At 74.5% G+C, this 56341-nt stretch carries 55 protein-coding genes (2 of these 55 running past the window's edge); 28 read left to right on the forward strand and 27 right to left on the reverse strand.

Annotation, left to right across the window (positions count from 1 at the left end; translation table 11 throughout):
• The 3 genes in view from KKR89_RS02665 to KKR89_RS02675 are tightly spaced (each overlapping or abutting the next) and all read left to right on the forward strand, a layout consistent with a single transcriptional unit that may run on beyond the window.
• Positions 1–184 carry the end of a glycosyltransferase family 2 protein gene (locus KKR89_RS02665; protein ID WP_208197152.1) on the forward strand. It extends 1667 nt beyond the left edge of the window, so 184 of the gene's 1851 nt are visible here — the last part of the coding sequence; its start codon lies off the left edge, out of view; it ends in the stop codon at positions 182–184.
• Complete coding sequence (locus KKR89_RS02670) at positions 181–912, forward strand: HlyD family efflux transporter periplasmic adaptor subunit (protein WP_208197153.1); 732 nt, start codon at positions 181–183, stop codon at positions 910–912. The genes KKR89_RS02665 and KKR89_RS02670 overlap by 4 nt, the downstream gene beginning before the upstream one ends.
• A complete protein-coding gene (locus KKR89_RS02675; RefSeq protein ID WP_208197154.1) occupies positions 909–3035 on the forward strand; it encodes a glycosyl hydrolase in 2127 nt (708 codons plus the stop codon). Before KKR89_RS02670 ends, KKR89_RS02675 begins: the two co-directional genes overlap by 4 nt.
• A gap of 281 nt (positions 3036–3316) precedes the next feature.
• Here the strand turns inward: KKR89_RS02675 and KKR89_RS02680 are convergent, their stop codons facing one another.
• Positions 3317–3811, reverse strand: coding sequence for a hypothetical protein (locus KKR89_RS02680; protein ID WP_208197155.1), 495 nt, complete (start codon positions 3809–3811; stop codon positions 3317–3319).
• Between the two features lie 557 nt (positions 3812–4368).
• Between KKR89_RS02680 and KKR89_RS02685 the strand changes: the two genes are divergently transcribed.
• Genes KKR89_RS02685 through KKR89_RS02695 form a run of 3 tightly spaced genes read left to right on the forward strand, consistent with a single transcriptional unit; the run spans position 4369 to position 7879 of the window.
• The gene (locus KKR89_RS02685) at positions 4369–6042 is read left to right on the forward strand and encodes an FAD-dependent oxidoreductase (protein ID WP_208197156.1); all 1674 of its coding nucleotides are present in this window, start codon (positions 4369–4371) and stop codon (positions 6040–6042) included.
• Positions 6039–7541: an ATP-binding protein gene (locus tag KKR89_RS02690; RefSeq protein ID WP_251140985.1), complete on the forward strand. Its 1503-nt coding sequence runs from the start codon at positions 6039–6041 to the stop codon at positions 7539–7541. Before KKR89_RS02685 ends, KKR89_RS02690 begins: the two co-directional genes overlap by 4 nt.
• A complete protein-coding gene (locus tag KKR89_RS02695; protein WP_208197157.1) occupies positions 7538–7879 on the forward strand; it encodes a UBP-type zinc finger domain-containing protein in 342 nt (113 codons plus the stop codon). Before KKR89_RS02690 ends, KKR89_RS02695 begins: the two co-directional genes overlap by 4 nt.
• A 69-nt stretch (positions 7880–7948) precedes the next feature.
• On the opposite strand, the gene KKR89_RS02700 is transcribed toward KKR89_RS02695, so the two are convergent.
• Genes KKR89_RS02700 through KKR89_RS02715 form a run of 4 tightly spaced genes read right to left on the reverse strand, consistent with a single transcriptional unit; the run spans position 7949 to position 11836 of the window.
• A complete protein-coding gene (locus KKR89_RS02700; RefSeq protein WP_251140986.1) occupies positions 7949–9010 on the reverse strand; it encodes an acyltransferase family protein in 1062 nt (353 codons plus the stop codon).
• The gene (locus tag KKR89_RS02705) at positions 9007–10011 is read right to left on the reverse strand and encodes a D-alanine--D-alanine ligase family protein (RefSeq protein ID WP_208197158.1); all 1005 of its coding nucleotides are present in this window, start codon (positions 10009–10011) and stop codon (positions 9007–9009) included. The genes KKR89_RS02700 and KKR89_RS02705 overlap by 4 nt, the downstream gene beginning before the upstream one ends.
• On the reverse strand, positions 10008–11192 hold the full coding sequence (gene alr / locus KKR89_RS02710; protein ID WP_243883198.1) for an alanine racemase: 1185 nt from the start codon (positions 11190–11192) through the stop codon (positions 10008–10010). Before alr ends, KKR89_RS02705 begins: the two co-directional genes overlap by 4 nt.
• 2 nt (positions 11193–11194) lie before the next feature.
• Positions 11195–11836, reverse strand: a complete 642-nt coding sequence (locus KKR89_RS02715; protein WP_251140987.1) for a M15 family metallopeptidase — start codon at positions 11834–11836, stop codon at positions 11195–11197.
• 271 nt (positions 11837–12107) lie between these two features.
• Between KKR89_RS02715 and KKR89_RS02720 the strand changes: the two genes are divergently transcribed.
• The 3 genes from KKR89_RS02720 (at position 12108) to KKR89_RS02730 (ending at position 14160) form a co-directional block, all read left to right on the forward strand.
• Positions 12108–12455, forward strand: a complete 348-nt coding sequence (locus tag KKR89_RS02720) for a UBP-type zinc finger domain-containing protein (RefSeq protein ID WP_208197160.1) — start codon at positions 12108–12110, stop codon at positions 12453–12455.
• 51 nt (positions 12456–12506) lie between these two features.
• Entirely contained in the window at positions 12507–13634 is a 1128-nt protein-coding gene (locus KKR89_RS02725) for an iron-containing alcohol dehydrogenase (RefSeq protein ID WP_208197161.1), read from the forward strand.
• Positions 13635–13707: 73 nt separating this feature from the next.
• Positions 13708–14160 (forward strand): GatB/YqeY domain-containing protein, encoded by a 453-nt coding sequence (locus KKR89_RS02730; RefSeq protein WP_208197162.1) that lies wholly within the window; start codon positions 13708–13710, stop codon positions 14158–14160.
• A 66-nt stretch (positions 14161–14226) separates the two neighbouring features.
• On the opposite strand, the gene KKR89_RS02735 is transcribed toward KKR89_RS02730, so the two are convergent.
• Positions 14227–14727 carry a hypothetical protein gene (locus tag KKR89_RS02735; RefSeq protein WP_208197163.1) on the reverse strand — a complete coding sequence of 167 codons (501 nt, stop codon included), beginning with the start codon at positions 14725–14727 and terminating at the stop codon, positions 14227–14229.
• Positions 14728–15056: 329 nt separating this feature from the next.
• On the opposite strand from KKR89_RS02735, the gene KKR89_RS02740 reads away from it, so the two are divergent.
• A complete protein-coding gene (locus KKR89_RS02740; RefSeq protein WP_214765664.1) occupies positions 15057–17429 on the forward strand; it encodes an LPXTG cell wall anchor domain-containing protein in 2373 nt (790 codons plus the stop codon).
• Between the two features lie 48 nt (positions 17430–17477).
• Here the strand turns inward: KKR89_RS02740 and KKR89_RS02745 are convergent, their stop codons facing one another.
• Complete coding sequence (locus KKR89_RS02745) at positions 17478–18758, reverse strand: MFS transporter (protein ID WP_208197165.1); 1281 nt, start codon at positions 18756–18758, stop codon at positions 17478–17480.
• Positions 18759–19041: 283 nt separating this feature from the next.
• Between KKR89_RS02745 and KKR89_RS02750 the strand changes: the two genes are divergently transcribed.
• Together KKR89_RS02750 and KKR89_RS02755 are read left to right on the forward strand one after the other, a co-directional pair.
• A complete protein-coding gene (locus KKR89_RS02750; protein WP_208197166.1) occupies positions 19042–21525 on the forward strand; it encodes a glycogen/starch/alpha-glucan phosphorylase in 2484 nt (827 codons plus the stop codon).
• A gap of 253 nt (positions 21526–21778) precedes the next feature.
• Positions 21779–22810 carry a PT domain-containing protein gene (locus KKR89_RS02755; protein ID WP_208197167.1) on the forward strand — a complete coding sequence of 344 codons (1032 nt, stop codon included), beginning with the start codon at positions 21779–21781 and terminating at the stop codon, positions 22808–22810.
• A gap of 64 nt (positions 22811–22874) precedes the next feature.
• On the opposite strand, the gene KKR89_RS02760 is transcribed toward KKR89_RS02755, so the two are convergent.
• Genes KKR89_RS02760 through KKR89_RS02770 form a run of 3 tightly spaced genes read right to left on the reverse strand, consistent with a single transcriptional unit; the run spans position 22875 to position 25118 of the window.
• Positions 22875–23588, reverse strand: a complete 714-nt coding sequence (locus tag KKR89_RS02760) for a LysR substrate-binding domain-containing protein (protein ID WP_208197168.1) — start codon at positions 23586–23588, stop codon at positions 22875–22877.
• Positions 23585–24316 carry a tRNA (guanosine(46)-N7)-methyltransferase TrmB gene (gene trmB / locus KKR89_RS02765; protein WP_208197169.1) on the reverse strand — a complete coding sequence of 244 codons (732 nt, stop codon included), beginning with the start codon at positions 24314–24316 and terminating at the stop codon, positions 23585–23587. The genes KKR89_RS02760 and trmB overlap by 4 nt, the downstream gene beginning before the upstream one ends.
• Before the next feature lie 22 nt (positions 24317–24338).
• On the reverse strand, positions 24339–25118 hold the full coding sequence (locus KKR89_RS02770) for a VOC family protein (protein WP_208197170.1): 780 nt from the start codon (positions 25116–25118) through the stop codon (positions 24339–24341).
• Positions 25119–25225: 107 nt separating this feature from the next.
• On the opposite strand from KKR89_RS02770, the gene KKR89_RS02775 reads away from it, so the two are divergent.
• Positions 25226–26251 (forward strand): cation diffusion facilitator family transporter, encoded by a 1026-nt coding sequence (locus tag KKR89_RS02775; RefSeq protein ID WP_208197171.1) that lies wholly within the window; start codon positions 25226–25228, stop codon positions 26249–26251.
• Here KKR89_RS02775 and KKR89_RS02780 read toward each other — a convergent pair.
• The 5 genes from KKR89_RS02780 to KKR89_RS02800 all read right to left on the reverse strand — a co-directional run bounded on the left by KKR89_RS02780 (position 26214) and on the right by KKR89_RS02800 (position 29396).
• Positions 26214–27230, reverse strand: coding sequence for an alpha/beta hydrolase (locus tag KKR89_RS02780; protein WP_208197304.1), 1017 nt, complete (start codon positions 27228–27230; stop codon positions 26214–26216). The genes KKR89_RS02775 and KKR89_RS02780 overlap by 38 nt on opposite strands.
• A gap of 77 nt (positions 27231–27307) precedes the next feature.
• The gene (locus KKR89_RS02785; protein ID WP_251140988.1) at positions 27308–27778 is read right to left on the reverse strand and encodes a luciferase domain-containing protein; all 471 of its coding nucleotides are present in this window, start codon (positions 27776–27778) and stop codon (positions 27308–27310) included.
• Positions 27779–27798: 20 nt separating this feature from the next.
• Positions 27799–28125, reverse strand: a complete 327-nt coding sequence (locus KKR89_RS02790) for a hypothetical protein (RefSeq protein ID WP_208197172.1) — start codon at positions 28123–28125, stop codon at positions 27799–27801.
• A gap of 84 nt (positions 28126–28209) precedes the next feature.
• On the reverse strand, positions 28210–28866 hold the full coding sequence (locus KKR89_RS02795) for a histidine phosphatase family protein (RefSeq protein WP_208197173.1): 657 nt from the start codon (positions 28864–28866) through the stop codon (positions 28210–28212).
• Positions 28867–28961: 95 nt separating this feature from the next.
• A complete protein-coding gene (locus KKR89_RS02800) occupies positions 28962–29396 on the reverse strand; it encodes a glyoxalase superfamily protein (RefSeq protein WP_251140989.1) in 435 nt (144 codons plus the stop codon).
• A 184-nt stretch (positions 29397–29580) separates the two neighbouring features.
• Here KKR89_RS02800 and clpB point away from each other — a divergent pair, with 184 nt between their 5' ends.
• Positions 29581–32172, forward strand: a complete 2592-nt coding sequence (gene clpB / locus KKR89_RS02805) for an ATP-dependent chaperone ClpB (RefSeq protein ID WP_208197174.1) — start codon at positions 29581–29583, stop codon at positions 32170–32172.
• 82 nt (positions 32173–32254) lie between these two features.
• Positions 32255–32968 (forward strand): DedA family protein, encoded by a 714-nt coding sequence (locus tag KKR89_RS02810; RefSeq protein WP_251140990.1) that lies wholly within the window; start codon positions 32255–32257, stop codon positions 32966–32968.
• Positions 32969–33009: 41 nt separating this feature from the next.
• Here KKR89_RS02810 and KKR89_RS02815 read toward each other — a convergent pair whose 3' ends face one another.
• The 3 genes from KKR89_RS02815 to KKR89_RS02825 form a co-directional block, all read right to left on the reverse strand.
• Entirely contained in the window at positions 33010–33576 is a 567-nt protein-coding gene (locus KKR89_RS02815; protein ID WP_243882987.1) for a septum formation family protein, read from the reverse strand.
• A gap of 38 nt (positions 33577–33614) precedes the next feature.
• On the reverse strand, positions 33615–34700 hold the full coding sequence (locus KKR89_RS02820) for a DUF4190 domain-containing protein (RefSeq protein ID WP_208197175.1): 1086 nt from the start codon (positions 34698–34700) through the stop codon (positions 33615–33617).
• Between the two features lie 75 nt (positions 34701–34775).
• Positions 34776–35570, reverse strand: a complete 795-nt coding sequence (locus KKR89_RS02825; RefSeq protein ID WP_208197176.1) for an exodeoxyribonuclease III — start codon at positions 35568–35570, stop codon at positions 34776–34778.
• A gap of 262 nt (positions 35571–35832) precedes the next feature.
• On the opposite strand from KKR89_RS02825, the gene KKR89_RS02830 reads away from it, so the two are divergent.
• On the forward strand, positions 35833–36861 hold the full coding sequence (locus tag KKR89_RS02830) for a family 43 glycosylhydrolase (RefSeq protein WP_251140991.1): 1029 nt from the start codon (positions 35833–35835) through the stop codon (positions 36859–36861).
• 13 nt (positions 36862–36874) lie between these two features.
• Here the strand turns inward: KKR89_RS02830 and KKR89_RS02835 are convergent, their stop codons facing one another.
• Both KKR89_RS02835 and KKR89_RS02840 read right to left on the reverse strand, forming a co-directional pair.
• Positions 36875–37432 carry a hypothetical protein gene (locus KKR89_RS02835; RefSeq protein ID WP_208197177.1) on the reverse strand — a complete coding sequence of 186 codons (558 nt, stop codon included), beginning with the start codon at positions 37430–37432 and terminating at the stop codon, positions 36875–36877.
• Positions 37433–37443: 11 nt separating this feature from the next.
• Positions 37444–38592: a zinc-dependent alcohol dehydrogenase gene (locus KKR89_RS02840; RefSeq protein ID WP_208197178.1), complete on the reverse strand. Its 1149-nt coding sequence runs from the start codon at positions 38590–38592 to the stop codon at positions 37444–37446.
• Positions 38593–38908: 316 nt separating this feature from the next.
• Between KKR89_RS02840 and KKR89_RS02845 the strand changes: the two genes are divergently transcribed.
• From KKR89_RS02845 to KKR89_RS02870, 6 genes are all read left to right on the forward strand, one after another.
• The gene (locus KKR89_RS02845) at positions 38909–39718 is read left to right on the forward strand and encodes a hypothetical protein (protein ID WP_208197179.1); all 810 of its coding nucleotides are present in this window, start codon (positions 38909–38911) and stop codon (positions 39716–39718) included.
• On the forward strand, positions 39715–40212 hold the full coding sequence (locus tag KKR89_RS02850) for a phage holin family protein (RefSeq protein ID WP_251140992.1): 498 nt from the start codon (positions 39715–39717) through the stop codon (positions 40210–40212). The genes KKR89_RS02845 and KKR89_RS02850 overlap by 4 nt, the downstream gene beginning before the upstream one ends.
• Positions 40205–40864, forward strand: a complete 660-nt coding sequence (locus KKR89_RS02855; protein ID WP_208197180.1) for a DUF3618 domain-containing protein — start codon at positions 40205–40207, stop codon at positions 40862–40864. The genes KKR89_RS02850 and KKR89_RS02855 overlap by 8 nt, the downstream gene beginning before the upstream one ends.
• A gap of 113 nt (positions 40865–40977) precedes the next feature.
• Entirely contained in the window at positions 40978–41721 is a 744-nt protein-coding gene (locus KKR89_RS02860; RefSeq protein ID WP_208197181.1) for an MBL fold metallo-hydrolase, read from the forward strand.
• Between the two features lie 187 nt (positions 41722–41908).
• Positions 41909–42280: an STAS domain-containing protein gene (locus KKR89_RS02865; protein ID WP_208197182.1), complete on the forward strand. Its 372-nt coding sequence runs from the start codon at positions 41909–41911 to the stop codon at positions 42278–42280.
• Positions 42277–42918: an ANTAR domain-containing protein gene (locus tag KKR89_RS02870; RefSeq protein ID WP_208197183.1), complete on the forward strand. Its 642-nt coding sequence runs from the start codon at positions 42277–42279 to the stop codon at positions 42916–42918. The genes KKR89_RS02865 and KKR89_RS02870 overlap by 4 nt, the downstream gene beginning before the upstream one ends.
• 27 nt (positions 42919–42945) lie before the next feature.
• On the opposite strand, the gene glpK is transcribed toward KKR89_RS02870, so the two are convergent.
• The 3 genes from glpK to KKR89_RS02885 all read right to left on the reverse strand — a co-directional run bounded on the left by glpK (position 42946) and on the right by KKR89_RS02885 (position 47161).
• Complete coding sequence (gene glpK / locus KKR89_RS02875; RefSeq protein WP_208197184.1) at positions 42946–44466, reverse strand: glycerol kinase GlpK; 1521 nt, start codon at positions 44464–44466, stop codon at positions 42946–42948.
• A gap of 40 nt (positions 44467–44506) precedes the next feature.
• The gene (locus KKR89_RS02880; RefSeq protein ID WP_243882989.1) at positions 44507–45217 is read right to left on the reverse strand and encodes an MIP/aquaporin family protein; all 711 of its coding nucleotides are present in this window, start codon (positions 45215–45217) and stop codon (positions 44507–44509) included.
• Positions 45218–45349: 132 nt separating this feature from the next.
• Positions 45350–47161, reverse strand: coding sequence for a glycerol-3-phosphate dehydrogenase/oxidase (locus tag KKR89_RS02885; protein ID WP_208197186.1), 1812 nt, complete (start codon positions 47159–47161; stop codon positions 45350–45352).
• A 172-nt stretch (positions 47162–47333) separates the two neighbouring features.
• Here KKR89_RS02885 and KKR89_RS02890 point away from each other — a divergent pair, with 172 nt between their 5' ends.
• Positions 47334–48314 (forward strand): sugar-binding transcriptional regulator, encoded by a 981-nt coding sequence (locus KKR89_RS02890; protein WP_208197187.1) that lies wholly within the window; start codon positions 47334–47336, stop codon positions 48312–48314.
• 9 nt (positions 48315–48323) lie between these two features.
• Positions 48324–48833 carry an amino-acid N-acetyltransferase gene (locus KKR89_RS02895; protein WP_208197188.1) on the forward strand — a complete coding sequence of 170 codons (510 nt, stop codon included), beginning with the start codon at positions 48324–48326 and terminating at the stop codon, positions 48831–48833.
• A 17-nt stretch (positions 48834–48850) separates the two neighbouring features.
• On the opposite strand, the gene KKR89_RS02900 is transcribed toward KKR89_RS02895, so the two are convergent.
• A complete protein-coding gene (locus KKR89_RS02900; RefSeq protein ID WP_208197311.1) occupies positions 48851–49792 on the reverse strand; it encodes an HhH-GPD family protein in 942 nt (313 codons plus the stop codon).
• 255 nt (positions 49793–50047) lie between these two features.
• Between KKR89_RS02900 and KKR89_RS02905 the strand changes: the two genes are divergently transcribed.
• Positions 50048–50680 carry a hypothetical protein gene (locus KKR89_RS02905; RefSeq protein ID WP_208197189.1) on the forward strand — a complete coding sequence of 211 codons (633 nt, stop codon included), beginning with the start codon at positions 50048–50050 and terminating at the stop codon, positions 50678–50680.
• 47 nt (positions 50681–50727) lie between these two features.
• On the opposite strand, the gene disA is transcribed toward KKR89_RS02905, so the two are convergent.
• Positions 50728–51804: a DNA integrity scanning diadenylate cyclase DisA gene (disA, locus tag KKR89_RS02910; RefSeq protein ID WP_208197190.1), complete on the reverse strand. Its 1077-nt coding sequence runs from the start codon at positions 51802–51804 to the stop codon at positions 50728–50730.
• A 44-nt stretch (positions 51805–51848) separates the two neighbouring features.
• Positions 51849–53270 (reverse strand): DNA repair protein RadA, encoded by a 1422-nt coding sequence (radA, locus tag KKR89_RS02915; RefSeq protein WP_208197191.1) that lies wholly within the window; start codon positions 53268–53270, stop codon positions 51849–51851.
• Positions 53271–53401: 131 nt separating this feature from the next.
• Between radA and KKR89_RS02920 the strand changes: the two genes are divergently transcribed.
• A complete protein-coding gene (locus KKR89_RS02920) occupies positions 53402–54214 on the forward strand; it encodes a hypothetical protein (protein WP_208197192.1) in 813 nt (270 codons plus the stop codon).
• A gap of 7 nt (positions 54215–54221) precedes the next feature.
• Here KKR89_RS02920 and KKR89_RS02925 read toward each other — a convergent pair whose 3' ends face one another.
• Positions 54222–54974: a response regulator transcription factor gene (locus KKR89_RS02925; RefSeq protein WP_208197193.1), complete on the reverse strand. Its 753-nt coding sequence runs from the start codon at positions 54972–54974 to the stop codon at positions 54222–54224.
• A 160-nt stretch (positions 54975–55134) separates the two neighbouring features.
• On the opposite strand from KKR89_RS02925, the gene KKR89_RS02930 reads away from it, so the two are divergent.
• A complete protein-coding gene (locus tag KKR89_RS02930) occupies positions 55135–56097 on the forward strand; it encodes a phosphatase PAP2 family protein (protein WP_251140993.1) in 963 nt (320 codons plus the stop codon).
• Between the two features lie 115 nt (positions 56098–56212).
• Positions 56213–56341 carry the 5' end (the start) of a type I DNA topoisomerase gene (topA, locus tag KKR89_RS02935; protein WP_208197194.1) on the forward strand. It continues 2601 nt past the right edge of the window, so only the first 129 of its 2730 coding nucleotides appear in the window; it begins with the start codon at positions 56213–56215; the stop codon falls past the right edge of the window.

Raw genomic sequence — 56341 nt, forward strand, 5'->3', positions numbered from 1 at the left:
GCGGCGGGCCGAGGCCGACCCGCAGCGCGTGGCCGCCGGCCCCGCTGACGAGGGGGCTCGCCTCGCACTCGTCGGGTCCGACCGGGCTCCCGCACCGTACTCAGCCGCCACACCGTTCACCGCCGCCACACCGACCGCACGTACCGAACTGTCAACACCCACCGATCGGGAGGCGACCTCATGACCTGGGCCAGCCGCATCCGCCTGCTCGCAGGCACGTTCCTCGTGCTCGCCGTCGCCGCCGTGGCGACGCTCAACCTCAACGACTCCCGCGGTCGCGCGACCAGCGACTCCGCACAGATCCTCGCCGAGACGTACGCCGTCGGGACTCCCTACGCGGGCCTGGTCGCCGACCAGCTCGTCGACGTGGGCGACGTCGTCGCCGAGGGCGACCCGCTCTTCGTCATCGACTCCGCGAGCCTCACCTACGACCTGACCAACGGGCTGGTCTCGGACCCGCCGGAGTTCACGCAGCTCGACGAGAACGGCCGCCTGGTCGTCCTCGCGAGCGGTGCCGGACGGCTCACGCAGGTCGCCGCCGCACGCGGCACGTTCGTGCCGCCGGCCTCGACGCTCGCGACCGTGCAGCGTGAGGGCATGCTGCACGTGCAGGCGGAGTACACGCTGACCGCCAAGGAGTACGCCCGCCTGCCGGGCGGTGCGGACGTGACGATCATGCTGCCCAACGAGGCGACCCTGGAGGGTCACGTCGAGCAGGTCGACGTCACCACGGTCGACGGTCAGGCCCAGGCGGTCGTGCGCATCGCGAGCGACACGCTCGTCGACGGCGCGGCCAACGGGCTCGTCTCGGCCGGGACGCCCGTCGTCACGCAGATCAAGCTGACCAACGACGGCGTCGTGACGACCGTCGCCGAGAGCCTGCGCACCTACGTCGACGGGCTGAGGCGATGACGGCGATCGGGGCGGACAACCCGCGTCGCATGCGCCTGGTTGTCGTGCTGGCCGCCGTCGCCGCGCTCGTCGCGGTCGTGCTCCTCGTCCTGCGCCCCTGGGCGGGCGACGCCGTCCCGCCGGCCGCGGGCGGCTCAGGAGGTCCGGGCGGGGGTGCGCCGGCGTCCCCCGTCGTCGGACCCGACGACGCCACACCCCCGGAGGTCGACGCGGCCGCGCTCACCGGCGCGCTCACGCAGGCGGCGGACGCGGAGATCAACCCCGTCCGCCTGGCCGACGGGCTCGTCCCGCAGTCGAACCGCTGGTACTCCGGGCTCGTCTTCGGCGAGGAGCTGCTCCCCGTCTTCCCGCTGCCGCTGTCGTTCGCGCTCACCACGAGCGGGTTCACGGTCGGCCTGCCGGACCCCGTGACGAGCCCCAAGGCCGTCATCGGTCCCCACGTGCCGGCCGTCACGGTCGACGCCGGGGCTGCGTCCGCGCAGGTCGTCGCAGCCGATCCGGTCGCCGTGACGACGCGCCTGCTCGACGCGGCCGGCGCGCCGCTGGGTGATGTCACCATCGCAGCGGGATCGCCGTTCGTGTCGTTCACGGCCGCAGCGGACATCGACCTCACGTCGGGTGCCGCCTTCGGTGCACTCACCGACGGCGTCGCCACCGCCGAGGTCGCCGGCACCACCTGGGGCCTCGCGACCTCCGGCGGCACCCTCGACGGCGGCACTCTCGCGCTGCCCGCGGGCGCGACGGCCGGCTGGTACGCGCTGCCCGACGACGCCTCCGCGGATGCTGCGGGGATCCTCGCGGCCGCGGCCGTCGACCCCGTCGTGGGCGTCGACGTCACCTACGGCGTCGGCGACGACGTCGCGCGCACGACGCTCACGTACCGCACCGCGGGCTCGACGCCCAGCGCGTACGTCCTCATGCACCACCACACCACCGGTGAGCAGCCCGAGCGCGAGGGGTGCGGGCTCGGCACGTACCGCAGCGTCCACGGCACGCTCGAGCTGTGCGCCGGCTCGACCCTCACGTCCTACGCGCCGACCGTGCAGCCCACGGGGGCCCTCGACCTCGAGGGCATCACCGACGAGCGGCGCGACGCGATCCTCTCTCAGCTCGAGCAGGACGTGGCGGGCACCGCGGCGTTCGCGTCCGACACGTACTACGGCGGCAAGCACCTGTACCGGGCTGCGACCCTCGTCGTGCTGGGCGAGCAGCTCGGCGCCGACGACACCGTCGCGGCCCTGCGCACGCGCGTCGCCGACGCGCTGCGTGAGTGGTCCGAGCCGGCCGGCTGCGACGAGCGCGCCGCACGCTGCTTCGTGTACGACGAGTCCGCGCGGTCGGTCATCGGACGGACCCCGTCGTTCGGGTCCCACGAGCTCAACGACCACCACTTCCACTACGGGTACCTGCTGTCCGCAGCGGGCCTGCTGGGCGCGGACGACCCCGACCTCGTCGACGACCTGCGTCCCGTGATGGACGTGCTCGCCGCCGACATCGCGGCCGCGCAGCCGTCCGACGAGCTGCCGCAGCTGCGCACGTTCGACCCGTACGCGGGTCACGCGTGGGCGTCGGGCACGTCACCGTTCGCGGACGGCAACAACCAGGAGTCCGCGTCGGAGGCCGTCAACGCCTGGAACGGCCTGGGGCTGTGGGCGAAGGCGTCGGGTCAGGACGACCTGCTGACGCAGGCCACCTGGCTCACGTCGACCGAGGCCGCGTCCGCGCGTGACTACTGGACGGACCCGGATCTCGAGGACCCCGTCATGGACGGGTTCGAGCACCGCGTCGTCGCCCTGAACTGGGGCGGCAAGCGCGACTGGGCGACGTGGTTCAGCCCCGAGCCCAGCGCGATGCTCGGCATCCTGCTCATCCCCATGGGCCCGGTGTCGGACTACCTCGCGGTGGACGTCGAACCGGCCGCGATCCTCGCGGCCGTCGACGAGGCGGCACCCGCCGGGCCGGACGTCATGTTCGGCGACTACCTGCTGATGTACCGGGCGCTCGCAGGCGCCGAGGAGGCCACGGCCGCCTGGCAGGAGGCGCTGGACCTGCCTGACACCTCGATCGACGACGGCAGCTCGCGGGCCTACCTGCTCGCCTGGCTCGCCGCCCACGGGGCCTGACGCCCGAGCGCCCTGAGCACGGCCGGGAGGGCGCCCGGCGCACGCGGAGAAGGTCGACGGGACGCCCCGTCGGCCTTCTTCCGCGTGTCCGAGGTGGCTCACAGCTCGGTGGGACGGCACCCACTGCCCCGCAGGTCGCGGCCGTCCTTCACGCGCCGGCCGACCACACCCACCTGGACCGCGCTGGCCGACGAAACGCGACACGTCCAACCCGCGCGCCACAAGCCTGGGACGCTACCTCCACGCCCTCGCGGCCGTCGGGACGTCCGCCGGGCGAGGACTCACCGGACCTCCACGCCCCGGCCGTCGAGCTCGACGGCGAGACCCGTGGCGTCGGGCGCCTCGGCCGGGATCTCGACGACGCTCGTCGTGGGCACCAGGTCCATGGTGCAGACGCCGTCGTACGTGGAGGGGTCGCTCAGGGTGATCCGCAGCACCTGGGCGGCGTCGTCCCACGCGATGTCCGTGGGCACGACCGGGCAGGTGCTGCTGCCGAACGTGACGACCTGGACGTGGCGGGCGTCGTCGCCCACGACGACCACGGTCTCCTCGCCCGTCACGCCGTCGGGTGCGCCGGGGAAGGTCGTCTCGGCGACGGACGGGACGGTGCCCTGCGGCGTGGCCTGCGGCGTGGGGTCGGCGGCGGCCGACGACGCGCTGCCGTCCGGACCGGTGCTGCCTGCCGGATCGGCACTGCCGCCGCACCCGACGAGGAGCACGGTGAGGACCGCCGCGGTGACGCCGGTGGTCGGGATGGTCAGGCGCCTGCTCGTCATGGGTTCCGCCTTCCGCTGCTGGTCACGCCCCCGGCGACCGTGCCCCCAGCATGGCGTGGTCGGGCGGCGGGTGCGCGGACGGTACGCGATCCGCCTCCAGCAGCCGGCGCAGTAGCGGACAGGATCTGACCGCTGCCCGGAGGAGGCTGGCTCCCGACGGACGAGGGAGAGCACCGTGCTGCGGGGACTGAGCAACGTGTCGTACTACGCCGCCGACCTCGATGCGGCCACCGACTGGTACACCCGCGTGCTGGATGCCGAGCCGTACTACGTGCGCGCCGGCCACCGGGAGTGGCGCACCGGCACCGGCGACGACGAGCTGGGCCTCATCGACGCCGCGTACGCCCCGCCCGGCGCGGCCCGCCCGACGCCCCCACCCGACGGGCCCGCCGGCGGAAGTGGTCGCACGTGTGACCACTTCCCGCCGGGCGGCACCCGGATCCGACCACTTCGCGCCCCGGGCCACCCGGACACGGGTGAGCGAGGGCGGGCAGTGACACCCGGGGGCGTGCGGGCGCAGACTGTCCGCGTCGTGATCGCCCGGCCCGGAGGTCCGTGTGGCACCAGACGCAGCACCACGCCCCGCCCTGCTCACCGTCGACGACGACGCCGCCGTCTCGCGCGCCGTCGCGCGCGACCTGCGGCGCCGGTACGGCGAGCGGTACCGCGTGGTGCGCGCCGAGTCCGGGCCCGAGGCGCTCGACGTGTGCCGCGAGCTCAAGCTGCGCGGCGAGCAGGTGGCGGTGCTGCTGGCCGACCACCGCATGCCCGGCATGAGCGGCATCGAGTTCCTCGAGCAGGCGATGGACCTGTTCCCGGCGGCGCGCCGCGTGCTCCTCACCGCGTACGCGGACACCGACGCGGCCATCGACGCCGTCAACGTCGTCGACCTGGACCACTACCTGCTCAAGCCGTGGGACCCGCCGGAGGAGAAGCTGTACCCGGTGGTCGACGCGCAGCTCGACGCGTGGCGGGCCACCGCGCCGTCGGCCGTCCACGGGCCCAAGGTGGTGGGGCACCGCTGGTCGGCGCGCTCGTCGCAGGTGCGCGACTTCCTGGCACGCAACCAGGTCCCGTACCGCTGGTTCGCGTCGGACTCCCCGGAGGGCGCGCGTCTGCTGGAGGCCGCGGGCGTCGACGCCGAGCGCCTGCCCGTCGTCGTGACGACCGACGGCGAGGTCCTCGTCGAGCCCGACGACGCGACGATCGCCGCGCGCGTGGGGCTCGAGGTGCAGCCGGCCGAGGACTTCTACGACCTCGTGGTCGTCGGCGGGGGGCCGGCGGGCCTCAGCGCGGCGCTGTACGGCGCGTCCGAGGGCCTGCGTACCGCGCTCGTGGAGCGCACGGCCACCGGGGGGCAGGCGGGGCAGAGCTCGCGCATCGAGAACTACCTCGGGTTCCCCGACGGCGTCTCGGGCTCCCAGCTGACCGAGCGGGCGCGGCGCCAGGCGCAGCGGTTCGGCGCCGAGATCGTCATGACGCGCGACGTGTGCGGGCTCGACGTCAACGGCTCCGCGCGGGCCGTGCGGTTCGCCGACGGCAGCACGCTCGCGGCGCACTGCGTGATCCTCGCCAACGGCGTGTCGTACCGCGAGCTCGCCGGCCCCGGGCTCGGCACCCTCACGGGCCGTGGCGTCTTCTACGGCTCGGCGCTCACCGAGGCGCCCGCGTGCCGCGACCACGACGTGTACGTCGTGGGCGGCGCCAACTCGGCCGGTCAGGCCGCCATGTACCTCGCTCGGGACGCACGTTCGGTGACGCTCGTGGTGCGCTCCGACGACCTGCGCCGCTCGATGTCGCACTACCTCGTCGAGCAGGTCGAGGCCCATCCGCGCATCCACGTGCGGACGTGCACCGAGGTGGTCGAGGCGCTCGGCGGCGAGCACCTCGAGCAGGTCGTGCTGCGCCGCACCGACACGGGCGACGAGGAGACGGTCGCCACCGGGTGGTTGTTCGTCTTCATCGGTGCCGCACCGCTGACCGGGTGGCTCGACGGCACCGTGCACCGCGACGCGCGCGGGTTCGTGCAGTCCGGGCCGGACCTGCTCAGCGACGGGCGCCCGCCGGCCGGGTGGCCGCTCGACCGCCCGCCGTACCACCTCGAGACGAGCGTCCCGGGGGTGTTCGCGGCCGGCGACGTGCGCGCCGAGTCCGCCAAGCGCGTCGCGTCCGCCGTGGGCGAGGGCGCGATGGCCGTCATGCTCGTCCACCGGTACCTGGAGCAGCTGTGAGCACACCTGCCGACACCCCCGACCTGCGCCCCGAGCGCCCCGCCGACGCGCTGCCCTGCGACATCGACGAGCTGCGCACGCTGTTCCTCTTCGAGCAGCTCGACGACGACCAGCTGCGCTGGCTGTGCCGCCACGGGCACGTCGAGCACCGCGAGCCCGGGCCCCTGTACGTCGAGGGCGAGCCCGCGGACTGGTTCTGGGTGCTGCTGGAGGGCACCGTCGCGCTGTCGCGGCGCGTCGGGACGGACGACGTCGAGGTGTCGCGCACGTCCCAGCGCGGCGTCTACGGCGGCGCGACGTCCGCGTACCTGGGCGACCGCACGCCGCAGCGGTACCCGCACACGATGCGCGTGCTGGCCCCGTCGCGGTTCTACGCGCTGCCGGCCGCGGACTTCGCGGAGCTCATGACGGCGTGGTTCCCCATGGCGGTGCACCTGCTGGAGGGCCTGTTCGTCGGGCAGCGCGCGACGCAGCAGGCGGTCGGGCAGCGGGAGCGGCTGCTCGCGCTGGGTGCGCTGTCGGCGGGGCTGACGCACGAGCTCAACAACCCCGCGGCCGCGGCGAACCGGGCGACCGCGGCGCTGCGCGAGCGCGTCGCGGGCATGCGTCACAAGCTCGCGATGATCGCCGACGGCCCGTACGACGCCACGACGCTCGGGACGCTCGTCGACCTGCAGGAGCAGGCGGTCGAGGCGCTCGCGAAGTCCCGCGCCCCCGGTGCGCCCCCGCCGCCCACGGCGCTCGAGCGGACCGACGCCGAGGACACGGTCGCGGACTGGCTCGACGACCGCGGCATCGTCGGCGGCTGGGACCTGGCACCGACGTTCGTGACGGCCCGGCTGGACCCACCCTGGTTGGACCGCGTCGCCGACGCGGTCGCGCCCGGCATCCTCGAGGGCGCGGTCCGGTGGCTGTCGTACGCGCTGGAGACCGAGCAGCTCATGAACGACGTCGAGGACGCGACGTCGCGCATCTCCTCGCTCGTCGGCGCCGCCAAGCAGTACTCGCAGATCGGCCGCGCGCCCGACCAGACGCTCGACGTGCACGAGCTGCTCGACTCGACCCTGACGATGCTGGAGCGGCGGCTCGACGGCGTCGAGGTGGTGCGGGCCTACGACCGCACGCTGCCGCCCGTGCACGTGTACGGCGCCGAGCTCAACCAGGTGTGGACCAACCTGATCGACAACGCCGCGCAGGCCATGGAGGGTCGCGGCACGCTGACGGTCACCACGCGGCGCGTCGACGACTGGCTCGAGGTCGAGGTCGCCGACACGGGCCCCGGCATCCCGCCCGACGTCCTGGACCGCGTGTTCGAGCCGTTCTTCACGACCAAGCCCGTCGGGTCCGGCACCGGGCTGGGCCTCGACATCGCGTGGCGCATCGTCGTCACCAAGCACCACGGCGACCTGTCCGTGCGCTCGACGCCGGGGGACACCCGGTTCCTCGTCCGACTGCCCTACGCGCCGGCCGCGGCCGGCGACCCGGAGGTGACCGCGTGACCGCGATCGACACGAGCACCCCGCCCAGCGGCCCCGGCTGCGTCGAGTGCGATGCGACGGGCAGCTGGTGGTTCCACCTGCGTCGCTGCGCCGCGTGCGGTCACGTCGGCTGCTGCGACTCCTCGCCGTCGCAGCACGCGACCGCGCACTGGCACGCGACCGGGCACCCGCTGGTGCGCAGCTACGAGCCCGGTGAGGACTGGTGGTGGGACTACGCGCAGGGGGCGTACGGCGACGGCCCCGAGCTGGCTCCGCCTCTGGCGCACCCGGCCGGTCAGCCGGCGCCCGGTCCCGCGGACCGGGTACCCGCCGACTGGCGGGCGCACCTGCGCAGCTGACGTCGTCGCGCTCGGTCCCACCGGACGTGCGACGACCGGCACTGGGCGCGCGGGGCGCACCGTCCCCGGTCAGGGCCGTGGCGGAGCGCCGGACGTCACCGTCGTGCCGTCCGCGGGCGCGGGGCCGCCGTGCGCACCGCGGCGACCGGCACGCCGCACAGGTCGTTCCACCAGCCACCAGCTCGCGGTCGCCGCCACTACGGTCGCGGGCAGCGCGACCAGCCCGGCGGCGTCGTCGAGCGCGGGGCGCAGCCACAGCGTCAGCGGGTAGTTCCACAGGTAGGCGGCGTAGGAGACGGTGCCGAGCGCGACGAGCGGCCGCCACCGGGGCCGCACGACGACGTGCCGCCGCCCGGCCTGCACGAGCACGACGGTCGCGACGGCGACGGCGGGCCCGGCGAGCAGGTACGTGGCGGCGTGGCCGCGCAGGTCCGTGAACGTCAGGGCGGCGAGCAGCGTGACCGCGGCGGTCACCGCGTGCGGCCCTGACGCGGCAGGCGGCCAGCGGTCCTGCGTGACCCGCGACGCGGCGCCGACCACGAAGCAGCCGAGCCACGACGTCGCCAGCGGGTACGCCGCGTCGGGGTCCGCGCGGAACCACACGACCGTCAGCACGCACAGCAGCGCGGCCACCGCCCCCGCGAGGACCAGCCCGGTGCGCAGCCGCCGCACCCGCACCGCGAGCAGGACGACCAGCGGCCACACCAGGTAGAACTGCTCCTCGGTGGCCAGCGTCCACAGGTGGTAGATCGCCGGGCTCACCCCCACCAGCCCGACGTACGGGATGTTCGCCGTGTACGTCAACGAGACCGCCACGGTCCTGCCGAGCGTGCCGGCGTCCCCGAGCGGGTCCAGGGTCGCCGTCACCACGACGAACCCCACGACGAGCACGACCAGCGCGGGCACCAGCCGCCGCAGCCGGCGCCACCAGAACCGGCGCAGGTCGAGCCTGCCGGTCGCCTCCGACTCGTCCACCAGCAGACCGGTGATGAGGTGCCCGGACAGCGCGAAGAACATGACGACGCCGACGACCCCGGCGCCGGGGAACACCTCGGGCCAGGCGTGCCGCAGCATGACGAGCGCGATCGCGACGCCCCGCAGCGCGTCCCACGCGCCGACGCGGGCCGTCACGACGTGCGCGACGCGTGCCGCACCCGCGCCTCGGCCACCAGCTCGGCCACCAGCGCGGGGTACGACATGCCGGCGGCGGCGAACATCCGCGGCACCTGCGAGTGCGCCGTGAGGCCGGGCATCGTGTTGACCTCGTTGAGCACCGGGCCGTCGGTGGTGAGGAAGAAGTCGACGCGCGCGACGCCCTCGCAGCCGAGGGCGTCGACGACCGTGCGTGCGTCCGCTGCGAGGCGGTCGGCGTCCGCGGGGTCCAGCACCGCGGGGACGACGAACCGCGCGCTGCCGTCGTACTTCGTGGCGGTGTCGAAGACCGCGCCGGCGTGCCCGATCTCCAGGGGCGGGGAGACCACGGTGGTGCCGTCGGCGCGGCGCAGCACGGCGACGTCGATCTCGCGGCCCGTCACGACCTCCTCCACGAGCACCCGGTCGTCGAGCTCGAGGGCCGCGGCCACGGCCTCCCCGAGCTCGGCGAGCGTGTCGACGCGGCGCACGCCGTGGCTGGACCCGGAGGCCACCGGCTTGACGACGGCGGGCAGCCGCGGGTCGTCGGACGCCTCGGCGACACCCCGCACGAGGAGACCGTCGGCGACGGCGACGCCCACGGCGGTCGCCACGAGCTTGGTCACCCACTTGTCCATGCCGATCGCCCCGGCGCGCACGCCGGACCCGACGCACGCGACGCCCGCCAGGTCGGCGAGCGCGGCCAGGGTCCCGTCCTCGCCGTGCGGACCGTGCACCGCGGGCAGGAGCACGTCGCACGTCGCGACGAGCGCGACCGCCTCGGCGAAGGACAGCGCGGTGCCGTCGACCGACCACGTGCCGTCGCGCCCGATGGTGAGCGCCAGGACGTCGTGCGTCACGGCCAGGGCCTCGCGCACCGCCGCGGCGCTCGCGAGCGACACGTCGTGCTCGACGTTGGCGCCGCCCCCCACGACGGCGACGCGGCACACGGGTGCAGCTGGCGAGGGCGGGGGGCGGTGCTGCAGGTCGGACGTGGTCACGGGTGCTCCTCGGGGGTGTCAGGCAGGTCGGGGGACGCGGGCACGACGCGGCGCACGAGCCGGCGCCCCAGGCCGGTGAGCAGCTCGTGCGGGAGGGTGCCGGCCCAGCCGGCCCACTCGGTGAGCGTGGGGGCCGGGTCGTCGCCGGTGCCGATGACCGTGACGACGTCGCCCGGCTGCACGGGCAGGTCGCCCACGTCGACGACGACCTGGTCCATCGACACGCGCCCGGCCAGCGGACGCCGCCGCCCGTGGACCAGGACCTCCGCGTGGCCCGACGCGCTCACGGGCAGGCCGTCGGCGTACCCCAGCGGCAGCAGCGCGAGCCGCGTGGGTGCGGCCGTCCGGTACGTGTGGTCGTACCCGACGCCGACGCCGGCGCCCACGTCGCGCACCTGGACGACGGGCGCCGTGAGCTGCGCGGCGGCGCGCAGCACCGGGTGGCGGCCGGTCGGGTCGATGCCCACCAGCCCGGCGCCGACCCGCGACAGGTCGAACGTCGCCGCCGGCAGCCCCAGCACGGCGGCCGTGGCGCCGAGGTGCCGCAGCCCCGGCCGCAGCCCCGCGGCGGACGCCTGCGCGACGCCACGGACGAACCGGGCCGTGGCGGCCGCGTTCGCGGCGGCGTCGAGGCCCGCCGCGCAGGCGAGGTGGCCCATCACGCCGACGACCCGCACCTTCCCGACCCGCTCCGCACGGTGCGCCGCCGCGCACAGGGCCGACCACAGCTCGGGCGGGCAGCCGTCGCGTGCCGTCCCGCAGTCGAGGTACAGGTGGACGTCGACGACGCGGCCCAGCCGTCGCGCCGCCGATGCGGCCGCGTCGAGGTGCGCGAGGCTCGGCACCGCCACGTCCACACCGTGCAGGACGGCGTCGGCCAGGTCGGCACCGGGTGCGTCGAGCCAGCTCAGGACGGGTGCGGCCACGCCTGCCAGTCGCAGCTCGACCGCCTCGGCCAGCGTCGCCACGCCCAGCGCCTGGGCCCCGTTGGCGAGCGCCGCGCGCGCGACGTCGACGGCACCGAGGCCGAACCCGTCGGCCTTGACGACGGCCATGAGCCGCCGGGCCGACGCCGCCAGCACGCGCGTGTTGTGCGCGACGGCGTCCAGCCGCACGGTCAGGACGGGCCGGGTGCGGGCCACCGGGGCGACCGGGACCGTTCCCGGTGGGCAGACGGTCATGCTCACGCCGCCACCGGTCCGTACAGCGCCGCGGGGCGGCCGGTGACGAGCGCCCAGTAGCGGTCCCCGAAGCTCCAGTGCCACCACTCGGTGGGGTAGTTGACGAAGCCGGCCGTGCTCATCGCGTCCGACAGGGCGGTGCGCAGCGCCCGCGCGGCGGGCGGGACGGGTGCGTCGGTGAAGCAGCGGCCCTCGCTCTCCTCCGGCGTGGCGTCCAGCGGGCACCCGAGGTCGAGCTCCCTGCCCGTGGGGTCGACGAGGGTCACGTCGACGGCAGCCCCGGCGACGTGCGGTGCGACGGCGACCGGTGCGACGTAGCGGCTGGTGAGCCGCTCGACGTCGTCCGGTGTCGCGCCGGGATGGTCCAGGCGCACGCGGGACCCGTACCGCGCCACGATCGCCGCCTGCGCGCCGGGGCTGCGCCACCCCTCGGCGAGGGCGAGGTGCAGCCCGACGGGCAGTGCCGCGTCCGCGCGCAGGAGGCGACGGGCGACCGTTGCCCGCACGCGGGAGCCCTGCGGTTCGCCGCTCACGTGCAGGCGGGGCAGCCGGGCGACGACGAGGGGTTCGCCGCTGTCGACGACAGGGACGGCCGCGACCCGCGGATCATGCAGGAGGACGACGTCGTTGCTGATCAGAGGCACGCAGCGACGCTAGCCGTGGCCGTGAGGCGCCCGGCTCCCCCCGGGGTCTCGACGTGCGGCCGCCACGGGGGGACGCCGGCGCGGGGCCGTCCCCCCGTGGCGGGGGATCGTGCGGCGGTCCGTCCACCCAGGGGCTGACGTCCACCTCCCACGCCGCGGGGTGGACGGCCCCGCGCCGCTCCGGACCGGGACGTGGGCGAAGGGCGGCCGCACCGGGTGCGCCCGAGACGCCCGCGTGCGCAGACTGGACGGGCACCCGGAGGTGAGTGTCATGAGCGTTCCCGCGATCGACCCGACCGTCCCACCGAGCGGCCCCGGCTGCGTCGAGTGCGAGCAGGAGTCGGGCTGGTGGGTGGCGCTGCGCAGATGTGCCGCCTGCGGGCACGTCGGCTGCTGCGACAGCTCGCCCGGTCAGCACGCGACGGGCCACTGGCACGCGACGGGACACCCCCTCATACGGTCGTACGAGCCGGGCGAGGACTGGTGGTGGCACTACCAGTCGGGTGAGTACGCGCACGGCCCGGACCTTGCGCCGCCGCTCGCGCACCCCGTCGACCAGCCGACGCCGGGCCCCGCCGGACGCGTCCCGGCCGACTGGCGCGACCACCTGCGCGCCTGACCCGTGGACCCCAGCACCCGGCGCGACCGCCGCGCGGCCTAGCCTCGACGCATGGTCGCCACCTTTGTCACCGCCGGCCGCGTCGTCCTGGGTGCCGGCGCCGCCGCGCAGGTCCCCGAGCTCGTCGCGGGGCTCGGGCGCCGCGTCCTCGTGGTCGCGGGGCGGTCCGCGGACGTCGCGGCGCTCGCGGGTGCGACCGTGCACCGGCACCGCGGCGAGCCCGACGTCGACGCCGTCCGGGCCGCGGTCGCCGTCGCGCGGGAGGTCCGTCCGGACGTCGTCGTCGGCTGGGGCGGCGGGTCCGTGCTCGACCTCGCCAAGTGCGTCGCGGTGCTGGCGCGTGGCGCTACGGACGTGCTCGACCACCTGGAGGTCGTCGGTCGGGGGCTGCCGCTGCCGGACGACGCGCTGCCGGTCGTCGCCGTGCCCACCACGGCCGGGACCGGCGCCGAGGTGACGGCCAACGCGCCCGTCCGCGTCCCGGAGCGCGGCGTGAAGGCCAGCCTGCGGGGTCGTGCGATGCTCCCGGCCGTCGCCGTCGTCGACCCCCTGCTCACGCTCGGCTGCCCACCGGCGCTGACGGCGGCGTCGGGTGCGGACGCCCTCACGCAGGCCCTCGAGGCCTTCACGACGCCCCACGCCACGCCCCTGACCGACCCGCTGGCCCGTGACGCGCTCGTCCGCGCCGGCCGCAGCCTGCTGCGCGCGGTCGAGCACGGCGACGACGTCGACGCGCGCACCGACCTGAGCGTCGCGGCGCTGCTGTCGGGCATGGCGCTGGCGAACGCGAGGCTCGGTGCGGTCCACGGGCTCGCGGCCGCGCTGGGCGGGCGGCTCGGCGCCCCGCACGGGCAGGTGTGCGCGGCGGTGCTGGCCGCGACGACGGCCGCGAACGTGACGGCACTGCGCCGGACGGACCCGGACGGCCCCGGCCTGGCCCGGTACGACGACGCCGCCGTCGCCCTCACCGGGCGGGCCGGTGCCCGTGCGGACGACGCGGTCGCGTGGCTGCGTGACGTGGTGGCAGCCCTGCGGGTCCCGGGTCTGGGAGCCCTGGGCCTGTCGGACGACGACGTGCAGGCCGTCGTCACCGACGCCCTGGCCGCGTCGTCCATGCGCGGCAACCCCGTCACGCTGACGCCCGCCGACCTCACGGAGGTCGTCACCGCGTCGTGGTGAGCCGGCCCCCGTCCGGGACGTGGGGCCGCGGAAAGAGCGGGCGTTCGCCGTCGAACCACCGCAGGATGGCCCCATGAGCACCCTCGACCGACTGACCGCCGACCTCACCACGTCCCTCAAGGCCCGCGACACGCTGCGCACGAGCACCCTGCGCCAGCTCATCGGTGCGGTGCGTCACGAGGCCAAGGCCGGCACGGTCGAGCGCGAGCTCACCGAGGACGAGGTCCTCAAGGTCCTGGCCCGCGAGTCGAAGAAGCGCCGCGAGTCCGCCCAGATCTACACCGACGCGGGTGCCCCCGAGCGCGCGGCCACGGAGAGCGCCGAGGCGGAGATCGTCGACGAGTACCTGCCGACGCGCCTGAGCGACGAGGAGCTCACCGCGCTCGTCGACGCCGTCGTGGCCGACACCGGGGCGTCGTCGCTCAAGGACATGGGCGCCGTCATGAAGGAGGCGAACGCCCGCGCGCAGGGCCGCGCCGACGGCAGGGCGCTGAGCACCCTGGTCCGCTCCCGCCTGGCGGGCTGACGACGCGCCGGCGTGCCGGCCCGGCGGCCTCGCGCGGCGCCGCAGCCTCCGGAGCCGGTCGGTCCCTCACTTCAGGGCCCACTCGTCGGTCGCGTAGTCGGCCCGCCCGTCGGCCGCGGTGAAGTCCGTCCACGTGTAGATCCGCAGGTACGTGCTGCCGTAGTAGCCGTACGTCTTCACCCAGAGGTACTTCGTGGCCCAGCTGTAGGTGTAGGTGGCGCGCAGCCAGCCGTCGCCCATGTCCTGGGCCCGGCGGCTGCCCCAGTCGCAGGCCGTCGGGGTGCAGGCGCCGTAGCCGCGCAGCGTGAAGTAGGACTCGCCGCCCGTGCAGTTGCCGTCGGTGTCGCACAGGACCTGGTCGCCGCAGTGGAAGCCGACGGTGACCTGACGGACCGAGCGGGTGCCCGGGTCGATGTTGTGCCAGTCGCCCATGAGCGGCGGGGTGGCGCACAGCGCGTGCGCCGGCTGGGCGGTCGACACGCTCAGCGCGGCGACGCCGAACAGCGACAGCACCAGGGCCAGGAACGCGAGCAGGGCGCGTCTCGGGGCGTGGACGGACGTGGGCATGGTGATCACCTCTCAGTGAACCGGAGCAGGCGACCCCCGCCTGCTCGTTCGAGGAGCCGTGTGCGCCGGACGGTGATACCGCCGACCCACCCTTCGCGTCGTCCGACCACCCGTCGCCGAGCGCGGGGCACACCTGCAGAGCGCGGTGGTGGATCCCCCCGCGCTCGACCCGTGTCCACCGCGCTCGTCGACGTGGTCGCATCGCGGGGCGGCCGTCTCCCGCCTGCGGGGTGACGCGGCCAGAAGAAGATGTCCTTGACCGTTCTGTGCTGTTCACGACAATCTGGCGGGGTTTGCGCCGTCCTGGTCTGAGGGGGCCCCAGGTGGACGTGTCACGCCAGAACCAGCTGCTCGCGCACGAGAAGCGTCGAGAGCGGCTCCGCCGCCTGCTCGTCCTCCTCACCGGACTCCTGCTCGCCGCCACGGGCGTGCTCGCGCCCGTCGGCGAGGTGGCGGGCGCGCCCCGCTTCGACATCCGGTGCGACGAGCTGATCGACGGCATCGACGGCATCGCGGGGGACGACGACCTGCCCGGCGGCAAGAACGTCCCGGCCGGGCACAAGGAGAGGATCCCCGACTACACCTACGAGAACGCCTCCGAGGCGTTCCGGGACCGTGCGGCACCCACGCAGGCGGAGCTCGACGCGCTGCAGGGCGACTACAGGGACTTCCCTGCCGGGTCCGAGGACCGCATGCTCCGTCGCTGGAAGGTGTACGAGGGCCCGTGGGACTGGGAGCGCTGGCGCAACACGTACATCCCGAACCAGGCCAACGACGCGAGGGGCGACGGGTTCCACCGCAACGTCGGGCGGCGCCTCCAGCTCGGCGGCCCGGAGTGGATGTGCGAGGACACCAAGCTCTGGAACGAGAAGCAGCTCGGGTACGAGCGCCGGTACGACTCGGTCAACCGGACGAAGCAGCTCGCCATGGAGCTCAAGTCCGGCGGCTCACCCCTCAAGCTGGAGCAGCTCCGGGCTGACCAGGCCCTGATGCGGGGGTCGGGCTGGAAGGTGTACTACGTCTTCAGCCAGGAGCCGCTCCGCGGGCAGGTCCGGCTGATGGACCAGCACGGGATCAGGTACGTCGTGCTGGAGTCCACCGCGCGCCTGCAGAACCCGCCGGCCAAACCGGCCAACACGTCCCTGAACCCGGACCCGAACAAGCCGACCGGAGGGGCCGCCAAGGACCTCGCGGCGCGCTCCGGCCGGACAGCCGCCGACGCCCGCGAGGCGCGGCGCCTCGCGGACGACTTCGACGACGACCAGCGCCGCCAGGGCTTCGGCGCCCGGCGCCCGGGCGGTATCGACTGGACCTCGCTCGAGCTCCACTACGTGTCGGACGACCCGCAGACCAAGGACTTCGGGTACGCGTTCTCCGCGGCGGAGCTGCCGGACGACGGCGAGGCCGAGCCGGGCTTCGGGGGAGAGGCCGCGCTCGACCTCTCGTCGGACGCGCTGTTCACGTGGCTGGCCCTCGACCAGAGCCAGTTCTGGGTCAACCTGAACCCGGACTCGCCCGAGTCGATCATCGACCCGCAGTTCGCGACGACGGACGCGGGTCGCGTGCTGCTGCAGGCGGACCTGCGCTTCAAGGAGACGCAGTACGAGTACATGGACCCGGAGACCGAGCACGGCAAGGCCTTCTGGGACTCGATGGAGCGCACGTCGGAGGGCCTGATCTGCCACGGGTCCTACCGGATGTGGGTCGAGCCGAAGCCGGCCACCGTCCGGGAGGACGGCGACCAGCTCTACATCCTGGATGCGCCCCTGGCGGCCAGGTACGAGCCGATGGACATCGACTGGCGCCCGCCGGGGCAGGAGGAGGACTTCTGCGAGGACGCACCTCAGGACATCGTGGACCGCAACACCCGGCGCATCGCCGACACGTTCGCGCCGCTGCTGGAGCAGCGGGTGAACTCCGCCCCGGAGTACGCGGACCTCCGTCGCGTGTACACCTCACGGGTGGCCGCCCAGTGGCTCGAGGAGCGTGACGCCGAGCGTCCTGGCGCCTTCCACGACGTCATCGGCTCCGGTGACGTGTCGCCGTGGCCGGCGCGCACGGCGTGGGACCCGCAGGACGTCTTCGACGAGTACGTCCAGCAGCTGAGCACGCCGCTCTTCCGGTACGAGTGGACCTTCGGCGACATCGAGTACTGGATGGACATCGTGGGCGGGGTCACCCTGCCGGACACGCCTCGGGAGGCCATGCCTGCGGAGCAGTTCCAGCAGGAGCACCCGACCCTGCCGACGACCGTGCAGTCCTCGGTCCACGACGCGGTCAGCGTGCCGCTGGCCGCTCCGGCCGGCAACGCCCTGGGCACGTTCGCCGAGGACACGGAGAGCATGGCGTGGCTGGGTGGCGGGCCGATCGTCCAGCTCGCGCCCGAGCCGACCGACCCGCCGGACCCCGGCCCGACCGACCCCGGCCCGACCGACCCCGGCCCGACCGACCCCGGCCCCACCGACCCCGGTCCCACCGACCCGGGACCGGGCCCCGGTGACCCCGGCACCCCGCCGGGGGGCCGCGCCGACGGCCCGGCCGGGCCGCGCGGCGGCTCACCCCGCGAGGTCGTGGCCTGGGGCGGCGGGACGCTGCCCAGGACGGGGTTCTCGGAGCCGTGGATCGTCCCGACGGCGCTCGGGCTGATCCTGGCCGGCGGGGCGCTCCTGGTGCTGCGGCACCGCTGGACGCGGCGCCCGTGACCGCGCCAGCCCCGCGGGTCGACCCCGTGCGCAGCACCTGGTGCCGGGTCAGGGGCGAAGGGCGGGTTCGTCCTCGAGAGGTTCGTCCTGCGGCGCGGGCGCCTCGGCCTCGGCCATCGCGCGCCGTCCCGAGGGCAGCGCGACGCCGGCGACCACCACGACCATCAGCGCGACGCCCGCGGCGACGAGCAGCGACTCGACGCTGTACCGGTCGGCCAACGGCCCGAACACCGCCATCCCGACGGGCATCGCGACGGCCATGACGATGCCCACGAACCCGAACACCCGTCCCAGCCGCTCGGGCTCGACCTTCTCCTGCAGCACGGTCATGGTCGGGGTGGAGAAGAACGGCACGCCCAGGCCGATGAGGAACATGAAGCCGAAGAAGACCCACATGTTCGTCGACAGGCCCAGCCCCACGTTGAGCACGGCGAACAGCGCGGTGGTGATGACCACCATGTGCACGCGGTTGCGCAGGCCTCCCCACCACGCGACGACGACGCCGCCCAGGGTCATGCCGATGCTGAAGGCCAGCTCGTTGACCGTCAGCTTCCACACCTCGTCGCCGAACGAGCGCACCACCATGAGCGGCGTGAGGAACGACGGGGCGACGATGAGCACGAACACCAGGCCCCACATGGCCAGGATCCACCGCACGAACGGTGTTCGGGCGACGTACCGCACGCCGTCGGTGAGGTCCGCGAGGTAGCCGCGCACGCCCGCCTGCTGGTCGGCGCGCTGCAGGCGGGGCACGGGCACGAGCAGCAGCAGCCCGATGCCGATGAGCGCGGTGACGACGTCGACGAAGAAGATGGCCTCGATCGACGCCCACGCGTACATGCCGGCGGCCAGCGCCGGCGCGACGAGCATCATGGCGGACTGGATGGTGCCGTTGATGCCGTTGACGCGCATGAGCTTGTCGGTCGGCACGATCTGGGGGAGCAGGGCGCCGACGGCGGGCGTCTGGATGCCCGCGCCGGCGGACCGTATCGCGGCGGCCAGGTAGAGGATCCACAGGTCGTCGTAGCCGGACAGCATGAGGATCGCGAGCGCCAGGGTGGTGGCGGCGATGGACGCGTCGGCGCCGATGACCAGCGCGCGGCGGTTCAGCCGGTCGGCCCACACGCCGCCGAAGACCGACACCACCGCCTGCGGCAGGAAGCCGACGACCGCGTAGACGGCCATGACCGTCCCGGAGCGCGTGACGAGCGTGAGGTGCCACATGATCGCGTACTGCACGAGCATCGAGCCGAGCAGCGAGAACGTCTGACCCGTGAGGAACACGGTGACGTCGCGCCGCCAGCGGGTGGGTGCGGTGGGGGTGGTCATGGCGGCCTCGGGGTGGTAGGTGCACGACGACGTCCCGGGGTAAGACCGGGCGCGGCGGCCGGACTCATCGGGACCACCCCATGCTCGTCCCGACGGTGGTTCGCGGTCACGCCGATTGCCGCGCGCACGCGGTTCGCGCCGGGTTGCCCCGCCGTGCCCCGTGAGGAGAGAGGTGAGCAAGGGCACAGGACACGCCGCGAGACACGCTGATTGCGCACTTCGTGGCGGAATGCCCCCGCTGCCCGCCTGGATTCACCCGGTGAGGGGAACTACCGTTGCGTAAGTGACTGAGAACCGTGCCAACAGCACCGCGCCGGCGACGGCCCCGCAGCACTCCGTCGAAGGCTTCGTCAAGGAGTTCCTCCGGGAGCTGCACTACGGGCAGGGAGTCACCCTCGAGCGCGCCAGCGTCAACGACCAATACCTCGCTCTCGCGCGCACCGTCCGCGAGTACCTCATGGCGCGCTGGCTGGAGACGGTCCGGCGCCAGCGCGACGCGCAGGCCAAGTCGGTGGCGTACCTGTCGGCGGAGTACCTGCTCGGGCGCCAGCTCGACAACGCGCTCCTGGCCACCGACCTCTCGGAGATCGTCGAGGAGGGCCTCGCGTCCCTGGGCATCGAGCTCGGCACGCTGCGCGAGCAGGAGGTCGAGCCCGGCCTCGGCAACGGCGGCCTCGGGCGCCTCGCCGCCTGCTTCATCGACTCGCTCGCGACCATGAGCGTCCCGTGCATCGGCTACGGCATCCGCTACGAGTACGGCATCTTCCGCCAGACGTTCGTCGACGGGTTCCAGGTCGAGAAGGCCGACTCGTGGCTGACGCTCGGCGCGCCGTGGGAGTTCCCCCACCCGGAGGCCGCGGTCACCGTGCACTTCGGCGGGTCGACCGAGCGGTACACGGACGACGACGGGGTCGAGCGCAGCCGCTGGGTCCCGACGTGGGACGTGCGCGGAGTGCCCTACAACTACATGGTGCCGGGCTACCAGAACGGTCGCGTCAACACGCTGCGGCTCTGGAGCGCGCAGGCCACCGAGGCGTTCGACCTCGCGATCTTCAACTCCGGCGAGTACGTCGAGGCCGTGCGCTCGCAGACCTTCGCGGAGAACATCTCCAAGGTGCTCTACCCCGAGGACTCGACGCCCCAGGGCAAGGAGCTGCGGCTGCAGCAGCAGTACTTCTTCGTCGCGTGCTCGATCCGTGACTTCGTCGAGAACGTGCTGCCCGCCGACTTCGACCTGCACAACCTGCCCGAGCGCATCATCTTCCAGCTCAACGACACCCACCCGGTGATCGCCGTGCCGGAGCTCATGCGCATCCTGGTCGACGAGAAGAAGTGGGACTGGGACGAGGCCTGGGCCGTCACGCAGAAGTGCTTCGCGTACACGTGCCACACGCTGCTGCCGGAGGCGCTGGAGGTCTGGCCCGTCGCGCTGCTGGGCAAGCTGCTGCCGCGCCACCTCGAGATCATCTACCGCATCAACGACGACTTCCTCGCCGAGGTCGCGCAGCGGTACCCGGGTGACGAGCTGCGCCTGCGCCGCATGTCGATCATCGCCGAGCACCCCGAGCGCTCGGTGCGCATGGCCTTCCTCGCCACGATCGCGGGCTCCAAGGTCAACGGCGTCGCCGAGCTGCACTCGCAGCTGCTGCGCGACAAGGTGCTGCCGGACTTCTCGGAGTACTGGCCGGACAAGTTCACCAACGTGACCAACGGCGTCACGCCGCGCCGGTTCGTCCGCCTGGCCAACCCGGCGCTGTCGGACCTCATCACGGACGCCATCGGCCCCGGCTGGATCACCGACCTGGGGCGGCTGCGCGAGATGGAGCCGCTGGCCGACGACCAGGAGTTCCGCGAGAAGTTCCGTGCCGTGAAGGCGCACAACAAGCACCGGCTCAGCGCGCTGCTGCAGCGCCGCGACGGCATCACGCTCCCCGGGGACGCGATGCTCGACGTCATGGTCAAGCGCCTGCACGAGTACAAGCGCCAGACGCTCAAGGTGCTGCACATCGTGTCGCTCTACGAGCGGATCGTCAGCGGCGAGCTGGACCCCACGACGATCCCGCCGCGCGTGTTCGCGTTCGGTGCCAAGGCGGCTCCCGGCTACAAGATGGCCAAGCAGACGATCGCCCTCATCAACCACGTGGGCCGCGTCGTGAACGCCGACCCGCGCGTCAAGGGCGCGCTCACGGTCGTCTTCCCGCCCAACTACAACGTGACGCTGGCCGAGACGCTGATCCCCGCGGCCGACCTGTCCGAGCAGATCTCGCTGGCCGGCAAGGAGGCGTCGGGCACGGGCAACATGAAGTTCGCGCTCAACGGCGCACTCACCATCGGGACCGACGACGGCGCCAACGTCGAGATCCGCGAGCTCGTCGGCGACGAGAACTTCTTCCTGTTCGGCCTGGTCGAGCCGGAGGTCGACGCGCTCGTCACCGCCGGCTACCGCCCCGCGGAGTTCTACGAGGAGAACGCGACGCTGCGTCGCGCGATCGACCTCATCGCCTCGGGGGCGTTCGCTGGGGGTGACCGCACGGTCTTCGAGCCGATCGTGTCCAACCTGCTGCACGAGGACCGGTTCCTCGTCCTGGCGGACTTCCAGGCGTACCTCGACGCGCAGGACCGCGTCGACGAGGCCTACCGGGACACCGAGGCGTGGACCCGCTCGGCGATCCTCAACGTCGCGCGCTCCGGGTTCTTCTCCTCCGACCGGGCGATGTGGGACTACATCGACCGCATCTGGCACTCGAGGCCCGTCGTCTCGCGCTGACCCGCTCGTCCGCGCCCGGCCCCGTCACCCGCGACGTCCTCGCGGGTGGCGGGGCCGTTCCGTGTCCACAGGTGGCTCTCGGGCAGCTCGCAGAGAAGTTCACTCGTACGCGCGGACCGGTTCCTCCCGGATCGGGCGGTACGGGCGCTTTCTGCCCAGTGACCTGCGTCGACGCCGACCCGTAGCCTGCGGACGAGCACTGAGATCCACGCCACTCGTCCGCCTTCACGGCGGGCAATGAAGGAGCAACCTCGTGACCCCGAACCCCCTCCGGAGAGCGGCCGCGATCATCGCGCTCTCCGTCCTCGCCTTCAGCGGCACCGCCGTCGCGGCCCAGGCCGCCACGGTCGAGCCGAGCCCGTCCCCGACCGTCACCGCGGAGCCGACCGCCGAGCCGACGGACGAGCCCACCGCCGAGCCGACGGACGAGCCGACGGACGAGCCCACCGACGAGCCGACGGACGAGCCCACCGCCGAGCCGACGGACGAGCCGACGGACGAGCCGACGGACGAGCCGACGGACGAGCCCACCGCCGAGCCGACGGCCGGTACGGTCCCGGTCCCGGCCCTGACCGTCACGCAGCCGACCTGCAACGGCCTCAACGTCGTGAACACCGGCCGGATCGCCATCGCGCCGGCCTCGACGGTGGACTGGGTCGTCTTCAACGAGGGCGGCTCGCTGTACGCAGCCAGCGAGGAGGACATCGAGGGGTCCTCCGAGAACCCCGGCGACGCAGGCCAGTTCGACGTCGCGCCCGGCGAGTACTACGTCTTCGCGTTCCCCGGCGACGACAAGGAGTTCACGGACCTCGGTGCGTGGGTCCTGATCGAGCCCGAGTTCGACACCACCATCTTCCAGACGATCAACATCACCCCGTTCGCGGGGACGTGCCCCGTCGAAACGCAGCTGACGGACGCCACCAAGGGCGGCTTCACCAGCCCGGCGAACGTCACCCGGGGCGGCACGCTCGTCCTGTCCGGCCTGCCGGCCGGTGCGGTCCTGCGCGGCTACCTGTTCTCGGTCCCCACGGACCTCGGTGTCGCGACGGTGGCCGCTGACGGCACGCTGCGCCTGACGGTCCCCGCGGCCGTCACGGTCGGCACGCACCGCGTCGCGCTGTACCGCGCCGACGGCACGCTCCTCGGCTGGCAGTACGTCGAGGTCCTCGCCGGCGGGCAGCTCGCCGTCACCGGTGTCGACCCCGTCGCGGGCGTCCTCGGCGGCGTCGTGCTCGTCGCGGCCGGCGGTGCGCTCGTCCTGGCGCGTCGTCGCCTGGCGAGCTGACCCAGCAGCACCCTCACCGACGCCCGGTCGGTCACCTCACGGTGACCTGCCGGGCGTCGGTGCGTCAGCGGCGCTTGCGCGGCGGTGTGCGCCGCGGAGCAGGGCGCGGCGTGCGCGGCTCGCGCCGCGGCGCGGGTGCCGGGGCCTGCGCGCCGCTGCCGCGCGAGCTGCCCACGGTGCGGCCGCGCACGATGCCGACGAGCTCCTGCACGTGCGCGTGCTCGGTGTCCGTGCGCCAGACGAGCACGACAGGTGACCCCGGCGCGTCGGGGACGACGCGCACCGCGGTGCCGCGGCGGTCGTGCAGGCGCGCCAGCGAGTGCGGCACCAGCAGGACGCCCGCGCCGTTCGCGACGAGGTCCACGCCCGTGGGCACGTCCGGGACCTCGAGCACGTCGACGCCCGGGGGCGTCCAGCCGAGGACGTCGTCACCGGGGAGCAGCAGCGTCTCGCCCGCCAGGTCGGGCACGTCGACCTCGCTCACGACGGTCAGGACGTGGTCCTTGCGCACGACGACGACGGTCTGCTCGGTCCACATCGGCACCACGGCCCAGCCGTCGGCCGTGCGCGGCGTCGTCGTGGGCAGGCCCGGGGGCGGCGTGTCCACACCGGTGGGAGGCAGGCGCAGCACGGCCGCGTCCACGTCGCCGCGCAGGACCGCGTCGACCGCCTCGCCCGCACCGGCGTGCACGACCTGCAGGGGGTCGGCGGGCAGGCGCTCGCGCCACACCCGCGCCCACCGGTCGGGGCTCGTGCCGGGCACCAGGAGCAGCCTCATCGCACGCGCCGCACGATCACGTCGGTGACCTCGTGGCCCAGGTCGAGGCCCCGCTGCTCGAAGCGCGTGACCGGCCGGTGCGCGGGCCGCGGCACGACGCCACCGGCCAGGTCCGGGTCGCCCGTCAGCACGTCCCGCATCTGCTCGGCGTAGTCCGCCCAGTCGGTGGCGACGTGCAGCGTGCCCCCGACGCGCAGCCGCGCGCGCAGCAGCCCGACGTGCTCGGGCTGGACCAGGCGACGCTTGTGGTGCTTGGTCTTGGGCCACGGGTCCGGGAAGAACGCGTGCACGGCGTCGAGGCTGCCCGGGGCGACGTCGGCGCGCAGCAGCCGCAGCGCATCGCCGTGGGCCACCCGGACGTTCGTCAGGCCGTGGCGCTCGACGAGGAGCAGCAGCGCCGCGAGACCGGGCAGGTGCGCCTCGACGGCCAGCCAGTCGCGGCGGGGGTCGGCCGCGGCCATCGCGGCGGTCGCGTCGCCCATGCCGGAGCCGATCTCGACGACGAGCGGCGCCGCACGGCCGAACAGTGCGACCGTGTCGAGCAGGCCGTCCGGCGTGCGCGGCGGCGGTGCGCTCGGGTCGTCGACCGAGAAGCCCCACCGGGGGAACAGGCGCTCCAGCGCGTCGACCCGGTCGACCCCGAGGGGCGACCGGCGGGACTGGAACGTGCGCACCGGCTCGTGCGCGCGCGGCGCGCGATGGGTGAACACGTCGATCGGGTACTGCACGGCGCCCACCCTACGCACCGGATCAGGCGACGACGTCCTCCTCGGGCGCCTGGAGCAGGGCGAGCACCTCACCGGCGGGGCCGCGGACCAGGAGCATCCGCCCGTAGGGGGTGTCCTCCGGGCCGCTGACGACCTCCCCGCCGAGCTCGCCGACGCGCGGCACGATCGCGTCCGCGTCCTCGACCGCGATGTACCAGGTCCACGCCGCCGGGACGTCGCCCGCGCCCGGACCGTAGCCGCCGATGCCGGCCGCGGGCGTCCCGCCGACGGACAGCGACGTGTACGTGAAGTCCGGCGCGCTCATGTCGTGCTGCTCGTAGCCGAACAGGGCGGTGTAGAAGCGGCGGGCGGCGTCCGGGTCGTGCGACATCTGCTCGGCCCACACGAAGGAGCCCGGCGCGTCGGTCAGCTCCCACCCGGTGTGCTCGACCGACTCCCACAACCCCACGAGCGCGCCCGTCGGGTCCGTGAGCAGCGCCATGCGGCCCTGCCGGAGCACCGACATCGGCCCCACCACGACGCTGGCCCCCGCCCCGACCGCGCGCGCCACGCTCGCCTCCACGTCGTCCGTCGCCAGGTAGACGCACCAGCCCGCGGGCTGCGGCACGTCCGACACCCGCAGGCCGGCGACGACCTTCCCGTCGACGGTCGCGGTGACGTACCCGCCGGTCTCGGGCCCCCCGACGCTCAGCTGCCAGCCGAGCAGGCCGCCGTAGAACCGCTGCGTCGGCCCGAGGTCCGTGACGGTGATGTCCGCCCAGCTGGGCACGCCGGCAGGCCACGGGTCGGGGGTGAGCGTCATGGGTCCTCCGGAGGTCGTGGTGCGGACGTCGGTCCGCGGCAGGGCGAGCACAGCCAACCACCGCCGCACCCATCGCGCACGACGAGCCCGCGTGCTACTCCGGTGACATGGCATCCGACCCACGCGACGAGGCCGACCCGCTGGTCGATGCACCCGAGCAGGGCGCGGGCGGGGAGTCGACGCTCACCGTCGTCCTCGCGCTGACCGCGAACGTGCTGATCGCGGTGGCCAAGACGGTCGCGGCGGTCGTCACGGGTGCCGCCTCCATGCTGGCCGAGGCCGCGCACTCGTGGGCGGACACGGGCAACGAGGTGCTCCTGCTCGTGGCGCAGCGCCGCGCGGCGCGCCCGGCCGACCCCACGCACCCCTTCGGCTACGGGCGCGAGGTCTACGTGTGGTCGATGTTCGCGGCGATCGGGCTGTTCGCGGTCGGTGCGGGGGTCTCCGTCACGCACGGCGTCCACGAGCTGACGGACCCGGAGCCGGCGTCGGACTTCCGTGTCGCGTACGCGGTGCTCGCGGTGGCGTTCGTGCTCGAGGGCGCGTCCTTCCGGCAGGCGTGGCGGCAGAGCCGCGCCGAGGCGGCGCAGCGTGAGCGCGGCGTGCTCGAGCAGGTCCTGGCGACATCCGATCCGACGGTGCGTGCCGTGTTCTTCGAGGACTCGGCAGCGCTCGTCGGACTCGTGATCGCCGCCGGCGGGATCGTCGCGAACCAGGTGACCGGGTCCCCGGTGCCGGACGCCGTCGGGTCGATCCTCGTCGGCGGGCTCCTCGCCGGTGTCGCGTACGTGCTCGTCGTGCGCAACCTGCGGTTCCTCGTCGGGCAGGCCGTGGACCCCGCGCTGCAGGCCGCCGCGCTGCGGGCGCTGCTGCAGCTGCCGCAGGTCGCGCGGGTCACGCAGCTGTGGATCGAGTTCGTCGGCGCGCGCCGTGTGCTGCTCACCGGTGCGGTGGACCTGGCGGGCGACCCCGACGAGCACGAGGCGTCGCGTCTGCTCGCCGAGGTCGAGGCCGCCGTGCGTGCCAGTCCAGGAGTCGCCGGCGCGATGCTCTCGCTCTCCGAGCCCGGTGAGCCGTCGCTCGTCCCGCCGCCCGTCAGCGCGCCGCGAGGCGGGCCGTCAGGAAGTCGGTGACCTCGCGCAGGAAGCGCTCGCGCACCGGCGCGGCGGACAGGGCGAGGTCGTGCGCGCCCCCGGCGACCTCGACGTACGTGACGTCCCCGCCCAGCAGCGGTGCGCGGCGTGCGATCTGCGCGGGATCGAGCACGGAGTCGGTGCTGAGCAGCGCGTCGTGCGGACGCTTGTGAGGCCCGGCGGCGTCCGACGCCAGGACGAGCACCGGGACGTCGACCGCCAGGCCGCGGGCCACCCGGGCCTGCGCGGCGCGCACGGCGCGGACGAACCCGGCGCGCACGGGGAACCCCGCGTGCGGCTTCCACGCGAGGTCGAAGTCCCACTCGCCGCCCGTGTCACGGTGCAGCGCGCGTCCGTAGTGCGGCGCGATGGTGCGCACCGGGATCCGCGGCGCGGGCCGGCCGACCGCGTGGACCGCGCGCGCGAGCAGGTTCTGCTCGAACCACGAGCCGCGCACGTCGAGCCACGGCGAGTTCAGCACGACGGCGTCGACGAGCCCCCGGCCCCGGCGCGCGTCGGCCCACAGCGCGGCCGTCAGCCCGCCCGTGGAGTGACCCAGCAGGACCAGGACGTCGTGGTCGGCGCGCAGCAGCCGGACCGCGGCGTCGATCTCCTGCGTGTACGTCGCCAGGTCGGTGGTCTCGTTGGGCGGCCGGCCGGGGCGGATCGACCGGCCGTGGTCCCGCAGGTCCAGGGCGTACGTGTCGTACCCGGCCGCCGCGAGCGCGTCGCCGACGTGCGGGTGGAAGAAGTAGTCCACGAACCCGTGCAGGTACAGCACCGCGCGTCGCGTGGGCGGGGCGTCCGGGTCCGGGACGCGGCGCACGAGCGTGGCCTGCGGGTCGACGCCCGTGCGACGCGTGACCGCGTCGGGCCGCAGGTGCAGGGTCCGGGCCCGCCACCGCTCACCGAGCACGTCGGTGCGCTCGTCGTCCCACCGGTCCTTGACCGCGTCGTCAGGCACGGTGCTGTCCAGCATGGCGGGGGTGTCGTCGTGGGCCACGCGCAGATCCTCGCACGGGGTCCGCACGCCCGCGGGGACCGCGGCGGGCGTCGTCAGGCGCGGCCGGACGCCCCCGTCCGCGCGAACGCCAGGCTCTCCTCGACCACGGACACGACCTGCTCGAGCTCGGTCGCGTCGCGCGGGCCGTAGAGCATGACCTCGGTGCCGAAGTCGGCGTACTGGTGCGGCTCCGCCCAGCCGAGCCGGACGAGCTCGGCGCACCGCTCCGGCGGCAGCGTCAGGTGGATGCTCGTGTCCTCGACGCCGTGCAGGTGCACGGGCTCGAGGCGCTGCCCCGGTGCGAGCGAGGTCTGCGGGGCGAGCTCGTCGCGCAGGTCGGTGAGGAACACCGCGCGCGACGACGCGGGGGAGACCTGGCTGTGGCCCTCGACGACGCCCGGCAGCGCGAGCACGCGCGCCACGAGCTCGCCCCACACCGCGGCGGGCGCCCGCTGGTCGAGCTGACGGTGCGGACCGTCGTCGGACGTCGTCGGACGGGTCCCGGGGCGGGGGTCGTGCAGCACGGGGGAACCCTAGCGGCGGGTCAGCCGGACGTGTCGGTGCCCGTCGCGTGGCGCTCCCGCCATGCGACGACCTGGCGCGTCAGCTCGGCGCCGACCTCCGCGGTGAGGTCGCGCGCCCGGTACGGCGAGGTGGACCCGACCGCGAACGGCGCCGAGTCCTGCACCTGGGCGGCGAGCCGGTGGAGGTACGCGCGCCCCTCCGTGCGATACGCCGTGCGCTCGGTGTCGTCGAGCGCGATGACGAGCGACGAGCCGACGGGCCCCTGGCTCACGTGGACGTCCAGCAGCAGCCGGCCGTCGTCGACCAGCAGGGACCAGCTCCACGGCTCGTGGTCGAGGACCTCCATCGCGACCTCCCGCGTCCGACGCCCCGGCCATCCTGCCAGGCCGCGCCGTCGGTCACCGGGGGGCGTCCGGGGCGCGGCAGGCCGTCAGGCGACGGACCCCACCGGCGTCGGCGTGCGCATCGGGCGCGCGGCGACGTGGCCCTGACCTGCGACGTCGACCGCCAGGCTCGTGATGCGGGCCGTCCCGTCCGCCGCGACCTCGACCGTCGAGACCGACGCGTTGGGCAGCGGGACGAGCCCGACCTCGTCGACCGTGGCCAGGTACGCGCCGAGCGCGAGCCCGTGGCCGACGACGAGCACGTGCCCGTCGGCGTGGGTCCGCGCGATGCGCGCGAAGACGTCACGCGTGCGGTCCATGAAGTCGGCCCCCGGCTCGCCCCCCGGCAGGCCGGGATGGGTCCCGGCCAGGACGTCGTCGACGAGGTCCGGCCACGCGACGACCTCGTCGAGGACGTGCTCGGGCCGCTGCTCGTAGATGCCGAAGGCGTACTCGAGCAGCCCGCTGTCGGTGCGCAGCGGGACCTCCGCGTGGTGGCGCAGCAGCTCGACCGCGGTGGCGACGGCCCGCCCCGACGGCGAGGCCCAGGCGGCGGTGAACGGCGTGCTCGCCAGGTGGCGGGCGGTGGCGCGGACGCCGGCACGGCCGTCCCGCGTCAGCGGCGAGTCGCACCGGCCCTGCAGGATGCGGCGGGCGTTGAAGTGCGTGCGGCCGTGGCGGACGAGCGTCATGGTGAGGGTCATCGGTGCCCTGCTCTCTCTCGGTGGTCGCCCCGACGCTAGGGGCGCCACGTGTCCTGCCGGCGACGCGGGTGTGACACGTGCGTGTCCGGTGCCCGTCAGGCCGTCGGCCGGCAGAACCGCAGCCGGTTGCCGAACGGGTCGACGACCTCGGTCGTCGGGCCGCCGGGCGCGTCGGCGTCGACCCCGGGACGCAGGCGGCCGTCGGTCCGCTCGTGCACCTGCGCCGCCAGGGCCTCGACGTCCGCGACGGGGACCCACAGCACCCCACCGGACACGCCGTCGCCGTGGTGCTCCGACAGGTGCAGGCGCAGCTCGTCGCGCGAGACCTGGGCGTAGACCGGCATGCCGGGTCCGAACCGGTGCTCCCAGTCGACGCGGCACCCGAGGACGTCGCGGTAGAAGGCGTAGGCCGTGGTGATGTCGAGGACGCGCAGCACGGGGACGGCACTGCCGACGTCCCGGGGCCCGGCCCGGCCCGGTGCTGTCGCGGGCGTGGCGGCGTCGGGCGGGGGGAGCGGTGGCGTGGGCACGGTGCCTCCGGCGTGACGGGGCGGGGTGCGAGCGGCGGGCCGAATGACCCGCTGCCCACGCTAGATCACCCGGACGCTGCTGGCGAGGCACCGCTGCGAACCAGACTTGAGCGGAATAGACTCAAGTTCGGATCCCGTTGAGAACGACAGTCATCGACGCGCCACGCACGCACAGGAGGTCCTCTTGGACGCGAAGTTCACCACCCGGTCGCAGGAGGCCCTGGGTGACGCCATCCAGTCCGCCGCCGCGGCCGGCAACCCGCAGCTCGAGCCGGCGCACATCCTCGACGCCCTGCTCCGGCAGGACGGCGGGGTCGCCAACGGCCTGCTCGACGCGGTCGGTGCCGACCGCGGCACGCTGGGGCGCGCCGTGCGGGGCATCCTCGTGAGCCTGCCCTCGTCGTCCGGCGCGTCCGTCGCGCAGCCGTCGGCGTCACGCCAGACCGCCGCCGCGCTCGAGGCCGCCGACGCCGAGGCCCGCACGCTGGGTGACGACTACGTCTCCACCGAGCACCTGCTCATCGGCCTCGCGTCCGGGCAGTCGGGCGTGGCCGACGCGCTGCGGTCCGCCGGGGCGTCGCGCGAGGCCCTGCTCGCCGCGCTGCCCAACGTCCGCGGCAGCGCCCGCGTCACCAGCCCGAACCCCGAGGGCACCTACAAGGCGCTCGAGCAGTACGGCGTCGACCTCACGCAGCAGGCCCGCGACGGCAAGCTCGACCCCGTCATCGGCCGCGACGCCGAGATCCGCCGGGTCGTGCAGGTGCTCTCGCGCCGCACCAAGAACAACCCCGTGCTCATCGGCGAGCCCGGCGTCGGCAAGACGGCGGTCGTCGAGGGGCTCGCGCAGCGCATCGCGGACGGCGACGTCCCGGAGTCCCTGCGCGGCAAGAAGCTGGTCTCGCTCGACCTCGCCTCGATGGTCGCCGGTGCGAAGTACCGCGGCGAGTTCGAGGAGCGCCTCAAGGCCGTGCTGGCCGAGATCACCGCGTCCGACGGGCAGGTCGTCACGTTCATCGACGAGCTGCACACCGTCGTCGGCGCCGGTGCGGGCGGCGAGGGCGCGATGGACGCGGGCAACATGCTCAAGCCCATGCTGGCGCGCGGTGAGCTGCGGCTCGTCGGCGCCACCACGCTCGACGAGTACCGCGAGCGCATCGAGAAGGACCCCGCGCTCGAGCGGCGGTTCCAGCAGGTGTTCGTCGGGGAGCCGTCCGTCGAGGACACCATCGCGATCCTGCGCGGCCTGCGCGAGCGGTACGCCGCCCACCACCGCGTCGAGATCTCCGACGGTGCGATCGTCGCGGCCGCCACGCTCTCCGACCGGTACATCAGCGGACGTCAGCTCCCCGACAAGGCCATCGACCTCATCGACGAGGCGGCGTCGCGCCTGCGCATGGAGCTCGACTCCTCGCCGGTCGAGATCGACGAGCTCCAGCGCGCCGTGACGCGCCTGGAGATGGAGGAGCAGTTCCTCGCCACGGCCGACGACCCCGCGTCGCAGGACCGGCTCGCGCGGCTGCGCGCCGACCTCGCCGACCGCCGCGAGGAGCTCGCCGGGCTCAACGCGCGGTGGGAGAAGGAGAAGGGCGGCCGCAACCGGGTCGGTGACCTGCGCGTGCGCCTGGACCAGCTGCGCGCCGACGCCGACCGCGCCCAGCGCGAGGGCGACCTGGCGACGGCCGGGCGGCTCCTGTACGGCGAGATCCCGGCGGTCGAGAAGGAGATCGCCGCCGCCGAGGCGTCGGAGAGCTCGCAGGACGAGCCGGCCGAGGCGCCGATGATCGCCGAGAAGGTCGGCCCCGACGAGGTCGCCGAGGTCGTCGCCGCGTGGACGGGCATCCCGTCCGGGCGGCTGCTGGAGGGCGAGACCGCCAAGCTCCTGCGCATGGAGGAGGTGCTCGGTCAGCGCCTCATCGGTCAGCGCGCGGCCGTCGCGGCCGTCTCCGACGCCGTGCGTCGCGCCCGCGCGGGGATCTCGGACCCCGACCGGCCCACCGGGTCGTTCCTGTTCCTCGGTCCCACCGGCGTGGGCAAGACCGAGCTGGCCAAGGCACTCGCGGACTTCCTCTTCGACGACGAGCGCGCGATGGTCCGCATCGACATGTCGGAGTACGCCGAGAAGCACTCGGTCGCGCGGCTCGTCGGTGCGCCCCCGGGGTACGTCGGGTACGAGGAGGGTGGTCAGCTCACCGAGGCGGTGCGCCGCCGCCCGTACTCCGTCGTGCTGCTCGACGAGGTCGAGAAGGCCCACCCCGAGGTCTTCGACGTCCTGCTGCAGGTGCTCGACGACGGCCGGCTCACCGACGGGCAGGGCCGGACCGTCGACTTCCGCAACGTGATCCTCGTGCTCACGTCGAACCTGGGCTCGCAGTTCCTGGTCGACCCGCTGCTCGAGGACACCGCGAAGCACGAGGCCGTCATGGGGGCGGTGCGGTCGGCGTTCAAGCCGGAGTTCCTCAACCGGCTCGACGACATCGTGCTGTTCGACGCGCTCACGCTCACGGAGCTCAGCCGCATCGTCGACCTGCAGATCGAGTCGCTCGGCCGCCGGCTGGCCGACCGCCGCCTCACGCTCGAGGTGTCGGACGGGGCGCGCGAGTGGCTCGCGCTCGAGGGCTACGACCCCGCGTACGGTGCGCGTCCGCTGCGCCGACTGGTCCAGAAGGAGATCGGCGACCGCCTGGCGCGGTCCCTCCTCGCGGGCGAGATCCACGACGGCGACACCCTCCAGGTCGACCTCGCAGACGGCGGCCTGACGGTCCACACCGCCCCCTGACCCCACCCCGGCCCCCACCGCCGGGCGGCGGTGGGGGCCGGCGGGGCCGGGTGGGGGCTCGGCGCGCGGGGGTGGAGGGGGCGTGGCAGCATCCGAGGGCATGGCCCAGATCAACGTCGCCCTGGCCGCGCCCGACTCCGGTACCGAGCTCACGGGGCTGGCCGGGTGGGTCGTGTCCGTCATCGACACGCTCGGGCCGCTGGGCGTGGGGCTGCTCGTCGCGCTCGAGAACCTGTTCCCGCCCATCCCCTCCGAGGTGGTGCTGCCCGTCGCCGGGTACGTCGCGTCGCAGGGCGGCATGTCCCTGACCTGGGCGATCGTCGCCGCGACCGCGGGGGCGGTCGTCGGTGCGTGGGCGCTCTACGGCCTCGGCGCGACGCTCGGGCGTGCCCGCATCCGTCGCTGGCTCGAGAAGATCCCGCTCATGGAGCCCGAGGACCTCGACGGTGCCGAGCAGTGGTTCGTCCGGCACGGCGGCGCCGCCGTGCTCGTGGGCCGCTGGGTGCCCGTCGTCCGCAGCCTCATCTCCGTCCCTGCCGGGGTCGAGCGCATGAACCTCGGCCGCTTCACGCTCTACACGCTCCTCGGCTCGGCCGTGTGGAACGGCGGCCTCGTGTGGGCCGGGCACCTGCTGGGCTCGCAGTGGGACGACATCGGCCGGTACAGCGACTGGCTCAACGCCGCCGTGTACGCCGTCATCGGCGTGATGCTCGTGCGGTTCGTGTGGACGCGGACCGGGGGCCGCGGCGAGCGCCGCCGCGCGGCCCGGTCCGACGCCGGCGTCCGCGACGCCTGACGGAGCACGGTCCGCCCGGTACCACCGGCCGCCGGCGGAGCTCAGCCCGCGGGCGCCGCCGTCCCGTCGACGAACGAGCCCGTCACCGGGGCGGGCGGCACCGCGACGCACAGGCCCGTGCGGTCGCCACCGGACCACCCGCCCGCCGTGGGTGCCCACGTCACCAGCCGCACGCCGGCCGCGACCTCCTCGTCGCTGAGCACGCACGCCCGCTCGACCCGCGCGTGCGCACCCTCCTGCCCCGGCCACACGGCGGCAGGGTCGAACGCGTACTGCGCGACGACCTGCGCGGCGTGCGGGTCGTCGCACGGCACGACGTCCACGCGGTCGACCTCGCCGTCGTCCGGCAGCGTCGCCAGGCACGACCCGGTGACGAGCTGGACCGCGTACGCGTCGGTCGAGGCCGTCACGTCGGACGGCAGCGGACGGCTGCGGACTGCCGTGACCGCACGCGTCCCGACCGTCGTCCCCACCGCGAGCACCACGACCGTCGCCACGGCCGTCACGCCGACGACGACGCGCCGCCGAGCCCGCGCGCGCGTCGCGGCGGCCTCCTCCCAGCCCGGTGCGTAGTGCGTCGGCGGGTGGGGGTCGTCCGGGATGTCCACCGGGCCCGGGACATCGGGGCGCGGGGCGTCGGCGGGGCTCAGGACGACATCCCGGACGGCGCCGTCAGGGAGTCGCTGCGGCCGAACGTGTCCTGGTGGACGCAGTACCCGACGAGCTCGCCGGCGGCCACCTGGTCGGGGTGGGGGAGCCACACGTCGGTGACGCCCCATGCGACCAGGCCGGGGTCGATCGCCGCGACGGCCGCGTCGCACGCGGCGTACGCCGCAGCGAGGACCGGGTCCTCGACCGAGAGGTCGGTCGCCGGTGCGCCCGTCGCCGTCAGCAGCGCCACCACCTCGGCCTGGTGCTCCTGCGAGCACGGCACGGCGACGCCGTCCGACAGGTCGTACAGCTCCGGCACCCGCTCCCAGCACGTGCCGACCGCGACGTCCTGCGGCAGCGCGTAGGGGGGCAGCACGTCGAGCGACCCCTCGTCGAGGTGCCCGAGCTGCTCGTCGAGCTCGCGGAGGAGCTCGTCGAGGTCACCGGGCGTCGACCCGCTCCCGCTGCCCTCGAGCTCCTCGAGGAGCTGGTCCAGGTCCTGCCCGCCGAGCACGCCGGAGGCCTGCTCGGCCGTGCTCGCACCCCACTGCACGAGCGCGACGAGGATCGACACGATCAGGCCGAGCACGACGGTGCCGACGGCGCCCACGACGATGCCCGCGATCGCCATGCCGCGGCCGCGCGCGCCGGTGCGTCGGATGCGGGCGAGCCCGCCGATGCCGAGGCCGATGCCGATGGGTCCCGTCGCGCCCGCGAGCAGCACGAGGCCGGCGACCGACGTGACGAGCGAGGCCACGGCGAGCCCGTCCGTGGGCGGGAGCGGTGCGGCACCGTACGGCTGCCCGTACGCACCGTAGGCGGCGGGGCCGTAGGGCGGCTGGGCGCCGTAGGGCGGCTGGGCACCGTACGGCTGGGCACCGTACGGCGGGGTCCCGTAGGCGGGCGCGGCGGGCGCGTCGTACCGCGGCACCGGTGCGCCTGCCGCGGGCGCGCCGCCGTACGGACCGGGCGCCACGGGCAGCGGTGCGGTCCGGCTCAGCGGCTGGGTGTCGCCCAGGCCGGCGGTGATCGGCTGGGTGTCACCAGCCTCGGGTGCGCGCTCGTCGGGCGTCGGCGTCATGGACGGCAACCTAGCCGAGCACGGGCGCGGCGGCGTCCCGCGGTGCCGATACCACCCGCAGGGCGGTGCGGCCCGTCACGGTGCGTCGATCTCGAGCACGACGGGCACGTGGTCCGACGGCTGCTTGCCCTTGCGCTCGTCGCGCTCGATCCGCACGCCGGTGACGCGTGCCGCGAGGGCAGGGCTGGCGTACGTCAGGTCGATGCGCATGCCCTCGTTGCGCGGGAAGCGCAGCTGCTGGTAGTCCCAGTAGGTGTAGGTGTGCTCGGCCGGCAGGTGCGTGCGCGACACCTCGGTGTACCCCGCCCGCGCGATGGCCTCGAACGCATCGCGCTCGGCGGGGGTCACGTGCGTGCGCCCCGCGAAGCGGGCGATGTCCCACACGTCGGTGTCGAGGGGGGCGATGTTCCAGTCGCCGACGAGCGCGACCTGGGCGTCGGGGTCGGTCGTCAGCCAGCCCTGTGCGGCGTCGCGCAGCGCCGCGAGCCAGTCGAGCTTGTAGGTGTAGTGCGGGTCCTCGATCTCGCGCCCGTTCGGCACGTACAGGCTCCACACGCGGACGCCGCCGCAGGTCGCACCGAGGGCGCGCGCCTCGGCCACGGCGGGGTCGCCCCACGTCGGCTGCCCGGGGAACCCCCGCTCGACGTCCGTCAGGCCGACCCGGGAGACGATCGCGACGCCGTTCCACTGCGAGTGCCCGTGCGTCGCGACCTCGTAGCCGAGGGCCTCGAACGGTGCCCGCGGGAACGCCTCGTCCTTGACCTTCGTCTCCTGCAGGGCGAGCACGTCGACACCGGTGCGCTCCAGGAAGGCCACGGCGCGGTCCACCCGGGCACGGATCGAGTTGATGTTCCAGGTCGCGAGGCGCATGGCGCCCGAGGTTACCGGCGCGCACCGACAGCGGTGGTCCGCGCCCGGGTCGACGGGACGCCGAGGACGCGGCCGCCGTCGTGCACCTCGCATCGGGAGGGACGGCGTGCCACACGGCGCAGGCGCATGGATCCGGTGATCCGGCGACCGCTCGGAAGTTTCGTCGCGGCGTGCGCAACCATGCGGGTCCGGTCCCCGGTAGGGTGCGGTCGCGTCGCGTCCGACGGGGACGTGGCAGCGGTGAGCAGATGGGCGGCACGTGGTGAGCGGAGCGGGGACGGGCGTCGAGGACGTCACGCGCACGGGGGAGGCGGTCGGCACGACGGCCGCGACGGCGCTGGTGGACGGTCCGCTCGTCGAGGACGTGTGGACGGCGGACCCCTCGGGGCACGTCTGGGACGACGTGCTCTACGTGTTCACGTCGCACGACGAGGACACGGGCGCGTCGGACGACGACGACGGCGGCCACTACGACATGCGCGACTACCACGTCATCGAGCTGCGCGACCTGGGTGGTCCCGCGCTCGACCACGGCCCGGTGCTGCACGTCGACGACGTGCCGTGGGCGGCCCGCCAGATGTGGGCGCCCGACGCCGCGCGACGCGGCGACACCTACTACCTCGTCTTCCCCGCCCGGGACCACGAGGGCGTCTTCCGCATCGGCGTCGCGACGTCCTCGTCACCGACCGGCCCGTACGTCGCCGAGCCCGAGCCCCTCGCCGGTGTCGGCAGCATCGACCCTGCGGTCCTCGCGGACGACGACGCCGGCTTCTACCTGTACGTCGGCGGTCTGCAGGGCGGCCAGCTGCAGCGCTGGGACGGCGACACGTACACCGGCGTCGACGCGTACCCGGCGCCCGACGCACCGGCGCTCGGTCCCCGCGTGGCCCGGCTGACCGACGACCTGCTCGCGCTCGCCGAGCCGACGCGCGAGGTGGTCGTCACCGACGAGGCCGGGGTCCCGCTCACGCACGGCGACCCCCGCCGCTTCTTCGAGGGGCCCTGGGTCTCGCGCATCGACGGCGTCTACCACCTGCTGTACTCCACGGGCGACACCCACACGCTCGTGAACGCGACGTCGGACTCGCCGTACGGCCCGTTCACGTACCGCGGCACGGTCCTCGAGCCGGTCGCCGGCTGGACCACGCACGGTTCGCTGGCGCAGGTCGCGGGCCGCTGGTACCTGCTCTACCACGACGCCCAGCTCTCCGGCCGTGACCACCTGCGCAACGTGCGGATCGCGCCGCTGACCGTGCACGCCGACGGCCGCCTGACCGCCGGCCGGCGCTGACCGAGCCAGAGCGTCAGCGGCGGCGCAGGGCACGCACGACGCCCACGGCGGCGAGCCCGCCGAGGATCCACGGGCCGGCGACGATCAGCGGGTCGAGCACCTGGTGCCGCACGTCCGTACGCCCGCGACGTGACGCGACGGGATGCCGGCGCAGCTCGGACAGGACGCCGGTCTCGGTGACCGGGTTGTCGGGCCGCAGCGTCAGCATCGACCGCAGGTGCGCACCGCCCGCGTCGACGCGGTCGGCGGCGATCAGCAGCAGCCAGTGCGCCGCGCGAGCCTCGCTGAAGCGCTCGTAGGAGTAGCGGCGGATGGCGCCGGACAGGCCGTGGAGCGGCTGCGCGGTGCCGAAGACGGGCGTGAGCATCTCGTGCTCGATCGACCGCTCGCGCGGGTAGGTCTCGGGCTGCCGGTCCGGGAAGTCCCAGTGCGCACCGTTCGGCAGGTCGGTGCGCTCGCGCGGCACCTGCGGCCGGTCCGCCGGGTCGAGGTCCGCGCCCCAGCCTGGGATGCGGGCGCGCAGCTCGTCGGGCGTCTCGGGGAGCGGGGGCTTGGCGGCGGTGTACGGCATCGGGGGTCCTCTCAGTCCTCGGACGGGATGATCAGCGGCTTGATGCAGCCGTCGAGCTTCGCCGACATCACGTGGTACGCCTCGGCGATGTGCTCGAGCGGGAAGCGGTGCGTGACGACGTCGCTCGGCTTGAGGTAGCCCGACCGGATGTGCTCGAGCAGGCGCGGCCACTGCCGCTTGGCGGGGGCCTGGTTCATCCGGAGCGTGAGGCCCTTGTTCAGGGCGTCCCCGAACTTCACGGCCGAGAAGATCGGCCCGTAGGCACCGAGCACCGACACCGTCCCGCCCTTGCGAACCCCGTCGATCGCCCAGTTCAGCGCGACCGGGGAGCCGCCCTGCAGCTTGAGCTTCGCGGCGGTGATGTGCTGGATCAGGTTGCCGTCCGCCTCCGCGCCGACCGCCTCGATGACGCGGTCGGCACCCAGCCCGTCGGTCGCCTTCTTCAGCTCGACGACGATGTCGTCGTGCTCGTTGTAGTTCCGCGTCTCGGCGAACGCGAACTCCCGGGCCTTCTCCAGGCGGTACTCGAGCTGGTCGACGACGATGACGCGCCCGGCGCCCATGAGCCACGCCGAGCGCGCCGCGAACAGCCCCACCGGGCCGGCGCCGAGCACGACCACAGTGTCGCCCTCGACGATGTCGGCGAGCTGGGCGCCGAAGTAGCCAGTCGCGAGCGCGTCGGTCATGAGCACGGCGTCGTCGTCGTCGAGCCACTCGGGGATCTTCGACGGCCCGACGTCGGCGAAGGGCACGCGGACGTACTCGGCCTGACCGCCGTCGTAGCCGCCGGTGGTGTGCGAGTAGCCGTAGATCCCGCCCACGGCCGTCGCGTTGGGGTTGACGTTGTGGCAGTTCGAGTACAGGCCGCGCGCGCAGAAGAAGCACGTGCCGCAGTAGACGTTGAACGGCACCATCACGCGGTCGCCGACCTGCAGGTTCTGCACCGAGGGCCCGACCTTCTCGACGATGCCGACGAACTCGTGGCCGAACGTGTGCCCGATCCGCGTGTCGGGCATCATGCCGTGGTAAAGATGCAGGTCAGAGCCGCATATGGCAGCCCTGACGACGCGGACGACCGCGTCGTTGGGGTGCTCGATCGACGGGACGTCCTTCTCCTCGACGCGGACCTTGTAGGGCCCGCGGTAGACCATCGCGCGCATGAGCATCCTCCGGGTGGGTGGCCCCCAGGGTGCGACGTCTCACCCGTGTCCGCATCCCGAAAAGCCCGACCTGTCTCACCGCGCGACATCCGCCGGATGCCCCTAACGTCGAGCCCGGCGGGACGTCAGCCGACCGTCTCCGCGCCGAGCGACACATCCGGCGGCGCGGGCCGGGGTGACCGGGCAGCGCTGCCGAGGCGCGGCCGGCGGTCGTGCGCCGGGCGCAGCGGTCCACCACGTCCGGCGACGGACGAGCCGTCGAGAGGGTCACCGGGAATCTCGAGGACACGTAGACCACCGAGTGAAGGAGAAGGCGATGAGCACGAACGACTCCGGCGGCACCGCCGCCCAGGTGGCGGGTACCGCCAAGGACGAGGTGGCAGGTCTCGCGCACGCCGCCGCCGACAGCGGCCAGGGGCTCTTCCAGGAGGCCAGGAACGAGACGGCCGACGTGGCCCACACGGCTGCGGGGCAGGCCCGGGACCTGTTCGGCGAGGCGCGTGCGGGGCTCACCTCGCAGGCGTCCGAGCAGCAGGGCAAGGCAGCCGCGAGCCTGCGCTCGCTCGGTGACGAGCTCGGCCGGATGGCCGAGTCCTCGGAGGGCGGGATGGCCGCCGACCTGGTCCGCCAGGTCTCCGAGCGCACCGAGGGCGTCGCGACGTGGCTCGAGGACCGCGAGCCGGGCGACGTCCTGGGTGAGGTCGCCGAGTTCGCGCGACGCCGGCCCGGGGTGTTCCTGGCGCTGGCCGCCGGCGCCGGTGTCGTGGCCGGCCGGCTCACGCGGGGCCTGAAGGACGCCCCGGCGCCGCAGCACCGGGCACCTGGTGAGGTGAGCACGACCCCTGCGACGACCGCGACCCCGCCGACCACCGCGGTCCCGCCCGCCCCGCCGGTCAGGACGACCGCGTACGACACCCCGGCCGGCGGCGCGTACTCGCCCACGACGGGCACCACGACCTCGTGGCCGCCGGGAGCCGCCGGGACGGCGGGGACGACCGCCGGTGCGTCGACCGTCGGCAGGCCCGCTCCCGTCGCACCGGCGTCCGGCCACGTGCCCGGGTCCGACGGCGGCGGCACCGCCGGTGGTGACCCGCTCGCCGGGCTGACCCGCGAGGACCGACCGTGACGGGCCCGGGCGACCCGACGGTCGCGGCCGGCATGCCCGGGACGGTGCCGCCCCCGGGCGCCGTGCCGCCGCCCTCGGGCGTCCCGCTCGGCGCCGCGGGGGCCGATACCGACGAGCGCCCGTCGCTCGGTGACCTCATCAGCAACGTCACGCAGGACCTGTCGCAGCTCGTCCGGCAGGAGGTGGAGCTCGCGAAGGCCGAGCTCTCGCAGACGGCCAAGCGTGCCGGCAAGGGCAGCGGCCTGCTGGCGGGGGCCGGCGTCGCCGGGCACTTCGTCCTGCTGTTCCTGTCCTGCGCGCTGTGGTGGGGGCTGCCGATGGGACGTGCCTGGGCGGCCGTCGTCGTGGCCGTCATCTGGGCGATCATCGCCGCCGTCATGGCCCAGCGCGGCCGTGGCGAGCTCAAGCGCGTGAAGGGCATGCCCCGCACCGCGGAGACCGTGAAGAAGATCCCGAATGCCCTCAAGGGCGACGAGGAGGCGAACCATGAGTGAGAGCCCGGAAGAGATCCGTGAGCGCATCGAGGCGACGCGTGCCGACCTGTCGGCGAACGTCGACGCCGTCGGCGACACCCTGGACCCGCGTCAGGTCGCGCACCGGCAGGCCGAGAAGGTCCGTGGCCGGGCGACGGCCGTCCGGGAGCGGGTGATGGGTACGGCGCAGAGCGCCCGTGAGAGCGTCATGGGCACGGCCGGCTCCGCCGGCACGACGGCGGGCGGTGCGGCGGACGCCGCGCGTTCCGCAGCGCACTCGGTCGCCGAGGGTGTGAAGGACGCGCCGTCGACGGTGACCCAGCAGACGCAGGGCAACCCGCTCGCCGCCGGCCTCATCGCGTTCGGCGTCGGCTGGCTCGCGTCGTCCCTGGTGCCCGCCACGCGTCAGGAGCAGCGCGCCGCGCAGTCCGTCAAGGAGAGCGCGCAGGCGCTGGCCCCCCAGGTGAAGGAGGCGGCGCAGCAGGTCGCGGACGACCTGCGTGAGCCGGCCCAGGAGGCGGTGCAGGCCGTCAAGGACAGGGCGACGGAGGCTGCGGCCGGGCTCAAGGAGCACGGCACGCAGGCGGCGTCCGACCTGCGCGAGCAGGCGCAGGGGTCGGCGCAGGAGGTGCGTCAGGCACCGCAGCAGGGCGGCTCGTCCACGCCGTACTAGCCCGAGCAGCGCGGCAGGACCCAGGCGGCGGGCCCGCCCCGGACGGCGATGGTCGTCCGGGGCGGGCCCGTCCCCGTCCGTCCCCCCCACCGCACGTCAGGAAGGTCACCGCCGTGAAGGTCACCGTCCCCGTCCCAGGGGTCGCCCGTCTCGCGCACGCCTACGTCAGCTGCTACGTGCTGGCCGACGAGGACGGCGCGACCGTCGTCGACGCCGGGCTGCCGCGCATGTGGGGCATGCTGCCCCGCGCGCTCGCCGCCGTGGACCGCCGGCTCGCCGACGTGCGGGCCGTCGTCCTGACGCACGCGCACTTCGACCACGTCGGGTTCGCGCGGCGCGCGCGCGAGGAGCTCGACGTCGCGGTGTGGGTGCACGACGCCGACGCCCGGCTCGCGGCACACCCGTACCGCTACGCGCACGAGAACCCGCGCGCCACGTACCCGTTGCGGCACCCCCGTGCCGTGCCGATCCTCGGCGCCATGCTCGCGGCCGGCGCGGCCCGCGTGCACGGCGTCGAGAACGTCCGCAGGCTCGTGCCCGGCGGTCGCCTGGAGATCCCGGGGCGGCCCGTGGTCGTCGCGTGCCCGGGCCACACCGACGGGCACGTCGCGCTGCACCTGCCGGACCGCGACACCCTCCTGTCGGGCGACGCGCTCGTGACGCTCGACCCGTACACCGGCCGCACCGGTCCCCGCATCGTCGCGGGCGCCGCCACGGCCGACAGCGCGCTGAACCTCGCGTCCCTGGACGCGCTGGCGGCCACGGGTGCGCGGGTCGTCCTGCCCGGGCACGGGGAGCCGTGGACGGGCGGCGTCGTGGAGGCGGTGCGGTGCGCGCGCGCCGTCGGCGCCGCCTGACGAGCGGGCGCGGTCGGCTGCCGTCCGCCGCGGTCGGGGAGGCCGAGAACCGGTGGCGGCGGTGATCGTGTGCGACAGTGGAGGAGTACGAGGCGTCGGCGTGCAATCCCGGGCTCCGCCCATGACGTGCACGACCACCTCAGGATATGGGGCGGTCCGGCAGTGCTCGCCTTTGGGGGCGATTTCCGTGCCCAGCTCTTCCCCGTTCTTCAGTACCCCACCCGGCTCCATCACCGTGGTGACGGCGGACGGGCCCTCGGGCCCTCGGGCCCTCGTGCGTCTCGCCGGTGAGGTCGACGTGCTGCTGCGCGACCAGGCGGACGCCGCGCTCGCCCAGGTCGTGGCCCTCGGTCTGCCGGTCGTGATCGACCTGGCCGAGGCCCGCCTCGTCGGCGCCACCGCGCTCACGTTCCTCGTCCGGTGCGAGGACGCCTGCTCCGACGCGGGTCTGCCGTACGTCGTCCAGCACGTCACGCCGCACGTCGCCCGGGTCCTCGGGGCGCTCGGGCTCGACGCCGTCCTGCGCCACGTGGAAGGCCTGTCGACGGTCTCGTCATGAACCCCCTCCCGCCCCGGGCTCCGGTGGACGGGACGCCGCCGGGCGCACCGCAGGTGGTCGGCGCGCTCCGGCACGCGATCGAGGGCGTGCTGCGCCGGCCGGTCGACGTGCTCGCCGTCGCGCAGGTCGGCGGCCGGCCCCCGCAGGCCGTGGCCACCCGCGGCGCCGTCGCGCCCGAGGTGCCGTGGCCCGTCGGTGGGACGTGCGTGCCGCAGGCGACCGTGGTGCACCACGACGCCGCGGGACTGGTGGTGTCCGTGGCGGCCCGGTCCGCTGCTACGGCGGACTGGTCCCTGGTGACGGGCGACCTCACCGCGACGGCGACGGTCCTCGCCACGATGGTCGCGGTCCACGTCGAGCTGGGTGACCTGCGGCAGGACGTCGGTGACCTCACCGCCGCGATGCGCACCCGCGCCGTCATCGACCAGGCGATGGGTGTCGTCATGGCGCGCCGACGCTGCACGCCGGGTCAGGCGCTCGATGTCCTGCGGGCGTGGTCGCAGGACCACAACGAGAAGATGAGCGCCGTCGCCGCCCGTGTCGTGACGTGCGTCGCGGGGCCCGTGCCGCCACCCACACCGTTCGTCCCGCGCCGGCAGGCGGGCGGAACGGGGACCGGTGCGCCCGCCATGGGGTGACGAGGTCCCGGGCCCGCCTGCTGCCGGTCAGCGCACGTCGTCGTCCACCCAGTCGAAGGACCTCGTGACGGCCTTCTTCCACAGCCGGTACCGCCGGTCGCGCTCGTCGTCCGCCATCGCGGGCTCCCAGCGCTTGTCCTCCGCCCAGTTGTCGATGACGTCCTGCTCGCCCGACCAGTACCCGACGGCGATCCCGGCGGCGTAGGCGGCTCCCAGCGCGGTGGTCTCGGCGACCTTGGGCCGCACGACCGGGACGCCGAGGATGTCGGCCTGGAACTGCATGAGCGCCTCGTTGGCGACCATGCCGCCGTCGACCTTGAGCTCGGTGAGGTCGACCCCCGAGTCGGCGTTCATGGCGTCGAGGACCTCGCGCGTCTGGAAGGCGGTGGCCTCCAGTGCCGCACGGGCGATGTGCTCCTTGGTGACGTACCGCGTGAGGCCGACGATCGCCCCGCGCGCGTCGGACCGCCAGTACGGCGCGAAGAGCCCCGAGAACGCCGGGACGAAGTACACGCCGCCGTTGTCCTCGACGGACGCCGCGAGCCGCTCCACCTCCGGCGCGGACGAGATGATCCCCAGGTTGTCGCGCAGCCACTGCACCAGCGAGCCCGTGACGGCGATCGAGCCCTCGAGCGCGTAGACGGTGTCCTGGTCGCCGATCTTGTAGCAGACGGTCGTCAGCAGCCCGTTCTCGGAGGCGACCGGCTCGGTGCCCGTGTTGATGAGCATGAAGTTGCCGGTGCCGTACGTGTTCTTGGCCTGCCCGACCTCGAAGCACGCCTGGCCGAACGTCGCGGCCTGCTGGTCGCCCAGGATGCCCGCGATCGGCACGCCGGGGAGCAGGCCGCCCCTGCGGCCCGCGCCGTACACCTCGGACGACGAGCGGATCTCCGGCAGCATCGACAGCGGGATGCCCATCTCGCCGGCGATCTCCTCGTTCCACGTGAGCGAGTCGATGTTCATGAGCATGGTGCGCGACGCGTTGGTGGGGTCGGTGACGTGCAGGCCGCCCTTGACGCCACCTGTCATGTTCCACAGCACCCAGGAGTCGGTGTTGCCGAACGCGAGCCTGCCGGCCTCGGCCTTCTCGCGCGCACCCTCGACGTTGTCGAGGATCCACCGCACCTTGGGACCGGAGAAGTAGGTGGCGAGCGGCAGGCCGACGCGGTCCTTGTACCGCTCGGCCCCGCCGCCGAGCGCCGCGAGCTCGTCGCAGATCTTCTGGGTCCGGGTGTCCTGCCAGACGATGGCGTTGCACACCGGTTCGCCGGTCTCCCGGTCCCACACGACGGCGGTCTCGCGCTGGTTGGTGACGCCGACTGCGGCGATGTCCTCGTGCGTGAGGCTGGCGCGGCCGAGGGCCATGCCGACGACCTCGCGCGTGTTGACCCAGATCTCCCTCGCGTCGTGCTCGACCCACCCCGCCCGCGGGAAGATCTGCTCGTGCTCCTTCTGCCCCACGGACACGACCTGCCCCCCGTGGTCGAAGATCATGGCGCGGGTGGAGGTGGTGCCCTGGTCGATCGCCAGCACGTACGTGTCGGTCATGCCTCTGCTCTCCTCGGTACGGGTGGGGGTGCGCGGGTGGTCAGCCGATGTACACGCGGGCGGCGAGCCCGGCGAGCACACCGCCGAGCAGCGGTCCCACGATCGGGACCCACGAGTACGCCCAGTCGGACGAGCCCTTGCCGCGGATGGGCAGCAGGGCGTGGGCGATGCGCGGGCCCAGGTCGCGCGCCGGGTTGATGGCGTAGCCCGTGGGGCCACCGAGGCTCGCGCCGATGCCGACGACGAGGAGGGTCACGGCCAGCGGACCGACCTCCGCGGGCGTCTCGCCGAAGGCCAGCACGATGAACACGAGCACGAACGTGGCGACGGCCTCGGTGAGGAGGTTCCACCCGTAGGAGCGCAGCTCCGGACCCGTCGAGAAGACGCCCAGCTTCACCGCGGGGTCGGCGTCCTGGTCGAAGTGCTTCTTGTACACGAGGAACGCCAGGAGCGCACCGATCGCGGCGCCGAGCATCTGCGCCACGACGTACAGGAACCCGTTGACCGCCGTCACGGCGATGCCGGGGGCGAACTCCTCGGCACCCGACGCCCAGACGCCAATCGTCACGGCCGGGTTGATGTGCGCGCCGGACTTGTACGCCGCGTAGACGCCGGCGTAGACCGCGATCCCCCAGCCGAAGTTGATGAGCAGCCACCCCCCGGCGAACCCCTTGGTCCGCGGCAGGATCGCGTTGGCCACCACCCCGGCACCCAGCAGGATGAGGAGCGCGGTGCCGATGGTCTCCGACAAGAACGCATCACCGATGGTGTAGTCCACTTCAGGCCCCTCTCGTCGACGTCGCTGTCGCGGTCACCGCCGGGTCGTGCAGCCGCGGTGCGGCGCCCGGGGGTGCGGGTCGGCGGCGACCCGCACCCCCGGTGCTCAGGTGCCGACGGGGCCCGACGCGCCACGTCCGGCGGGCGACCCGGGCTTCGTGCCCGGGTCGGCGTCGTCGCCCAGCGGCAGCAGCGGGGCGACGTCGGTCGCCTGCAGGCGCACGCGCTCCGCCGCCGCGTCGTCCGGCTCGGCCGCCGCGGCGTCCTCCGCCGCCGCCCGTGCGCGGTACGCCTCGACCTCGCGGCGCCGCGTCGCGTCGTCCCAGCCGAGGACGGGCGCGACGAGGTCCGCGATCTCCTCGAGCGCGCCGGTGCCCTTGTCGGCCTGCTCGTAGTTGAGACGCGTGCGGTGCATGAGGACGTCGTCGAGGTGCAGCGCGCCCTCGTGGCTCACCGCGTAGACGATCTCCGCGCCGATGTACGCCGGCGCGTTCGCCAGCGGGCGGGCGAGCTCGGGGCGCTCGTCGCACAGGTCCGTCAGCTCCTGCAGCAGCGAGCCGTAGCGGTGCAGCAGGTGGTCGAGGCGCGGCCGGTCCCAGCCGTAGCGCGCACCGATCGCCCGGGCCTGGCGCTGCACGACCTTGAGCCCCTCGGCGCCGACGAGCGGCACCTCGTGCGTGATCGAGGGCAGCGTCGTGGCCCGCGCACCGAGCGCGAAGTCGACGGCGTCCTTGGCCATCACCCGGTAGGTCGTGAGCTTGCCGCCGGCGACGACGGTCAGCCCCGGGGCGGGCGACGCCACGGTGTGCTCGCGCGAGACCTTGGCGGACGACGTCCCCTCCTTGGTCCCCGGCTGCAGCAGCGGACGCAGCCCCGCCCACGTGCCGATGACGTCCTGGCGGGTCAGCGGGCGCGAGAGCACCTGGTTGGCGTGCTCGATGACGTAGTCGATGTCGGCGCTGGTCGCGACGGGGTGCGTCAGCTCCTGCTCCCAGGGCGTGTCGGTCGTCCCGATCACCCAGTAACGGGACCACGGGATGATGAAGAGCACCGACTTCTCGGTCTGCAGGATCAGCCCGGTGTTGCCCTCGATCCGGGCGCGCGGCACCACGATGTGGATGCCCTTGGACGCCAGGACCCGCAGCCCGCCCTCGCTGCCCGCGAGCGACTCCGTCTGCTCGGTCCACACGCCGGTCGCGTTGATGACGTGGCGCGCACGGACGTCGATGCGCTCACCGGACTCGAGGTCGACGACCTCGGCACCCGTGATCGCGCCGCCCGTGGTCGTCTGCAGGTCGACGACCTGCGTGCGCGACGCCGCGTGCGCGCCGTAGCTCACGGCCGTGCGCACGAGGCTCTCGACCAGCCGGGCGTCGTCGACGCTCGCGTCCCAGTAGCGCACGGCCCCGATCGCGGCGTCGTGCCGCAGGTCGGGGAACAGCCGCTCCATGCCCTTGCGGGTGAGGTGGCGGTGGATCGGCATGGCCCGCCGCGTGCCGGACACCGACGCGAGCGTGTCGTACAGCGCGACGCCCGCACCCACGTACGCCCGCTCCCACACCCGGTGCTCGAGCGGGTAGAGGAAGCTCACGGGCTTGACCAGGTGCGGTGCGAGGCGGGTGATGAGCAGGTCGCGCTCGGTCAGCGCCTCGCGCACGAGGTGGAAGTCCAGCATCTGCAGGTACCGCAGGCCGCCGTGGACGAGCTTGCTGGAGCGGCTCGACGTGCCGGACGCCCAGTCCTGACCCTCGACGATCGCGGTGGACAGGCCGCGCGTGACGCCGTCGAGGGCGATGCCCGCACCGGTGACCCCGCCCCCCACGACCAGCAGGTCGAGCTCGCGGCCCTGCTCGGAGCTGCGGCGCAGCGACTCCAGGGCGTCCTGCCGTGCGTGCGCCGTCAGCGGTGCGGTCCTCATGTGGCGATCCCCCTTGGTGCCGTCCCTCGTGGTCACGGCGGTGGCGCGTCGGCCCCTCGCCCGCGCGGCGCGTCGCCGCTATCGTCATCACGTCCAGAACGGACGCGCAACTCCGGTGCACGAACGTGCAGCGAGTTGACGGTTCCATGGGGGGCCGAAGGGACGGTGCTGGGTGTTCGTGGAGCGGGAGCAGGACGTGCTGCGCGCGGCCTCCATGTACTACCTGCAGGACCTCAAGATGGAGGTCATCGCCCGGCACCTCGGGACGTCCCGGTCGACCGTCTCCCGCCTGCTGAAGCGCGCGCGGGACACCGGGCTCGTCGAGATCACGCTGCGCCCCTCGAGCACGCGGGCGCCCGGCCTCGGCCGGTCGATCTCGTCGACGTTCGGCATCGACACGTACGTCGTCCCCGTGCCGGACTCCGCGGGGTCGGTCGAGCGCCTCGACCAGGTCGCGATGACGGCTGCACGCCTGCTCGGCTCGTGGTTCGACTCCGACATGGTCATGGGCGTCGCCTGGGGCACCACGATCGCGGCCGTGTCCCGGTACCTGGCACCCAAGCCGACCCGCGGCTCGGCCGTCGTCCAGCTCAACGGCGCGGCGAACGTGCGCACGTCGGGCGTCGAGTACGCGTCCGACCTCATCTCGTCGTTCGGGTCGGCGTTCGGCGCGGCCGTCCACCACTTCTCCGTGCCCGCGTTCTTCGACTACCCCGACACCAAGGACGCCATGTGGCGCGAGCGCTCCGTGCGCCGTGTGCTGGACATGCAGCGTCGCGCCGACATCGCGGTCTTCTCGGCAGGTGCGGTCGCCGGGGCGGTCCCGTCGCACGTGTACTCCGCGGGCTACCTCGACGAGTCCGACGTGCGCCGCCTGCACGACGAGTCCGTCGTCGGCGACGTGTGCACGGTCTTCCTGCGCGGCGACGGGTCCTGGGCGGACGTGTCGCTCAACAGCCGCGCGACCGGCCCGACGCCCGACGAGCTGCAGCGCGTCCCGCGACGCGTGTGCGTCGTCGCCGGTGACAACAAGGTCGCCCCGCTCCTCGCAGCCCTGCGCGCCGAGGTGGTCACCGACCTCGTCGTCGACGAGGTGACCGCCACGGCGCTCCTGGACGCCGCGGGCACCCGCACCGCGTCCCGCCGTGCGTAGGTTGTGCGCGTGAGCTCTCCCGCCCAGGTCGCCGTCCGACCGGCCCTCCCCGCGGACGTCCGCGCCATCCGCCGCCTCGTCGAGCCCTACGCCCAGGAGCGCATCCTGCTGGCCAAGGAGTGGGTGGGGTACTACGAGGCCGTGCAGGAGTTCGTCGTCGCGCGCGCCGTCGACGACGTCGTCGGGTGCGGCGCGCTGCACGTGATGTGGGAGGACCTCGCCGAGATCCGCACGCTCGCGGTCGACCCCGCCTACCGGGGGCGTGCCGTCGGGCACGCGCTCGTCGACGCGCTGCTCGACCGCGCGCGCGACCTGGGGCTGCGGCGCGTGTTCTGCCTGACGTTCGAGGTCGACTTCTTCGCCCGGCACGGCTTCCGCGAGATCGACGGGACGCCCGTCGCCCCTGACGTGTACGCCGAGCTGCTGCGGTCGCACGACGACGGCGTCGCCGAGTTCCTCGACCTGGCCCGCGTGAAGCCCAACACGCTGGGCAACACGCGCATGCTGCTCGAGCTCTGACCCGGCGACGCTCGGCGTCAGTGGGGGAGGCGGTAGGTGGCCGCGTCCGGGTCCGGGGCGTCGCCCGCCGCGTCCTCGCGGACGACGAGGCCGTCGACGACCAGCGCGTCCAGGCAGCGGGCGAGCTGGGCGACGTCCGGCCAGACGGCCGCGACCGCCGCGTGGGGGACCGGGGCGAGCGCCTCGCGCAGCAGCGCCATGACCCGTCCCCGCGCCTGCCGGTCGGTCCCGGCCCAGGCCTGCGCGCGACGACGGTGCGCGTGCGCGTCGGCGGGGCGGCCGGCAGCCAGCCACCGGCAGCGGTCGGCCACCGGGCAGGCGTCGCACCGGGGGGAGCGTGCGGTGCACACCAGCGCACCGAGCTCCATCGAGGCCGCCGCCCAGCGTGCCGCCGAGGCGTCGTCGTCCGGCACCCACGCGGCCGCACGCGCCGTCTCGGCGACCGTCAGGGCCGGCGCCGGCAGCGCCTCGCCCGCCGCCACGCGCGCCAGGACGCGCCGCACGTTGGTGTCGAGCACGACCGACCGCCGCCCGAACGCGAACGCCCGCACGGCCGCGGCCGTGTAGGGGCCCACGCCCGGCAGCGCGAGCAGCGCGTCCTCGTCGTCCGGCAGCACGCCGCCGTGCCGCTCGACGACGGCCCGCGCGCACTCCTGCAGGCGCAGCGCGCGCCGCGGGTACCCGAGCCGGTCCCACGCGCGCAGGACGTCGCCCGTGGGCGCGGCCGCGAGGTCCGCGGGCGTCGGCCAGCGGTCCAGCCACGCGCGCCACGCCGGCTCGACCCGCACGACCGGCGTCTGCTGCAGCATCACCTCGCTGACCAGCACGCCCCACGGGGTCCGGTCCGCCGCCCGCCACGGCAGGTCGCGCGCGTGCGCGTCGAACCACGCGACGACGTCGTCGCGGACGCCCGAGGCCTCGACGTCCCCACGCCCTGCGACGTCGCCCGCGACGGGCACGCCGCCGGCCGGGGGAGGGGTCGCGGCGCGGACGACGGGCTGAACGGCGGGCACGCCTCATGGTGCCGTCGCGGGGCGCCGGGACGAAACCCGGCGCGTCGGCCCGTGCCGCGTCGACGGGACCGGTCCGCGGCGCCGAGCGTCACCAGCGCTCGTCGTGCCGGGAGTGGCGCGTCCTGCGCGATGCGTCGGCGTCGGCCTCGTACCGTGGACGCGCGGCCGCACAACCATCACGCCCACCCCGGAGGTCCCCGCATGAACGACCGGACGCCCCCGACCGGCCGCGGGCCCCGACCGGCGCGTCCGGCCCCGGCGCCCCGCCCGCCGGCCCGCGTCTACTGGGTGCGCCGGTTCGTCGTCCTCGGGCTGCCGCTGCTGGTCGTCGTCGTCCTCGTCGTGTGGTGGACCGGCCGCGGCAGCGAGGCCGCCGCGGAGGCCGACCCCGGCACCGTCCCCGTCGCGACGCCGTCGCCGACGACGGCCGCGGAGCCCGGCGTCCCCGAGTGCGCACCGGAGCAGCTGGCTCTCGCCGTGACGCCCGGGGCCGAGGCGTTCGCCGCCGGGGTCGACCCGACGTTCGAGGTCACCGTCACCAACTCCGGCTCCGAGCCGTGCCTCGTCGACGCGGGGGACGGCCGGCGCGAGGTCGTCATCACGTCCGGCGAGGACCGCGTCTGGTCGAGCCTGGACTGCGTGCCGGCGGACCCGGACGCGCGCACGCTCCTGCTCGCCGGTGGGCAGTCGGACGTCACGCAGCTCGGGTGGCCGCGTGAGCGGTCCGCTGCCGGGTGCGCCGGGGGGCTGCCCGAGCCCGGTGCGGGGACCTACTCCGTCGTGGTGGGCGTCGGCGGCGCGACCTCGCCCGCCGCGGTGTTCGGCCTCGGCTGAGGGCGACGGCCCGGCCGTCGTCCGCGGGTCGCGTGGGACGCGACCCGTCAGACGTACCGCTCGAGGATGCTCGACTCCGCGAGCCGCGACAGGCCCTCGCGCACCGAGCGGGCCCGCTGCTCGCCGACCCCGTCGACGGCCATGAGGTCGTCGATCGTCGCGGCCAGCAGCTTCTGCAGGCCGCCGAAGTGCCCGACCAGGCGGTCGACGACCGGGCCGGGCAGGCGCGGCACCTTCGACAGCAGGCGGTAGCCGCGCGGGCCGACGGCCGCGTCGAGGGTCTCGCCGCCGCCGGGCAGCCCGAGCACGCGGGCGATGTGCGCGATGTCGAGCAGCTGCGTCGAGTCGAGCTCGCCGAGGGCGTCGGGGACTGCCTCGATCGAGCGTCGTGACGTGTCGACGTAGTCCCGGATGACGAGCTCGCGCTCGGTGCTGACGCCGCCGACGAGCTCGTCGAGCTGCAGCGTGAGCAGACGGCCGTCGGTGCCGAGCTCGACGACGTAGCCGGCGATCTCGTCCGAGATCCGGCGGACCATCTCGAGGCGCTGCACGACGGCGGAGACGTCGCGCACCGTGACCAGGTCCTCGATCTCCAGTGCCGACAGGGTGCCGCTGACCTCGTCGAGGCGTGCCTTGTACCGCTCGAGCGTCGCGAGCGCCTGGTTGGCACGCGACAGGATCGTCGTGGAGTCCTCGAGCACGTACCGCTGCTCGCCGACGTAGAGCGCGACGATGCGCATCGACGCGGACACCGAGATCACGGGCAGACCGGTCTGCTTCGCGACGCGCTCGGCGGTGCGGTGCCGGGTGCCGGACTCCGACGTCTGGATCGACGGGTCCGGCAGCAGCTGGACGGCGGCCCGCACGATCCGGTCGCGGATCGGGTCGATGACGACGGCCCCGTCCATCTTCGCGAGCTCGCGCAGGCGCGTCGCGGAGAACTCGACGTCCAGGACGAAGCCGCCGGAGCACAGCGACTCGACCGTGGCGTCCATGCCGAGCACGATGAGCGCGCCCGTCCGGCCGCGCAGGATCCGCTCCAGACCGTCGCGCAGCTCGGTTCCGGGCGCGACGGCGAAGAGCGTGGACCTCAGCAGGTCGTCGTGCTGGTGCGGGTGGGGCACCCTCGGATCGTATCGGTGGCGTGACGAGTTGTCCGAGCCGCCACTCACACGTCGCCCGACGGGGCGAGCCCCGCCAGGACGGCCGCCGCCAGGTCCGGGGCCTCCACGACCCGCAGGCCGTCGGGCACGGTGACCTCCTCGAGCGTCCCCGAGGGGACGACCGCGCGCGTGCAGCCGAGCCGCGCCGCCTCCGCCAGGCGCCGGCCCACGCCCGGGACCGGGCGGATCTCCCCGGCCAGGCCGACCTCGCCGATGGCCACCAGCCCCGCGTGCACGGGGACGTTCTCGCGGCCGCTGACGGCGGCCAGCGCGAGCGCCAGGTCCGCGGGGGGCTCCACGACGCGCGCGCCGCCGACCGTCGAGACGTAGACGTCCTGGTCGGCGAGGCGAGCGCCGAGCCGGCGCTGGAGGACCGCGAGGACCATCGCGAGCCGGCTGCCGTCGACACCGCTGGTCGTGCGGCGCGGGTTCGGCACGACGCTCGGCGCCACGAGGGCCTGCACCTCCGCCGCCAGCGGCCGCCGACCCTCGAGCGTCACGGTCAGGCAGGTGCCCGGCACGTCGCTGACCAGGCGCGAGGTGAACAGCCCCGAGGGGTCCGCCAGCCCGACGATGCCGTGCTCCGAGAGGTCGAAGCAGCCGACCTCGTCGGTCGGCCCGTAGCGGTTCTTGGTGGCACGCAGCAGGCGCAGCCGGGAGTGGCGCTCGCCCTCGAACTGGCAGACCACGTCGACGAGGTGCTCGAGCGTGCGCGGCCCCGCGACGGACCCGTCCTTCGTGACGTGCCCGACGAGCACGACGGGCAGCGCGCGCGACTTGGCGGCGGTGATGAGCGCGGCCGTGACCTCGCGGACCTGCGAGACGCCGCCGGGCGACCCCTCCACCTGCGCGGAGGTGAACGTCTGCACCGAGTCGAGGACCAGCAGGTCGGGGTCGACGCTCTCGATGTGCCCGAGCACGGTGCCGAGGTCCGTCTCCGCCGCGAGCAGCAGCGTGGGGGCCAGCGCGTGGATGCGGCCCGCGCGCAGCCGCACCTGCGCGGCCGACTCCTCCCCGGTGACGTACAGGACGCGCCGCCCGGTGCGAGCGGCGCGTGCGGCCACGTCGAGCAGCAGGGTCGACTTGCCCACGCCCGGCTCGCCCGCGAGCAGCACGACCGCGCCGGGCACCAGGCCACCGCCGAGCACGCGGTCGAGCTCGTCGACTCCCGTGGGGCGGGCCGCGGCCGCGTCGACGTCGATGTCCTCGATGGGGCGCGCGGGGTTGCGCGTCGGTGCCACCGCGATCGTCCGCGGGCCGCCGGAGCCCGGTCCCGCGTCCTCGACGACGCAGCCCCACTCCTGGCACTCGCCGCACCGGCCGACCCACTTGCTCGCGGTCCAGCCGCACTCGGTGCAGCGGAACGCAGGGCGCTCGGTGGGGCGCTCACCCCCGGCACGGGCACGGCGCGTCGTCGTCTGGCTCACGTCCCGCACGGTACGGCCCACCACCGACAACCCCGCGCCGCGGACCCGTCCCGACCGCACGCCGGCGTGCTCGGTAGGCTGCCCCGTGGCCCGGCAGCAGCCGGACCGCGCGACACGAGGGGATGCCCGCCATGAGCGACACGGGACGACCCGGCGAGCCCGAGCAGCGGCCCGGCGCCACCGGACCGACGCACCGACCCGCCGCCACCCCGCAGGGCGACCCGGGTGCCGCGAGCGGCTGGGCCGGCGGGGGCGCCGATCCCGCCACCGCCGCCGTCTCCGACCCCGCCGGACCCGCACCGGAGCGCGAGCCCGGCGACGGCCGCGGTCGCCCCGCGTGGCTCCTGCCCGTGGCGATCGTCGTTGCCGTCGTGGTGATCGGCGTCGTGGTCGGCGTCCTGGTCAACCGCAACGGCGGCGACGCCGCTCCCGCGCCCGCCGCGTCCACGGTCACGGCACCCGTGCCGACGCCCGCCGCCGCGCCCGCGGCGCGCACGGCCACCACCGCGTTCGCCGGCGCCCTGCCCACCACGGTCCTGCAGTACGCCCTCGAGTCCTCGCAGGAGGACGCCGAGCGGCTCGGCGCCGGCGCGCTGGAGGCCTACACGGAGACGTTCACCGACGGCGACGGCGGCACCCTCACCGTGCGGGCCGCGCAGCTCGAGACGCCCGAGGACGCGACCGCGCTGCTGGCGCAGGTCGTCGCGGGGCTGCCCACGGCGCCGGCGGCCGACGCGCCCACGGCGACCGCGTCCGCGGCCCCCGACGTCGACCTGCCCCAGAGCGGTGAGGTCCTGGTCGGCGGGGCGCCCGTCGGCACGTTCACGGTCGTCGACGCCGGCGACGGCACGGGTGTCGCCGTGTGGCAGAACGGCACGGCGGTGTTCCAGGTGACGGCCCCGGTGGCGGACGTGCTCGACGTCTACCGGGCGTACTCGCTGTAGGACCGCGTCAGCCCGCGGGGCGCAGGACGTAGCCCACGCCGCGCAGCGTGTGCAGCATCGGCTCGCGGCCCTTGTCGATCTTGCGACGCAGGTAGGACACGTACAGCTCGACGATGTTCGCCTGCCCGCCGAAGTCGTACTGCCACACGCGGTCGAGGATCTGCGCCTTGCTCAGCGCCCGGCGAGGGTTGCGCATGAAGTAGCGCAGCAGCTCGAACTCCGTGGCCGTGAGGCGGATGGGGTCGTCGCCGCGCCACACCTCGTGGCTGTCCTCGTCCATGCGCAGGTCGCCGACGACGAGCAGCGCGTCGGGGCGCTGCCCGACGGCGCCGGCACGTCGCAGCATGCCGCGCAGCCGCGCGACGACCTCCTCGAGGCCGAACGGCTTGGTGACGTAGTCGTCCCCGCCCGCGGTGAGCCCGGCGACCCGGTCCTCGACGCCGTCGCGCGGCGTCAGGAACAGGACGGGCGCCTGGGGGCGTGCCGCGCGGACGCGCCGCAGCACGTCCGCGCCGGACATGTCCGGCAGCGTCAGGTCGAGCAGCACGACGTCGGGCTCGAGGGTGCCGACCAGCTCGATCGCGTCACGCCCCGACGTCGCGTGCCGCGCCTCCCAGCCCTCGTAGCGCAGCGCGGTGCACATCAGGTCACCGAGGTTGACCTCGTCGTCGACGACGAGGACCCGCAGGGGGCTGCCGTCGGCGCGGGTGAGCGAGTCGGGGCGGCGCGACGTGGGGCGGACGGGTGCTGTCGTCGTCATACGACCAGGCTGGCCGGGAGCCCTGTGGTCCGCCTGGAGCGTGCCTGTGAGTTGGCTGAGCCGCGGCGACCGCGGCCAGGAGCAGGTCGCCGTCCGGGTGGTGGACGCCGGGGCCGGCCCCGGGTCACGCACCCCGTCCGGGTTGCCCTACCGTGTGACGGTGCACGAGGGCCTCCACGTCCCGGTCGACCCGGATCCGACCGCGCCGCTTCGAGTGCGTGCGCGGGGCTGGGTCGTCGCCACGTGCGGCGTCGTGGCCATCGCCTCCCTGCTGGGCGTCCTGGCCCTGTGGCGGGTGTTCGTGGACACCTGGGCGGGTCAGCGGGTCGAGGACGCTGCGCTCGACGGCGCGGAGATCGGGCAGGGACAGCTGTGGCGCGTCGCCTCCCCGCTACTCGACGTCGTCTCCGTGGGGTTCGTCGCGGGCGGGCTGCTCGTCGCCGCCGGCGTCGCCCTGGCGCGACGCCGGCTCTCCCTGGTGGTCCAGGTCGCCGTGCTGGTCGGGGGCGCGAACCTCACCACCCGGATCCTCAAGGAGTGGGTGCTGGACCGGCCCGTGCTGGGCGTCGGCTCCGACTACGGGAACACCCTGCCCAGCGGTCACACGACCGCCGCGGGATCCGTGGCGGCCGGCCTCCTGCTCGTGGCCCCGCCCCGTGCGCGCCCGCTGGTCGCGGTGCTCGGCGGCGGGTACACGGCCCTGACGGGCATCTCGACGCTCGTCGGGCAGTGGCACCGCCCGTCGGACGTCGTCGCCGGTGCGCTCGTCGTGCTCTGCTGGACGGCGCTCGTGTGCGGTGCGATGGCGGCGCGACCCGGCCCGACCGGGACCGCGACCGCGATGCTGCGCAGGGTCGACCGTGCGGACCCGGGGTGGATCCGCACGCGGCGGACGGTGCTCGCGCTCGTCGCGCTCGGCGGGGGGGCGGGGACCGCGGCCGCCGTGCTGCTGGCGCGCACCTGGGCCACCCGCGCCGCCGCCGCGGGTCGCGCCGGCGAGCTCCTGGCCTACGGTGGTGGTGTCGCGGGCGTCGTCGCGGCGTGCGCCCTGACGTTCGCGGTCATGCTGCTGCTGCGGCACGCGGCGGGGTCACGGGACGAGGCGTCGTCCTCGGCCGCTTGACGCCAGGACGTAGAGTCCCCTCGGAAGTGGGGTCCACGCGTCGTGGGGCGCCGCGCTCACCACGACAACGTCGTCACACACATCCCACAGCCCACGGCACGGAAGGCCGGTCAGAATGTCTGCAGGTCGCAAGCTCGTCATCGTGGAGTCCCCCGCGAAGGCGCGCACGATCGCCGGGTACCTCGGCGAGGGCTACGACGTGGAGGCGTCCGTCGGGCACATCCGCGACCTCCCACAGCCCTCC

Source organism: Cellulomonas dongxiuzhuiae (genome assembly GCF_018623035.1).
Lineage (GTDB): Bacteria > Actinomycetota > Actinomycetes > Actinomycetales > Cellulomonadaceae > Cellulomonas > Cellulomonas dongxiuzhuiae.

What these genes read in the sequence shown, in the direction of transcription:
- KKR89_RS02790 (WP_208197172.1), bottom strand. Translation starts at nt 28,125, where the DNA reads ATGGAGGTCCTCGACCACGAGCCGTGGAGCTGGTCCCTGCTGGTCGAC.
- KKR89_RS02920 (WP_208197192.1), top strand. Translation starts at nt 53,402, where the DNA reads ATGAGCGACACGGGACGACCCGGCGAGCCCGAGCAGCGGCCCGGCGCC.
- KKR89_RS02735 (WP_208197163.1), bottom strand. Translation starts at nt 14,727, where the DNA reads ATGCCCACGTCCGTCCACGCCCCGAGACGCGCCCTGCTCGCGTTCCTG.
- KKR89_RS02845 (WP_208197179.1), top strand. Translation starts at nt 38,909, where the DNA reads ATGAGCACGAACGACTCCGGCGGCACCGCCGCCCAGGTGGCGGGTACC.
- KKR89_RS02760 (WP_208197168.1), bottom strand. Translation starts at nt 23,588, where the DNA reads ATGAGGCTGCTCCTGGTGCCCGGCACGAGCCCCGACCGGTGGGCGCGG.
- KKR89_RS02745 (WP_208197165.1), bottom strand. Translation starts at nt 18,758, where the DNA reads ATGACCACCCCCACCGCACCCACCCGCTGGCGGCGCGACGTCACCGTG.
- KKR89_RS02925 (WP_208197193.1), bottom strand. Translation starts at nt 54,974, where the DNA reads ATGACGACGACAGCACCCGTCCGCCCCACGTCGCGCCGCCCCGACTCG.
- alr (WP_243883198.1), bottom strand. Translation starts at nt 11,192, where the DNA reads ATGACCGTCTGCCCACCGGGAACGGTCCCGGTCGCCCCGGTGGCCCGC.
- KKR89_RS02795 (WP_208197173.1), bottom strand. Translation starts at nt 28,866, where the DNA reads ATGACCCTCACCATGACGCTCGTCCGCCACGGCCGCACGCACTTCAAC.
- KKR89_RS02825 (WP_208197176.1), bottom strand. Translation starts at nt 35,570, where the DNA reads ATGCGCCTCGCGACCTGGAACATCAACTCGATCCGTGCCCGGGTGGAC.
- KKR89_RS02730 (WP_208197162.1), top strand. Translation starts at nt 13,708, where the DNA reads ATGAGCACCCTCGACCGACTGACCGCCGACCTCACCACGTCCCTCAAG.
- KKR89_RS02835 (WP_208197177.1), bottom strand. Translation starts at nt 37,432, where the DNA reads ATGCCGTACACCGCCGCCAAGCCCCCGCTCCCCGAGACGCCCGACGAG.
- KKR89_RS02840 (WP_208197178.1), bottom strand. Translation starts at nt 38,592, where the DNA reads ATGCGCGCGATGGTCTACCGCGGGCCCTACAAGGTCCGCGTCGAGGAG.
- glpK (WP_208197184.1), bottom strand. Translation starts at nt 44,466, where the DNA reads ATGACCGACACGTACGTGCTGGCGATCGACCAGGGCACCACCTCCACC.
- KKR89_RS02780 (WP_208197304.1), bottom strand. Translation starts at nt 27,230, where the DNA reads ATGCTGGACAGCACCGTGCCTGACGACGCGGTCAAGGACCGGTGGGAC.
- KKR89_RS02725 (WP_208197161.1), top strand. Translation starts at nt 12,507, where the DNA reads ATGGTCGCCACCTTTGTCACCGCCGGCCGCGTCGTCCTGGGTGCCGGC.
- KKR89_RS02775 (WP_208197171.1), top strand. Translation starts at nt 25,226, where the DNA reads ATGGCATCCGACCCACGCGACGAGGCCGACCCGCTGGTCGATGCACCC.
- KKR89_RS02720 (WP_208197160.1), top strand. Translation starts at nt 12,108, where the DNA reads ATGAGCGTTCCCGCGATCGACCCGACCGTCCCACCGAGCGGCCCCGGC.
- KKR89_RS02855 (WP_208197180.1), top strand. Translation starts at nt 40,205, where the DNA reads ATGAGTGAGAGCCCGGAAGAGATCCGTGAGCGCATCGAGGCGACGCGT.
- KKR89_RS02680 (WP_208197155.1), bottom strand. Translation starts at nt 3,811, where the DNA reads ATGACGAGCAGGCGCCTGACCATCCCGACCACCGGCGTCACCGCGGCG.
- KKR89_RS02675 (WP_208197154.1), top strand. Translation starts at nt 909, where the DNA reads ATGACGGCGATCGGGGCGGACAACCCGCGTCGCATGCGCCTGGTTGTC.
- KKR89_RS02905 (WP_208197189.1), top strand. Translation starts at nt 50,048, where the DNA reads ATGAACGACCGGACGCCCCCGACCGGCCGCGGGCCCCGACCGGCGCGT.
- KKR89_RS02885 (WP_208197186.1), bottom strand. Translation starts at nt 47,161, where the DNA reads ATGAGGACCGCACCGCTGACGGCGCACGCACGGCAGGACGCCCTGGAG.
- KKR89_RS02770 (WP_208197170.1), bottom strand. Translation starts at nt 25,118, where the DNA reads ATGACGCTCACCCCCGACCCGTGGCCTGCCGGCGTGCCCAGCTGGGCG.
- KKR89_RS02670 (WP_208197153.1), top strand. Translation starts at nt 181, where the DNA reads ATGACCTGGGCCAGCCGCATCCGCCTGCTCGCAGGCACGTTCCTCGTG.
- KKR89_RS02870 (WP_208197183.1), top strand. Translation starts at nt 42,277, where the DNA reads ATGAACCCCCTCCCGCCCCGGGCTCCGGTGGACGGGACGCCGCCGGGC.
- KKR89_RS02820 (WP_208197175.1), bottom strand. Translation starts at nt 34,700, where the DNA reads ATGACGCCGACGCCCGACGAGCGCGCACCCGAGGCTGGTGACACCCAG.